This is a genomic window from Niveispirillum sp., from assembly GCF_017996735.1.
Classification (GTDB): Bacteria; Pseudomonadota; Alphaproteobacteria; order Azospirillales; family Azospirillaceae; genus Niveispirillum.
Window position 1 is genome coordinate 1 of the sequence record NZ_JAGOGJ010000002.1, and the last position, 57,671, is coordinate 57,671.

Below are 57,671 nucleotides of genomic sequence, written 5' to 3' on the forward strand. Positions count from 1 at the left end.
ACACCGTCACCGTCACCATCGCCGCAAAGTAATCCCAAGCCCCATAGGGCACAGCGACTTTCGTCGGGCAGTTCAAGCCTGCTCCCCCGTCCGGGTAACCGGGCGGGGGCTTTTTAATGCGCGCATGGCGCAATGGCCACTTGCTTCGTGAGCGGAGAGTAACCATGATTAGCTCATCACGACCATCTTACGTGGCGTCGTTTCCTTCTGGGCACCAACGTATCACCACTTTGGCGTTAGCATCATCGGCATGGTCGATATGATCGACAGCGCATCGGAATTTGGTGTATCTTTCATTACCGAACACATCGCAGTATTCGATGATTCCATAAATGTAAGCTCTCCAGTCCTCTTGGCGAGCAAGCATCATGGCGATATCCGCAACTGGTCCGGTCGCAAAATATGGCGCATAATAGAATTGCTGTGGCGCAAGCCCAGGCTTAGGCGATGGCTGTCTGTTACCTGTAGGTATCGGATAGCCTAATTTGCCAGCGCTGCTGCTCAACAACATTCTAATATTCCTTGCAGGCGTCTGACCAAGATTCATCACTTTAAAATTCACGACGAAACCACCTGATGGTGGATACTTTACTTCTGAATCCATAACATGAACGTAGGCCCGAAGCTGTTTCTCAGCGGTATTAGAAGCAATTTTATTTGCCTCCTTGGCCGCACGAAAAGCCAATCCGGTAAATATCACCGTGGCAAGCACTCCGACCAAACCCGCGCCGCCTATCCATACACCGGCAAGGGTCCACCGGGCGGACTCATACGCTGCATCCGCCGCCTTCCACTGGGCACAAAGATCGGACCAGCGGTTATCCTCGTTAGGCTTACATGGAGTAGTGTCATAATCACTTTTTATAGGCTCATGCGCCGGAAATGTAGGCCGCCAAACGCGATTATCTATGCTCAAAGGCTCTTGACTACTGTGTGTCTGTTCATTGCCTATATTGTGTATGGGGTTATTCATATCACCATGAGCGAAATGAGCCAAAACACTTAGGAGTGCTAGGCATCCGACAATCGCAAAACAGAGCAGTTTATGACTCGTAGACATTGGATAAAGAACACCTCTGTAAATTTGCCATTAAAGATATTGTCCTTGATTTTTATTTCTGTCTCGCGGATTCCGATGACCGCGAGCTTTTCTGCTGGATCGCGGAGCTAAGGCTCCGGCGTTTCAGTGTGCCCCGGTATTATGGCGCAAACGCCACCACGCCAAGATACCAGCGAATCAGCCATTTTGGTAGTTTTACCGCATGGCAATGTCTCCCGTTCTTCATGGTCTGGTGCGTAAGCGCGGCGAGTTGTCCGGCGAGGTCGCAAAGCTTCGCAGGCAACTGGCGGCTTTACAGTCTGATATTCAGGCCGTGGACCGCTGCCTTGTCATGCTTGGCTACCGGCATGCACCCGAGACGATACGTCCTGTGGAGAAGCGCCCCCGCGTGGCAAGAGACTTCAATGTCACGGCCTTCATCCTTGACGCGCTGAGAGACGCACCAGAGCCCGTGTCATCAGCCGAGATAGCCGGAATGATGATGGATCGCCTGTGTGTGGACGACAGGGGCGATGACGCCATGCGACGGCACATGCTGGTGGTGCTGGGCGGCCTGCGGTCCCTGCGGAAGCGGGGGCTGGTTCAGGATGGGGTGGATGGGTGGCGGATTGCGGATGAGTAGGCGCACCCTTTAATTGCCGCCGATTCTTGAGCTTAAAGCCAAAAAATCATTTAGGCCAATCGTCCGGCCTGCACAAGTATTCCAAAGAGCGCGCGCGCGGCTTCCAGATCGGCGGCTTTAGCCAGAATCTCAAATTTCTTGCCCCTTTCTACGCTGATGAAGTAACCGCCAGGGCCTCCGAGATTGTCATCCTCAATATGCTCGTGATAGGTTTGGTCATGAAGTGGAGACACATATACTGTATCTCCAGAAGCCAGCTTGGCCACAAGGGCGATATCTTCCATGGGCATCTCCTCCAACTTCGGCTTCAACAAGACGCCTGTGTTTACAGTGAATCATATTTCTGAATATCTTACCACTGACGGAGCGCCGCAGCGGACAAAGGTCATTCGCGCGGCAAAGTTCCCTAAAAAAATCGAGATTTCAGCGTATTCTCAAATACGCCAGACCCTTAAGGCGGCGTTGTCGAAGCCATCATTTGATCAGCCTGCTGTTTTGGAACTCGCCGAAAGAATGGCGGCTAGGGCGCGCCGCGAAACCGGCAATGCAAAAGACGAAGCTTTGCGTTGCGAAAGAGCCGTGCGAGCATTCATTGAGACGATACGGCCAAGCTCATTCCGTGGAATGCAGATTGCTCCAGCCCCGACGTCTTTGGCATTTTCTCAGAACGGCGTGCGTCTAAAAGTAACGCTAGATGCGATGATTTCGGCAGAAGTTGGTGATGTAAGCAACAGCGGTGGAGTTGTTCTTCTATATGCGTTCGCGGCAGATCGCGGCTCAATGAAAGCCCGACTTTCAGCGATAACTGGCATGATGCTATGGGCGCTAGAAGGTGGTCAAATGGAGCCGCTGCCACGCTTGTGTATGGCAGTTGACCTTGCCGCTGGCGAAATTGTTAAGGCCAGCGCCGCGCATTCAAGGTTCAGAGCTAAAGTTTCTGAGTCGTGCTTGGAAATCGCTGCACGCTGGGACTCTATTGAACCACCGGATGATTATGACGGGCCAGATTGGCATTGAAACTGAATTTCCTGATTAAGCCGCCTTCCGCTGCCACCGGCCCGTGAAGTCCACGGACGGCGCATTCTTCGTCACTAGCCCAACGACGCGGTTGAACAGGCTGCCGTTGGGCTGGCGGCGATGATCTTCGCGGAACCCCATCTCGGCGGCATAGCGGTTCAGGTACACGTCGCTGATCTTGTGATGCTGGCCCCATTCGGCGCGGCGCATGCGGGAAAAGAAGCTCTCGGCCATGTTGGTGCAAGCGTCGTCGTGGCTGTACGCGATGCTGTGGTTGACCTGCTTGACGCGGAACTTGGTGCGCAGGCTCTCCCACGTCGCGGCTTCGTCGGTGTGAACGACAGTGCCCTTAGCGACGCGGCCTTTGATGAAGTCAACCGACGCATCTTCGCTGGGGAACACGGCGGTGACGGTGCGGCCATCGCGCTCGCGGATCGCGACCACGACCTTGCGCTTGCCGTTCTGGTTAGCGGCCAAACGACGGTCAACCCGGTCTTCCTTGCGGTTCTCAGGGCGGATGTGTCCACCCGTGTACATGCCGTCCACTTCAACGGTCTTGCCCTCACCGCCGATCACAGCGCCCTTCATTTCTGACGCCATGGCCTCCCGCATCTTGTGGCACAGCACCCAGGCGGCCTTGTACGACACGTCCAGATCACGGCCCATCTGCAACGCGCTGATGCCCTTCACGGCATTCACGAACAACACGACGGCGGCCAGATAGTCGCGGATCGACAGCTTGTGATACGCGAACAGGGTCCCGCTGGTCGGGCTGAAATCCTTCCGGCAAGCAGCACAACGGAAGCGCGGAGTCGCACCGCGCGTCACGTCATAGCAGCGATCATGGCCGCATTTCGGGCACACAGGAGCGCCATCCGTCTCCGGCCAGCGGATGCGCTGAAACACCTTCCACGCATCCGCGTCCGTCAGGGACATCACAGCCTTCAGGCTGATCGTCCGTGCGGCGCTGGAAAGGAGGAAGTGTTGAGACACCGCTGACACCATCGTTTGCGTTACTCACGTAACGAATATGATGACACTACACATCATTGTCAATTGCAAAAGTATCGCGTATGATGATGTCCGTAACATATTAGAGGGTATCATGAAGACCGAAGAAGAATGGGCCGATGAAGTGAAGCGGATGTTGCGCGCCGAGATGACGAGGCGCGGCGTGACATATGAGGAATTAGCATCCAGGCTTGCTGCCGTTGGCGCGCCTGATACGGTCGTTAACCTTCGGAACAAGGTAGCGCGCGGCAAGTTCTCAGCGGTTTTCCTTGTCCAATGCCTTGATGTTCTTGGGTGCAAGAGCCTGCATCTACAATCCGAATAGCCGGACCACACCTCGTGTTGGTCCGGCATATCGAGTTGCGGATTATGTCAAGGCAATCATGGCCGCAGTAGCCAGCCCTTATGCCAACCTATGGATATCTCAGCGTGATCTTGGATATCGGCGGAAATGCTTTCGCACATGTTCAATCCGCCCATACCTACGACGCCGATATGCAGAAACGCTAACCATAGTTGTTCTCCACATGATGAAGAACCCCTTGATTCTGCGCACGGATTCGCTGATACTGCCCACCGTGGAATGGTGGAGCAGTTCGGCTGTGTGTGCAGCCCTGTCCTCAGCGTGTGGGGTTCTAGGCCACCGCTTAGGGGCCATCCAATTAGACGGCCCAGGGATGTAGGAGTCCCTGGGCCGTCGTCTTTGGACAGCATCATCTGCAATGAATAACTGATGGGGAACGATTCTTCAATGATTCGCATGTCTTGCAAAGTAATCCCGCATCAAACAAGAAAATACAGACTTTGTTTATTTTTATCTTATTGTGATTTATGAAGTACTTCCTAAGACATTGATTCAAATGGCTATTTGTAATGGCGCGTCCATATGACATCGCATGGCGATCATAGCCATGAGAATTTAATCAGTCAGGTATGCCGCCGATGGCCTGGGCTGCGGCGATCTCACGGAAAACCTCCAGGCCATCGGAATCCAAGAGACAGAACTGAACATTAAGAACAAGATCAGCCGTGGTGGGTTCACGGCATGCATTCATGCTGGCGACGATGAAGACCATAGGGTGCGCGACGATAAGGGTTTAGGATGACTACTGGTGGCCGGAACATTCAGAGATTATCTGATCGCAAATCTGCTCAATCCGTATGCGATCTACATTTACGGCCTTAAGCGCTTCCCCGTAAACAAATGCACTTTTCTCCATGCCACCGGAACGAAATTTTATGGATTCTTCCCAAAGCTTCAGAAGCTTTGGTGGTAGTTTATTAAAAATAACCTTTAATTCTTTGTCATTTATAATCGCCAACTCTATTCCACATTCATTTTCTTGAAGTGAATCAATATATTCATGTGAATTTTTGGCTCCAAGTGCATTATTTATCATTGATGACAATGATAATCTTATTTTTTTGGAAGCATCAAGTCTTTCTTTTGAAAACTTCCACTCATGAATTATACGATTCTTTTCTGAAATAGCTTTTTCCGCTATCTCTTTCTGCTCCCTCCACATTAGGTATCTGGACGAAACCAGCCAAATCCCGATAGTAAAGCCTATCGCCATACCGGCTACCCATGGATACCATGAGGCTTCGGTGATTGGTGCGATCCAACTCATCACACCCTCCAGGCGCTTGGAGGGGTTATCATAAATACCGTGTACCTTGGCCAATTCGACAAAGAACGTAGTAATAAGATCAAGCGCAATGGCGGCGCAGATTGCGGCCATTCCACGTCTGATCCATTTCCATAGTTCGCCACTGTGCATAGGTGCGATAGTGCCAGAAGGCGACCGGCGTAAATAGCGGATTCAGCGCTCATATCACGCCTCCCCGCCGGTTTGCGGGGCTGGTGGCGTTTGCGCCATAAGGCCGGTGTGCCCTGATCCGCGCCGGACGCGCATTGACGGAATATATCCTATATCGGATGATTTATCGCCAAATCATCCAAAGGACCCGTGTCATGCGCTTTCTTGATCTGTTGGGCCGTCTGGCCCGTATTCCGCCACCCTATCCCGATCTGCCGGATGTGATCCTGCGCGAACTGGATATGCAGACCCGCGACACGCTGGAGGGGGTGGCCCGCCATCACCGCCGGCCTTTTTCGTTTCGAATTCATCCGATATCGGAACTGACGGAATACAGGGACAGATTGTTCGTTGCAACCTTCCCGTCCTTGAGCGATAAATCCCTCTGAACCCTTCCTGCCACCCCCCAGCCAAGAGGAGAAATTTTCCATGGATAATTTGTTCAATCGTACCGGTACCAAGCGTGGGCACGGCCTGCGCGGGTCCGGTTTTGTAATGACCGCACGACAAATCCCTCTCAATCAACAAACGATCTTCCGAACAATCGAGGGCAGAGATGAGCTTCTTCATGTCGTTGGGCAGCGGCCCGAAATTCTTCTTTGAACTTACCGCGCGGCCCCATCGGGACGCCCCACGCACGCGCGGCTGCGAAGTCCGGCGCGAGAATGGCGAAACCCTGATCTGGCTTGGCCGCCTCCATGTGATTTATACGCCGGGCCGTTGGCGCCCGGTGGCCAGGGGACCCACAAACGATGGCCGTCACCATGATGCCTACCAATCCAGGGACCGCCGCATGGCATCCTGAAACGCTGGACCCACTGGTCCGCGTGCTGGAAGCGCTCCGTACACTGGACCCCGACCTGCCCATCCAATATGCGCTGTCATTCCTGACCATCGCGCAGAATGAAGGCCTGTCGATCCGTGACCTGTCGGAGCGTCTGGGCATCGCCCAATCGTCCGCGTCCCGCAACGTGGCCGCCTTGTCGAAGTGGCACAGCTTCGGCAAGGCGGGCCATGATCTGGTGCAGGCGGAGGAAGATCCGCGCGAACGCCGCCGCAAGATCATCACCCTGACCGACAAGGGCCGCGAACTGGCAGCACAGCTATCAGAGCTGATCCAGCCCCATAACCGCCCCACCCTGCGCCGCACCGCCTGATCCGCAATCGGGGGCGGCCAGCCGCCGGCGTCTGGCGCCATGTATAGCCGGATGGTCAGACGCCGCGCTGATACGCCGCCAGGAAAACCCGGACGGCCGCGTCCACCCGGGCGCGGCGTTCATCCTCCCCCATCGGGGGCAGAACGCCCAACAGGCCGCGCAACTGCACATGACCGTTCAGCAGGCCGAAAAAATGCTCGGCGGCCAGCATCGGGTCCGGCACGCTGAGCCGCCCCTCATCATGCTGGCGCTTCAGATAGGCGGCGATCCGGCCCAGCGAGACGGCGGGACCCGTCTGATAGAAGTGCCGGGCCATCTCCGTCCCCGTGCCGGCCGATAGCAGGGTGCGCAGCAGGCAGTTCAACTGCCCGCCAGCCATCAGATCCAGGAAACGCTGGCCCACATTGGTCATCACCTCCGCCACGGGGCGGGCGGGATCGGCCATGGTGACGGGCTCCGTCATCCGTTCCGACCGGCGCACCACCATGGCATCGAACAACCGGTCCTTGGCGGCGAAATGCTTGTAGATGGTCTGTTTGGAGACGCCGGCCATCTCCGCCACCCGGTCCATGCTGGCCGCATAGCCCTCCTCAGCGAAGACGGTTTCGGCGGCGTCCAGGATGGCGTCGCGCTTGGCCATGTCCAGCGGCCGTCCGGCGCCCCGGCGTCCTTCTCTTGTGTCATCCGCCATCACGCTTACCGACATCATCCTCTCCTCGACTTCCCATACCAGAGGTCAACGTCTTGACCCCTGGTATCCGCGCCGACCGGCGCGGCGGCGGTCCGTGCCGCCGAAGCCAATAAATTCCGACATGCCGGAATCTATTGGCATTGATATCAATGCCCGCCCAGATCCGCGGCTCCGCGCATGACGGGCCGCTTGACGAAGGGCAGGGTCAGCAACGCCAGGGTAAAGACCACCCCCATGGCCAGGAACAGGTCGGAGAAGGTCATCACCGTCGCCTGTTTCTGGATCGTGGCGGCCAGCAGGGGCAGCCCGGCCGTGGCCGGATCGGCACCCGTGGCGTCGGCCACCCGGCTTCCGACCTGAGCGAGATAGTTCTGCACCTCAACCCTTGTCGGATCGATCCAGTCATAAAGCACCCGGCCATGCAGGGCCATACGCTCCGTGATCAGGGTGTTGATACCGGCCAGCCCGAAGGCACCGCCCAGATTGCGCATCAGGTTGAACAGGCCCGACGCGTTGGGCACCTGATGCGCCGGCAGCGTGCCCATGGCCAGCGACGTAATGGGGATGATGCAGAACATCAAGCCCGCGCCACGGATCATCTGCGGCACCAGCAACTGGTCGAACTGCCAGTCGGCGGTGACGGGGACGGAGATATAGAAACTGGTGGCCAGCAGGGTGAAACCGATGGCCAGCACCTTGCGCACATCCATCTTGGACGACAGCATGCCGGCGATGGGCGACGACAGGAACTGGCAGATGCCCGTCACCACCATGGTGGACCCGATCTGCTGTGCGTTCAGCCCGCGCACCTGCCCCAGATAGAGCGGCAGCATATAGACCGAGCCATAGAGCCCGATGCCGATGATGAAGCCATAGATCGAGCCCATGGCGAAGTTCACATTGCGCAGGGCCTTCAGGTCGACGATGGGCTTGTCATAGGTCAGGACACGCCAGAAGAAGCCGATCCCGGCCACCAGTGCCAGCAGGGCAAAATTGCGGATCGTCGCATCCTGGAACCATTGTTCCCGGGCCCCTTCCTCGATCACATAATCCAGGCTGGCCAGGAACAGGGCCATCAGCGCGATGCCGGGCAGGTCGATGCCCTTCAGCAGGGAAAAGTTCGGCTTGTCGATATCGATGCAGTTCCAGACGATGGTGGCCACCGCCAGGCCCGGCACCAGATTGATCATGAACAGCCAGTGCCAGGAGAACTGTTCCGTCAGGAAGCCGCCCAGCGTGGGCCCCACCGTCGGGCCCAGCGTCGCCACCAGCCCGATCACCACCGTCACCGGTCCGCGCCGGGCCGGCGGGAAGGCGGTGAAGCTGGTCGCGAAGACGGTCGGGATCATGCCGCCGCCGATGAAGCCCTGCAAAGTGCGCCACAGGACCAGTTCATCCAGGGAAGAGGACTGGGCGCAGAGCATGCTGGTCAGGGTGAAGCCCAGCGCCGCCACGGTGAACAACACACGTGTGGACAGAAGCCGCGTCAGATATCCCGAGAGCGGGATCATCACCACTTCGGCGATCAGATAGCTGGTCTGGACCCAGACGATCTCATCGGCGCTGGCCGCCACGCCCGCCTGGATCTGGCGCAGGCTGCTGGCCACGATCTGGATATCCAGGATGGCCATGAACATGCCGAAGACCATGGCGACAAAGCCGACCAGGGTCCGCTTTGATATGCCGGCCGTGACGGATGGCGGCGGGGCCGGGGCGGCGTCCAGGGTAGCGGCGGCACTCATGGCCGCACCGCCACCTGCTGGGGAATACCGGTATCGGCCTTGGCAATGCCGATCAGATCACGGCCGCCATTGCGGGTATCAACACTGACCTCCACCGACAGGCCGGGGCGCAGGCGACCGGCCAGCGGCCCCTCCTTGGGCAGGGCGATGCGCACCGGCACGCGCTGCACGATCTTGGTGAAATTGCCGGTGGCGTTTTCCGGCGGCAGCAGGCTGAATTGCGCGCCCGATGCCGGGGACAGGCTGTCGATCCGGCCCGTCACCACCTGCCCCGGATAGGCATCGATGGACAGTTCCACCGGCTGGCCCACGCGCAGGTGCCCGATCTGGGTTTCCTTGAAATTCGCGGTGACATAGGCGTCCTGGACGGGCACCAGGGACATGAGCTGCGATCCGGCCTTCACGAACTGCCCCACGCGCGCGCCGGAGCTGCCGACCACACCGGCGATGGGCGCGCGGATCACGCTCTTATCCAGGTCGTTCTGCGCCAGTTCCAGCGCGGCCCCGGCTTCCTCCAGCGCGGCCAGCGCCTTTGTCCGCTCGGTCGACAGGACCGACAACTGGTCGCGTTCCGCCGTCACGGCGGCCAGCGCCTTGGCCAGGGCGGCACCGGCCTTCTGTGCATCCGCCTGGGTGGTGGACAGTTTCTGCTGGCTGGCAAATTCGCTCTTGGCCAGCGCGGTATAGCGCTGGGCATCGGCCCCGGCGCGGCGCTGCTCGGCCTGGGCGGCGGCGACATTGGCCTCCGCCTGCCGGATCAGGGCGGCTTCCAGGGTCAGGCGGCTGTCGATATTGGCGATGGATGCCGCGGCGGAGTCCCGGCGGGCACGCGCCTGGTCAACCTTGGCCCGCAGGTCGCGATCGTCCAGGCGTACCAGCACCTCACCCGCCTGCACCATCTGGTTTTCCACCACCTCCACCGCAGCGACATGGCCTTCGACACGCGGGCTGATCATCGTAATGTCAGCCTCGATATAGGCATTGTCCGTCGTCTGCTGAAACCGGGACACCGACCACCAGTGCCAGCCACCATAGGTACCGGCAAGCAGCAGCGGCACGGCGAGGGTCAGGGCGATCTTTCTGTTCATGGGTATGGTCTCGGCTGGCAATTACGGAACTGGGTAGTCCAGTTTTGTGATGAAGGTGCGCCCTGTCCGCCTGACGGTCAATGCAATTAATGGACTGGATAGTTCCATAATATTGAAACCTGTCATGCCCTACCCGCATGGTCACATGCAGGCGCTTGCCTGTTGCCGGGGATTGGCGTTCTACTGCCCGCGATGTGGGGCATCACGGGGCATGGGTATGACGGGCGCGGATCAACAACGCCGGGCGTTGCTACGACTGGGCGCAGGCGGTTTGGCCGCCACCTTGCTGTGCTTGCCTGCGCTGGCGGAAGAAGGGGGCGACCCGATCCTGGATGATCCGAAGCTGCGCTTCATCAATATCCCGCCGCTGCTGCTGCCGGGGCGGGAAAAATTCGCCTTCATCCGCATCGTCATGCGGCTGGTGGTCCGCCGCACAGAGAAGCTGCCGGTGGAATCGGCCCTGGTGAACGATTATATGCCCCGCATCGTGGGATTGCTGACCGAACAATTGCCCGAGGACCCCAACCTGACCCGCAAGGCGGGGCCGAACGACCTGCAGGCCGTCAAACAGCATGTGCGCGACCTGGCCAACACCATCATCGGTCAGCCCGTTATTGAGGATGTGCTGATCGTCAGTTTCCTGACGGGCTGATGTTCCCTGCCCCTTCGCGGGGGAAGACGGCCGGGGCACGGCCGACCCTGCTCCATATGAACCTTACGCCCTCTGACCCAGCATGCCGCGCAGCCGGTACAGGGCGTCCAGCGCCTCACGCGGGGTCAGCTCATCCGGGTTGATCCCACGCAGTTCCGCTTCGACGATCGATGGTTCCGGTTCCGAAACAACCTGTCGCGGGGCCGGCTTCTGGGCCATGGCCGCGAACAGGGGCAGGTCATCGGCAAGCCGGCTGGCGGCACTGGCCTGGTCGCCATTCTCCAGGATTTGCAACACCTGTTCCGCACGCGAAATGACAGCGGGCGGCAGGCCCGCCAACCGCGCGACATGGATGCCATAGGACCGGTCGGCCGCCCCCGCCGCCACCTCATGCAGGAAGATGACGTCGCCCTTCCATTCCTTGATGCGCATCGTGTGACAGGACAGGTCGGGCAGCTTGCCCGACAGGGCCGTCAGTTCATGGTAATGCGTGGCGAACAGGCCGCGACAGCGGGCCATCTCATGCAGATGCTCAACACAGGCCCAGGCGATGGACAGGCCGTCGAAGGTGGCGGTACCGCGCCCGATCTCGTCCAGGATCACCAGGGAATGGCGGGTGGCCTGGTTCAGGATGGTGGCCGTCTCCACCATCTCCACCATGAAGGTGGAACGGCCACGCGCCAGATCGTCGGCCGCCCCCACGCGGCTGAACAGCTTGTCCACGGTCCCGATGCGGGCCGACCGGGCGGGGACATAGCTGCCCATCTGCGCCAGGACGGCGATCAGGGCGTTCTGGCGCAGGAAGGTCGATTTACCGGCCATGTTGGGACCGGTCAGCAGCCACAGGCGCTGTCCGGGCGACAGGTCGCAATCATTGGCCACGAACGGCCCGCCACCCTGTTCGGTCAGCGCCTGTTCGACCACGGGGTGGCGACCGCCATGCACATCGAAGGACAGGTCATTGGCCATTTCCGGGCGGCACCAGCCGGCATCGACGGCCAGATCGGCCAGCGCCGCCGTCACGTCCAGCGTGGCCAGCGCCCGCGCGGTGGTGGCGATGGGGTTGGCCACGGCGATGACGGCCGCCACCAACTGCCCGAAAATCTCCAGTTCCAGGGCCAGCGACCGGTCGCCCGCCTCCGCCACCTTACGCTCCAGTTCCGACAGGGCCACGGTGGTGAAGCGCACGGCGCCCGCCATGGTCTGGCGATGGATAAAATCGGCGCGATGCTTCTCCGACATCAGCTTGTCGGCATGGACGGCCGTCACCTCGATATAATAGCCCAGCACATTATTGTGCCGGATCTTCAGGGACGCGATGCCCGTGGCATCCACATATTGCGCCTGCAGGTTGGCGATATGGCGCCGGCTGTCGTCGCGCAGCGCCCGCAATTCATCCAGCGGCGCCGAATAACCGGCGGCCACGAACCCGCCATCGCGCGCCAGCAGCGGCAGATCGGCGCCCAGCGCCCGCGACAACAGGCCGATCAGCGCCTCGTGGTCCGCCCCCTGCCCGCCGCCAAGCCCGTCCACCACCCGGACCAGACCCACCGGCAGCGGCGGGGCGATGCCGCCGGCGCCATAGGCCAGGCGCCCGCGCAGGGACACGGCGCGTTCCAGCGCGTCGCGCACGGCGGCCAGATCGCGTGGGCTGCCCCGATCCAGCGTCAGACGCGTGAGAGCCCGTTCCACATCGGGCGTGCGGCGCAATTCCTCGCGGATATCGATACGCATCGCCGTCTCACCGGCCAGATAGGCCACCATGTCCAGGCGGCGGTCGATACGCGCCGGATCGGTCAGCGGGGCCGACAGGCGCCCGGCCAGCAGACGCGCCCCCGCCCCCGTCACGGTGCGATCGATGGCGGCCAGCAGGCTGCCCTTGCGGTCCCCGGTCAGGGTGCGGGTCAGTTCCAGATTGCGGCGGGTGGCGGGGTCGATCTCCATCACCTGACCGGCGGCCAGACGGCGCGGCACGTCGAACCGGGGCAGGCGGCCCTTTTGTGTCAGTTCCACATAATCGACCAGGGCGCCGGCCGCCGCTACCTCCGCCCGGGTGAAGCTGCCGAAGGCATCCAGGGTGCCGACATTGTACAGCGACAAAAGACGCTTGCGCCCATTCTCGCTGTCAAAGCGCGCATTGGGCTGGATGGTCAGGCGCGAGCGCCATTCATCCCAGAGCGGCGACAGTTCCTCTGTCTGGCTCAACCGGTCGGGCAGCAGCAATTCCCCCGGCGACAGGCGGGCCAGGACCGACGGAAGGTTGGCGCGCTCCACGGGGCACAGGGTCAACTCCCCCGTGGACAGGTCCAGCCAGGCAAGGCCGCCCTCTCCCCCCGCCTCGGCCAGGGCGGCCAGGTAATTGTTGGATTTGGCATCCAGCAGCCCGTCTTCCGTGATGGTGCCGGGGGTGACGACACGCACCACGTCACGCCGGACCACGGATTTGCTGCCGCGCTTCTTGGCCTCCGCCGGGTCCTCGGTCTGTTCGCAGATGGCGACGCGGAAACCCGACCGGATCAGGCGGGACAGATATTGTTCATGGGAATGGACGGGCACGCCGCACATGGGGATATCCTCCCCCTGATGCTGGCCGCGCCGTGTCAGGGTGATGTCCAGCGCGCCAGCGGCCTGCACCGCGTCGTCGAAGAACAGCTCGTAGAAATCCCCCATCCGGTAGAACAGCAGCGACCCGGGATGCTGACGCTTGATCTCCAGATACTGCGCCATCATGGGCGAAACGGGGCTGTCGGTGCGGGTGCTGCTGTTGTCGGTCACGGGGTCGGTCACAGGGCTGCCGGAAGGATCGCGGCACCCTAGCACCGGCGGTGCCGCGCCTCAAAGCGTCAGTACCGACGCCTCGAAACTGACCAGTTCATCGGCCACCACCTCATCCGTGGGGCGCAGAAGGGGGCTGGACTGGCGGCGCATGGACGATCCTGACGCCCCGCACAGCAGCATGTCGACACGATCGGGCTGGTTCGACAAGGGCAGGATGACGGCATCCAGGCGCAACCGGCCACGCCGCGTGTTCAGTACGGCCGTTGTGGCCACGGGGCAGGCCTGCCGGCTGGCCCGGTCCATCCAATGGCGCCAATGGTCGCCCAGATGCGCGGGCCAGGACTGGCGCAGGGTGGTCCCCGTCAGGGCGCGGCCGAACAACCCGTCCAATCCCGTGCCCACCAGCCGGTACCGGTAATCATCCGCCAACACGTCCAGCAGCATGATCCAAGGCAGCAGATGCTGGATCTGCGCCGGGTCCAGATGATGACGGTCGGGCGCCAGGCGGTCGGCGCCGCGCAGCACCGCCCAATAATCGACAAGGCCCCGCAGGCGCGGATCGGAAACCGCGTCGATGCCGGTCATGGCCATGTCGGGCATATAGGCGACACCACTCACATCCCACCCCGAACTGGTGCCGGCGGATCACCGGCCGGCACCAGCCTACGCCGTCAGACGTAAAGAAAGCCTTATCTGACCCCCAGCAGCGGCTGCAGGACGCGCACCCGCCGCGCCAGCTCATAGGTGGCAAAGCAACCGGCCACGGTCAGGGCGATGATCAACAGCGACTCGGCAGCAACCGGCAGGTCCAACGGCGTCAGAGAATGGCCGATCACCACGATCAAAGTCTGGTGGATGATATAGAAGGGAAAAACCCCGACCGACAGATAGCGTAACAAGGGCGTGGAGCGGTTCAGATGCCGGCGGGCAAAACCCAGCACGGCCAGGATCATGGCCCATTGCTGCACACCATAGGCCACGCGGGATGCGATATGCAGCAGCGGCGCCGGATCGGGGGCGCCATCACGCCAGTAGGTGGAGCCGTACCAGGCATAGAACGCCCAGGCGGCCAGTGCGATCAGCAGGCTGGTCCAGCGCTTCGCCGACAGAAGGTCGAACAGGGCAACATTGCGCGCGATGGCATAGCCCAGCAGGAAAACCCCGAAGCTGACGGCGTGATTGTACCAGTCCCAGACCAGATTATGGGTCACGGGGAACCGGTCGATCAGGGTCAGGCGCAGCAGGACCAGCACCAGCATGGGCAGCAGCAGGACGGCCCAAGGGACCCGCGTCCAGACCCCCTGACCCAGAAGCAGCAGGAAACGCCCGCCGCCCAGCATCAAAAAGCCCGCCAGCAGGCCCGTATAGACCAGCAGATAGGCCACGAACCACATATGGTTCCAGGTGGGCAGGATCAGGCAATCATCCCCACGGCAGAAGCTTTGATCAAAGGACAGGTAACGGCCATAGAAGGCCAGGAACCCATCGGCGTAATTGATCTTTTCAACCACCTCGAAATAGGGCTGGGGCACGACCAGCACGGCCATGACAAACAGCAGCGGCAGGCCCAGGCGCCCCAGGCGCGAGCGTGCCAGTTCCCCCGGCCCCATGCGATCGGCCATGAAACGGGTGGCCACGCCGGAAATCAGGAACAGCAGCGACAGGCGCCAGGGGTTGGACAGCCACATCAGCGGCTCTATCGTATGACCCACATGCCGGCTCTTCACATGCCAGTCCCAGGTCACATAGAACATGCCGACATGATAAAGGATCAGCAGGCCAAAGGCGCCCACCCGGACCCAGTCCAGGAAAGGCAGACGCTGGCCGTTGGCGGAAGGAACGGGTGGAACAGGGCTTGTCGTCGTCATCATCTTCATCTCGGGATCGGGAAACGGCTGCCGGCCCCCGCTTCTGGCCCTGGCGCCCGCGTGCCGCCAAGGGGACGGGGACGGATGGAACCGGCCGTGACGCGGCCGGGACGAACGGCGCGCGTCCCGTGACGAACGGCATGGGCGGCTGGCGCCCCTATCTGGCCCTGGTGCCGCTGACCCTGCTGTTCGCGACGGTCAACATGTTCTCCGCCTGGGATGAACGACGGCATGGCTGGCCCGTCTGGCTGCCCGCGCTGACGGAATTCAGCAGCGCCATCGCCATCCTGTGCCTGTGCTGGATACCGGGCTGGGTCCTGGGGCGCGCCCCCCTGGCCCCGCCCTGGGGCCGGGTGTGGGCCCTGCACCTGCCCGCCATCATGGTGTTCAGCCTGTTGCACAGCGTGGGCATGGCCCTGCTGCGCAACGGCACCACGATGCTGCTGGACCTGGATTACCGGTTCAACCTGTCCATTCCCGTCCTGATCTATGAGGGGCGGAAGGACATGATGACCTATCTGCTGGTCTGTCTGGTCTATCTGCTGTTCGGCCATGGCCGCGCGCCACCTGCCGCTGCCGCACCCGCCGGGCCCGCCCCCGCGGCCCCGATGCCCGCTTCCCCGGCGGACAGCCCGGCCCTGTTCGATATCCGCGACGGGTCCCGCCTGTGGCGCGTGGCCGTGACGGAGATCATGGCGGCCCGATCGGCCGGCAATTATGTGGAATTCGTGCTGGCCGATGGCAAGCGCCCGCTGATGCGCGCCACCCTGACCCAGGTGACAGAGGCCTTGTCGGCGCATGGCTTGCTGCGCACCCACCGGTCCTGGCTGGTCAACCGCACCCATGTGCGGACACTGGCGCCGGAAGGTTCCGGCGATTACGCCCTGACCCTGACGGACGGTACCACCGTCCCCCTGTCGCGCCGTTTCCCCGACGCGCTGGAAACGCTCAAATCGTCGTGACCTGCGCCAGCAGGGCGCGCGCACCGGCCTCCACCATGTCCAGCACCTCCACAAACCCCTCGGCCCCGCCATAATAGGGGTCGGGCACGTCGCGGCCGCGCCAGGGGGCGGGGGCGAAGTCGCTGAACAGGGCCAGCCGCGCCGCCGAGCCCGGTGGCGCCAGACGGCGCATGATCTCCAGATGACCGCGATCCATGGCCAGGATCAGGTCGAACCGCTCGAAATCCGCAACCACCAGCTTGCGCGCCCGTAAACGCGACAGGTCGTATCCACGGGTGCGGGCGGCGCGGACGGTGCGCGGGTCCGGCCCGTCCCCGATATGGTATCCATGGGTCCCCGCACTATCGACCAGCACATCCAGGCCGGCATCTTCCACCAGCTTGCGGAAAACCCCATCGGCGGTGGGGGAGCGACAGATATTGCCGGTACAGACGAACAGCACGGAGCGCATGGCGGTATGGGACGGTTGGTTGCAGGATCGATGAAGATTTCATAGCAGGACGGGACCCCCTTGTCCCCTGCCCCGACCCCATGCCACCCTGCGGCCCGGCTCTCCCACCTTTCCGCCGTCGGGTTCCCCCATGGTTGATGCGCATCTGAAACGCCTTTTGCAGGGATTACGGCCCGATGCCGGCCTGGTCGTGCTGACCGGCGCCGGGATCAGCCGGGAATCGGGGCTGCACACGTTCCGCGACGCCGACGGCATCTGGGCTCAGGTCCGGCTGGAGGAGGTGGCGACGCCCCAGGCCTTTGCCCGCGACCCTGCGCGGGTCCAGGGTTTCTACAATGCCCGGCGCCGCGCCGTGCTGGACCCGTCGGTTGGCCCCAACGCGGCGCATGACGCCCTGGTGCGGCTGGAAAACGGCTGGCGCGGTCCCTTTCTTCTGGTCACGCAGAATGTCGATGACCTGCATGACCGGGCGGGATCATCCCGATTGCTGCCCATGCATGGCGCGTTGCTGAAGATCCGCTGCACCGCCTGCGACCGCATCACCCGCTTCACGGGCGATCTGGAAACGGGCGCGACCTGTCCCGATTGCGGCGCGGGGGGAAGCCTGCGGCCGCATATCGTCTGGTTCGGGGAAATGCCGTTATTCATGGAAGAGATCGGGGAGGCCCTGGCCGATGCCGGCCTGTTCATCGCCATCGGCACCTCGGGCACCGTCTACCCCGCCGCGGGCTTCGCGGCCGAGGCGCGGGCTCATGGGGCCATCACCCTGGAAATCAATATGGAGGAAACGGGTGGGCGGTTCGATGGCGGGCTTTATGGTCCTGCCACCCACACCGTCCCCGCCCTGGTCGATTTTCTGCTGAAGGAGGTCCGATGAACAACATCACCGTTATACCGTCCGATCCGACGGCGCCCGACGCCCGCGCCCTGATCGCCGCCCTGGACCATTATCTGGGGCAATTATACCAGCCGGAGGATAACCACCTGCTGGACCCCGAACAGCTCAAGGCACCGGACATCCGGTTCCTGCTGGCCCGCCGCGATGGCCGGGCCGTCGGCTGCGGCGCCCTGCGCATCGACCCGTCGGGCTATGGGGAGATCAAGCGCATGTATGTCGACCCCATCCATCGCGGGCGCGGCATCGCCAGTTCCATCATGGCCGGGCTGGAACAGCAGGCCCGCGCCGAGGGGTTGGGACTGCTGAAGCTGGAAACCGGCACTCTCCAGCGCGAGGCGGTGGGGCTTTACCGCCGGCTGGGCTTCACCGATTGCGGTGCCTTCGGGGATTATCCCTGCGGCGGCGATGCCAGCATTTTTATGGAGAAAAAGCTTTGATCCCGACGCCCCTTCCCACCCGCCTTCGACTGGTCCATAGTGCGGTCAAAATTGACAGCGCTATCAATAATGGGAGGGACAGCATGAAGGACAGGACGCGGCGGGTGGGTCTGGGGCTGGCGACGGCTTTGCTGTTGTTGATGACGGGCGGTATGGACGCTGGTGCCGCAGAGCCGGACCCGAAGCTGGAAGCCATTCTGGCCGGTGACCCGGACTACCGGCCACAGCGCCTGGTGCTGACCGATATTCCCGCCGCCACCGGGCCGGCCGTCCATCTGCTGAACGGCCGCGACCTGTCGGACTGGGATATCTGGCTGGGCTATCCGGACCCTGCCGTCACCTATATCAACAAGACGGCCAAGCCCATTGGGGCGCGGCCCGGCGGCGACCCGATGTTCACCCTGGTGACGCTGGAAGGGGAGCCGACCCTGCGCGTGGATGGCACCACCTGGGGTTCCATCGTCCATCGCGGCAGCTTCAGTGACTATCACCTGCGGCTGGAATTCAAATGGAGCGGCAAGCGCCATGCGCCGCGCCTGGACCTGCCGGAAAATAACGGCCTGCTCTACCATTCCTTCGTCACGCCGGGCACGGTCTACGGCACCTGGATGCCATCGGTGGAGTTCGAGATCATGCGGGGATCGACCGGCATGGTGGTGCCCGTCGGCACCATGGTGAAGCCGGTGACCGACGCCGCGCGCGACCGTTCCCTGATCGACCCGCAGCGCCGCTTCATGGTCGGCGGCCGTCCCGTCACGGTGGAGGCCCCGGCCTGGAATGTCGAGGCCGCCACCGATGCCGAACGGCCGGTTGGTGAATGGAACGTGCTGGACCTCTATGTCCTGGGGGACAGGTCCATCCATGTCGTGAACGGGGTTCCGGTCATGGAACTGCGCGACCTGTCCATCCTGCAGGCGGACGGTTCACGCACGCCCCTGACACGCGGCCATATCCAGTTCCAATCGGAAGGGGCAGAAACCTTTTTCCGCCGCATCACGCTGGAACCCATCACAAGGCTTCCGAAAATCAGCGCGCAATAATACCGGCGGACGCAGCATTACCATCGGTCAAGAATTTGACCGATGGTATCATACCAATCTGCCGAGGATTTGACCCTTGGCAGATTGGAGGCCGGCGACTGCCGGCCCGGCACCGCGTGGTGCCGTAAGCCAAGCCGCCGGATGGCGGCGCCGGGCGTCTGAGGCAACACGCAATCTTCCTGGATCGGTCGCGATCAAGGAAGATTGGCATAACAAAGCCGGCTGGAGGCCGGCATCACAGCAAATCCGGCCGATCCGGTCCCGGCAGAGCAATGCGGCCCAGAAAAGCCTCCAGCCGTTGCCACAGCACGCTGATCTGCTGGGCCGAGCGCGCGTCGAAATGCCGGAGCATCTGCATCGTCGCATCATCCAGCCGCGGATAGGCCATCAGTAACCCGTCCGCCTCCCCCGCCGGCGCGCGGGCATAAAGGCGGAACTGCAAGGCATTGATCACGAAGAAGGCCAGCAGCGCCACGAATCCGGCCTTGTCCTCCAGAAAGAATGTCGGGCATTCGACATAGGCCGCGTCGGGCACCATACCGGTCCAGGTCGCCTCCGGGACCACCAGACAATTGACCGGCAGTTCACACGCGGCAAGGCCCCGCGAGAGATCCCGCGGGGCCGCCTGTATGCGCCAGATGAGGCCGGAGCCGCCCTGTGCCGGGATCATGCTCCGTCCCTCCCTTGTCAGGTTTCCTTGAACGCCTTGAAGAAGCTGTCGGTCAGCGGACGCATCATATATTCGACGATGCTGCGTTCACCGGCCTTGATCAGCACTTCCGCCGGCATGCCGGAGATCAGCTTCTGCCCCCCCAGCAACGCCAACTGGTCCTTCGAGACGCGCACACGGGCGATATAGTAGCGCCCGCCCTGCTGGTTGGTGGTGGCGTCAGCCGCCACAGTCTCCACCGTCCCCGTCAAAACGGGGATATGGCGGGTGGACAGGGAAGAGAAGCGGACTTCCGCTTCCATCCCGACATTGGCCACGTCGATATCCAGCGGCGACACCATCGCTTCGATCAGCAGATCGTCATTGCTGGGCACCAGTTCCATCAGCGGATCGCCGGGACGAACAACACCGCCCACGGTATGGACACGGGAATTGACGATGACACCGTCGGTGGTAGCCTTGACGTCACGACGCTGCAAAACGTCGGTGGCGCTGGTCAGCCGATCCTGAAGGTCGAACACACGGGCCTGGGCCTCGGACAGGCCCTTGGCCACATCCTCCTCAAAGGTCTTGCGGACCTGCAGGATCTGCAATCGCGCTTCGCCGACGGCAACCTTGCTGCGGGCGATCTCCGCCTCGTAATTGCCCCGGTCGCCATCCAGTTCGGCCCGGCGGCGCTGAAGCTCCAGCAGACGGGTCTTGGAGGCATAGCCCTTTTCGTACAGTTGCTGGAGACCTTCCAACTCACCATCGATCAGGGTGATCTGCTGGGTATTGGCCGCAACCTGTGCCGCCAGACCCTTGCTTTGTTCGTCAAGCTGCTTGATCCGCTGCTCATAGATGGAAAGCTGACCGCTCAAGGCCTCACGACGGGACTTGAACACTTCCTGTTCCGTCGCACGGATGAAGGAATTACGGCCATTTTCACCCGCCCCCTGCAGCTCCGTGGGGAAAGTGATGTCTTTCTGCCCGTCACGCTCGGCGATGAAGCGGGCCTCCTGCGCCTTGGCGGTCAGGAACTGACCATACAGGACGTCGCGCTGCGCCTGGGAGGTGACGCCGTCCAGGCGCAGCAGCGTGTCGCCGGCCTTCACCTCACTGCCATCGCGCACCAGGATTTCGGCGACGATGCCGCCTTCCAGATGCTGAATCGTCTTGCGGTTGCTGTCGGCGGCCACAAGGCCCGGCGCCACGACGCCCTTGGCGATGGGTGCCAGCACAGACCAGAGAATAAGGGCGCCAAAGGCCAGGCCGATCAATATAAGGCCCGAGCGGACAACCGGCATCTCATCGGTGGGAACCGCCGGCACATCGGCACCTGCCGGCAGGGCCGGCAATGCCTTCTGGGTGGTCAGAAGCTTCATCATTTTCAAAAACTTTCAACGATGGTCGACCAGCGGTGCCGTCAGGCGCCCGCACCGGCGGGAGAGGCGATCTGCCCCGGGGGCTGCTGAGGCTGCACCTGCGGCTGTGCCACGGGGCGGGTCAGGCGGGTCAGCACTTCCTGCTTGGGCCCGAACATCTCCACCAGCCCGTCACGCAGAACCAGGATCTTGTCGACATGGTTCATGATGCTGGGACGGTGGGAGATGAGGACGACCGTGGCCTTGCGTTCGCGCAGCTTGGCCAGCCCCTGGACAAGGGCGGCCTCGCCCTCGCTGTCCAGGTTGGAGTTCGGTTCGTCCAGAACCAGGAAACGCGGATCGCCATAGACGGCCCGGGCCAGACCCAGACGCTGGCGCTGACCACCGGACAGCGCAATGCCACCCGGACCGATCAGCGTGTCATAGCCGTTGGGCAGGCGCAGGATCATCTCATGCACCCCGGCCAACTGGCCGGCCTCGACCACCTTCACCGGATCAACATCGCCGAAACGGGCGATGTTTTCCTTGATGGTGCCGTCGAAAATTTCAACATCCTGGGGCAGATACCCGATATGGGGGCCCAGTTGTTCATGGTTCCAGGCAAAGACATCGGCACCGTCCAGACGGACCGAGCCGCTATGCGCCGACCAGACACCGACCATGAGACGGGCCAGGGTGGACTTGCCGGCGGCGCTGGGGCCGACAATGGCCAGCGACTCGCCGGCGGCAAGGCCGAAGCTGACGCCCTTGATGGTCGGCGTGCTGCCACCCGGCGGCACCGCCACCACACGTTCCACCGCCAGATTGCCCTGCGGCGGCGGCAGTTCCATGGTTTCCTTGTCGGTATCGAACGCCCGCAGCAGTTCGTTCAGGCGGGTATAGGCACCACGCGCATTGACGAACATCTTCCAGGAGCCAATGGCCTGTTCCACCGGGGCCAGACCACGGCCCATGATGATGGAGGACGCGATCATGACACCGGGCGTGATCTCATTCTCCAGCGCCAGATAGGCGCCCATGCCCAGGATGGCCGACTGCACCGCCAGACGCGTGAACTTGGTCATCGCGCTGATGAAGCCGGCATTGTCGCTGGCCACGGCCTGCAACAGCATGGCCCGGTCCTGGCTGGACCGCCAGCGGCGACGGATGCCGGGCAACATGCCCATGGCCGCCAGCACTTCGCTGTTCTTCAGGCTGGCCTCGGCAAAGGCCGTGGCCCGCAATGCATGGCCATTGGCTTCCGACAGCGGCTTCTTCGTCACCACTTCCGTGGCATAGGCCAGCGCGAACAGGATCACCGCACCGCCCAGGGCCACCAGGCCCAGCAGCGGGTGCATCAGGCAGACGATGCCGATGAAGATCGGCGCCCAGGGGGCGTCGAAAAAGGCGAACGGCCCCTGCGAAGTGATGAACTGCCGCACATTGTCCAGGTCGCGCAGCGACTGGCTGCGGTTGGCCGCCGGCATGCGCAGGTTCAGGGCAAAGATCGCGTCGAAAACGCGCGAGCCCAGTTCCTGCTCCATCTTGCCGCTGACACGGACCAGCACGCGTGACCGGATGACCTCCAGCAACGCCATGACCAACATCATCACACCGATGATGACGCTGAGATAAAGCAAGGTGGATTCGCTACGCGCCGTCAGCACGCGGTCATAGACCTGCAACATGTAGATGGGCGAGGTCAGCATCAGCAGATTAACGAAGAAGCTGAACACCCCGACAAAGGCAAAAGCCCGGGCGGACTTCTGTAACGCCTGCCGCAGCGGAGATGCAGCGCCTGCGGGGCGGTTGGAACCGACAAATCTCATAGCACTGTCTGCCTTATATAAGGGGTGCCTGCACGAGGCCACCCGCTCAATCGCGCCGGCATTGTATCCGCGCATGTACTGCAGGGCAACATCAGTAAGTCGCTGATGTCACAATGGCGCCCCTCGCGCTGCGCATCGGAACAATTGCCGAGATGCGTCAGATCAACTGAGCCGCGCCCCTTCGGGCATCACAAACTGCGACCGGCGGTCCATCCAGGCCAGTTCCTTTATATCCCATTGGGCGAAAACGGATATGTCGCGCAGGATGGACAGGAACTGGTGGGACTTTTCACGCGGCAGCTCGATCTGTGCGCGGATGCCGGCGGTGTCGTGGAAGTGCAATCGCATATTGCCCTTCTCCACCGTGACATCGACCTTGGACAATAATTCGGCAGGAGCAGCAGTTTGCCGCACCCCGTCCGGACCTGCGGTGGGCGCGGGGGTGGACAGACCGCCCGGATGGACCGACCCTTCACTGCGCTGCCATCCTGCCGCGGCTTCCATATGTTCGAACAGCAGCACATCGGTGCGGTTTTCCCCCGGCGCCGCCACCACCTCGCGGCTGGACCGCATCAGCAATTCGACCATGGCGGCCATGACGGCACGGGTCATCCGCCGCGTTATGTGCAGTTCAGTACTCTCGCTGTCCGACCGCAGGGTCAGTGCCAGCCGATCCTCCTCCGGAATGAAGCGGACATCGATCGCCGTTGCCAGCATTGTCATACCGGTTTCCTCTTTCAGACCTTATGGCCCGCAACACGTTCCACCAGCGCCATCTGACGCGGCAGGCACAGGCGGCGCAGATCATACCGGTCGATAATGGTACGGCGCGCGGCCTCCCGCAATCCGTGATAGTGGTGCGGATTGGCCAACACATCGGCAACCCGGTCGGCGAGCCCCTCCCCATCGAAGAAATCGACCAACAGGCCGTTCTTGCCATGCTCGATCACTTCCTCCACCGGCGGTGTCCGGCTGCCCACCACCAGGGCGCCCATGCTCATCGCCTCCAGCATGGACCAGCTCAACACAAACGGATAGGTCAGATAGATATGGGCGGCGCTGAGCCGCAGGATGCCGACAAATGTCTGATAGGGAAGATTGCCCAGGAAAAAGACCCGGGACATATCGACACGATCCTTCACCTCGTCCAGGAAGATGTTCTTCCAGGTCTGCCCCTCCGGGGCCGCCGCCCCATAGGATACGCCATCGCCCCCCACGAGCAGGAAAATGGCGTTCGGCCGCAGGGCTTGCATGCGCGGCAGGGCCCGCATGAAAATATGGTAACCGCGATAGGGTTCCAGGTTCCGGTTGACGAAGGTGACGATCTCCATCCCCGACGTCAGCGTGATCTTGTCGGGCCCGAAATCGCCGATTTGGGCCGACGCCGGCGTCAGCAGGTCGGTATCGACCCCGTCATGGATCACCTCGATGCGGGGCTGATACAGGGCCGGAAAGGACGAGCGCTGCCACTGGGTGGGGCTGTACGCGTCATCCATGACTTCCAGGTTCAGTAACCCGTTGGCATTCTTGACGCGAACACGTGCCAGACTGCGCCAGTCATCCTTCTTGAATTCAGGATCGAACCCGACATCAGCGCCAGTCGGGCTATAGTAGAATTCAAGAAAGTGCAGTTGCGGAACCTTGGGCCATATTTCCTTCAGGAACAGCATCTCCCCCCAACCCGGATGCCCGACGATGAGATCGGGCTGAAACCCCTCCCCCCGCATGCGAAGGGCGGCGCTTGCGCAGGCTTCGCCGCGGATCAGCTTCGTCTCAAAATCTCCGGCCCAGGGATGGATATTGGCGGAGGATGTCCGGGAGACGGGGTAATTATATACCTTCACGCCGCCAAGCGGCCCGCCCTTGATGGCAAAGGCACGCACCTGATGGCCCTGGGCGGCGAGCGCGGCCGCCAGATGCTTGAATTGTCCGGGAAAATTCTGGTGGACGAATAAAATGTTCATGTCACATCCCCGCTGTCGCCGCCGTGCGGCGAAAGGCGAACAAAATCATATTTGGCCAGGAACAGCAGGGCCGGCGCCAGACTGGCCTTGGTCCCGGCATCGCAAGCTGCCGCCAGGTTACGAACCGACACAGCGGCCCCTTCCGGAAGAAAAGACAATACGGACTTCAAGACCGCGAGCCCCGGAAGAGCGGCATGGGCATAGTTGACCATGCCGCTGGTATAAACAGCCTCCAACCGGTCGGCGGGCATTTCCGTCTTGCCCACCAGTGTGTCAAGCGCCAGCAGATGCGTGGGATAATGCGCGAAGCTGCGGAACGGGTCGGGGCGCAGTGGCCAGGCGGCCCCCAGCGGCGGCGATTTCCATGATCCCATCGCCGCCCTTGCCCGGCGGGCCGCCAATTCAGTTAACAAGTCCTTATAGGCACCGACCACGACGCGCCAGTCGAATGTTTCCCGGCTGCGGCGACGGCCAGCATCGCCCATACGGCGGCGCAGGCCGGGATCGGCGATCAGTGTCCGGAACGCCTGTGTGGTCTGCTCCACATCGACACTGACAAACTGACAGCTTTTGCCGCAATACATGTCATAGCTGTCGACGCCAAGGGCATGCCGCTCCGCCATGCCGGTCCCCAACGGCGATGGCAGCATCCAGGTGGAGACCCGGAACCCGTCGATACCGTCGCGCACCGTTTCCTTGTAGCCGTTCCAATCGGACACGACACAGGGCAGGCCCGCCGCCATCGCCTCGATCGGGGTAAGGCCGAATGTCTCCTGTATGTTGTCGGACAGGGAGCAGAAGATATCGGCCGCATGCCAGATGCCGTCACGCACACTATGATCCCGGCCATCCAGTACGTGATGCACGATATCCGGGCAAAGCAGCGCGACCGCCTGGTCATAGGCGTCTTGGATATGTTTGCTGGCGAACCAGCCTGCCTCGATCAGATGCAGGCGTCCACCGGGCGGAAGGGCCGACCGCGCATTCTGCAGGGCGGTATACATCGCCATGGGGTGCGCCTTGGCATGGAAACTGAGCCGCCCCATGAAAAGAACCGCGACATCGGCTTCGCTGATAGCCAACCGATCGCGCCAGGCCTGACGCAGGTCAGGCCTATGTTCATACCGGTCGCACGCCACCCCCAGCGGTATGACGGGAAGCTGCGGCAGGCGCAGGCGCGCCGTGGACGGAACCGACAAACGCTCCGCCAGATAGGATGCCTGATCCGTCAGGGTCTGGACCACCATGCTCTTCACGGCTTGCGACGTACAGATCAGGGCGTCCCACTCCTCGACGGGGGCGATCAGCAGGTCCCCAATATGATCCAGGGCAGAACTGGACGCGGTCGTATGCGTCAGGCCCAGAACCGAGAAGGCGTCCGGCCGGACACGGGCACGCCGGGCCCAGGCATGCTGACCGATATTCGGCCCCGGGAGGATCACGCCGCCGGCGGCAGACAGCGTTTCCGGCATCTCCTGGCGATGGGCATGGACCGGCCCACGCCAGCCCAGCGCGCGGACTTCAGCCCCGAACGCCTCGGCATGGCGGATATCACCGACCTGACAATGCAACGCCTCGAAACCACCGTGACGAACCCAGCCGCGCAGGAACCCCTCTCCGGCGGCATGCCGGCCCATCAGCTTGGGGCTCTTTGTATCGAATCCTTCCGGATGGAAGAAAATCGCGGCATTACCTGTCAAATCCAATCTCCGCTCGGGGTGTGGCGCAACCGCCGAGGCATTGGCCGGCCTGCCCCTCCACCCTCAATAGGGCTTGTACGATTTTTCCTCAACAATCGCGCTGCCCAGCAGCAGGTTGATGTCCTTCTTGATACGGGCGCGTTCGTCGTTCTTCATATAGACCTGCCGCGCCAGATGGATAAAATCGTCGCCGAAGGTCTTTTCCCGTTCGCAGCGGCGCTTGCCGTCCTCAATGTCCCAAAGCTGGGAATTGATATCGTGCAGCGCATCGACCAGCGCATCAAGACCGGCCGGGAACTGCGCGCGGTCGCCAACGACCTTCTCGATTTCCACCCGCTCGCGGTTGACATTGCGAACCTTCTCCGGATCGCCGATGCGGGCCTCCTTGATGACCAGGATGGTCCATTTGTCAAAAACCTCACCCCAGGCCACAGGCAGAAGGGGAATATCGGTCCAGCTCTTGGACATGGGTCCACTCCCTTGATGAGCTGCCGGTACCAGCGGTCAGCTAAATTGCACACGCTTCAGGCCCTGGACCTTCACCTGGTCACCCACGGCCAGCAGGATCGTCGTCTCTGATTTTCCAGGCTCAAGCTGTTCGACCCAGCATTGATATTTGATCGGCATCAGCATCGTGGCGATGTCTCGCACATCCTGCAATACGGAGAGCGGACCGATCAGCACCGGGGTTTTCAGGCGTTCCAAGGTCCCCATCGCCGACTCCAGCGCCAGCTTCCAATGCGCCGGCGCCGTCAGGATCAGGCTGTTCAGCACCTGTAGGTCCATACTGTCGATGCTGACCGGCTTGACACCCTTCTTCCGGTTCATCCGGCCCCAGATGGCGGGATTGGTTTCGGCCAGCACATCCTCACCCGGGAACCCGGCCTGCTCCACCTTGCCGGGGATCGTGTCATGATATTCGACATGCACGCCGTTGGCGGCCTTGTCCAGGATATCCATGTCAATCAGCCGGCGGCGGGCTTCGCGCGGCTCGAAAATGTCAAGATGACCCGAATGCTCAAGATGCTGCGCAATGGCAACCGGCAACATGCTTTGACCGGGCGTCACCATGATCACCCGGCTGCGGGGCCGGATCAGGTTTCGGGAAATCTCGATCAGCCGTTGCTGCGCGCGGGTCCAGACGTCCGGTGTGTTTTCATAGGGCAGGAAACGACCATGGCCCGTTTGACGGTAGCGCGCCTTCTGATGCTGGCCAAAAACCATCCGTGTGCCGTTATGGCCGGGCGCGCTGCCACGGGCCGCCATCCGTTCCTGCAGAAGCTTGTAAACCTCTTCCGCATCCAGACGGCTCCAGGCCTCCGTATAGACGTCCTTGATCTCGTTCCATTCCTCGTCGGTGTTGGTCTTGAACCGCTTATACGCCGGCAAGGTCTCCCCATCCGGGATCAGAATGCCCTTGTGATGGGGATAATAGGGATAGGCATAGGGATCGATTGAGGCGAACAGGCCGACACTGGGCACATTGGCGCAATCCGCCGCGTGCAGCGCAAAACTGTCGACGCTGATCATGCCGTCCATATGGGCAACCAGAGCCGCGAACTTGGTGGCCGAATTGATTTCCTTGGAAAGGTTGACCAGACGCGGATGGTCCAGCTTGATCTCCCGATCAATGATGATCGTGACGTCGGGCGCCACCTTCAGCAGCCGCTTCAGGAACTTCGGCACATGATCATCGGCAAAGGTTCGCAATGGCACGCTGGCCTTGGGATTGAAGAAGATCTTCTTGCCCTTGATGCCCTGCAGGATACGCGTCACTTCCTGCCAGATTGGCCATTGGTGATGCATGATGTTGCGCTTGTCCGGTGCCGGCACCGCCGCCGGATCCAGGCCGCACCACCACAGGTACCAGTCGGAAATGGCCATTTCCGTGATGCGGGGCAGTGCGATCAGCCCACTAAAATCGAAATAGGCGTCATACCGCCCGAAATCCAGAATGCTCGGGCCGATCAGATGCTGGTCACCCACCCAGTCGTCATGCCCGGCAATGTCGAAATTTGCCACCCCGGCATTGGCGCCGAGCAGAAGATCAATGACAAAACTATCCAGATGCTGCTTCAAGTATTTGGCGATGTAACGCAAGGCCGTCATACCCAGCATCGTATCACCGAGATTGGTACCGAAAGCGTTCACCACCGCCAGGTGGAAATGCTTGCGGCCCGGGTGCCGCGCCTTCAACGCCTGCAACTGCATGGCCAGGACATCGCCGTCATCGGGATGCCGGAACAGACCGTCACCGAAAAAACGGCTTGATACGCGGCCCAGCCGTGGCGGCAAACCAGACCAGCTCAGCAACGCACCTTCATTGACGGTCGTCAGGAACTGCGGCATCGCCGGCTTGCCGTCGCCGTCCCCCGAACCGGTCGGGCCCTCCGGCTTGTCGCCGTCGCCGGACGTGTTCAGGTCCAGGATCTCATCTTTGGGCTGCTTGTTCTTGTAATCCTGCTCCATGGCCTTGCGGACCATATCGGCTTCGGCCCCGATATCGATGATCAGCCGGTCGAGCGGCACCTCACCCTGCATTGTCCCGCCCAGATAGCGCCGAGTGAAACGGGATGTGCTGAGGGTGAAATCTTCTGCAACCAGAAACGCGTGCATGGGAACCCTTCGACCGTATCCAGATTTTTGCTGTACGCCGCTTGTAGAAAACCCGCCGCCCCCTCTCGGGAGCGGCGGGCTTCCTTAACTCAACCCGTTTCTTCAGGGGTAACTTCGGTGATTTAGATCACGAAGTTGCTGATATCCAGGTCGTTGACCGTGTTGGAAGCGGCCAGATTGACCGTACCGAGGAGACGGACATCATCGGCCGAGAAGCTTGCGCCGGTGCCATCCAGCGACGAGTCCACCAAGTAAACCTGGAAGGCCGAATCACCGCCGCTGGCTGCCAACAGAACGATGTGACCGCTGCCCGTGGAGAAGTTGATCTCAGTGTTGCCGGTACCGATATTACCGGTACCGAAGGTTTGGCCGATCACAACACCCAGATCAAAGCTGGTCGCACCGGTAGTCAGGTTCGCCAAGACAATACCGGAACCGTTGCCAAAGCCAGCGGTCACAGTACCATCGGCCAGAGCATCGAAGTTCAGCACGTCGCCCGTCGTCGCACCGGCGTCGAAGCCGCTGAACGTCAGGCCACTCACCGTCGTCTCGAAGCCCGTACCAAAGACGATCGTATCAGCGCCACCCGTACCCAGGTCGATGACATCGCCCGAGGTCCAGGAGGTGAAGGTGGTGGTGGCACCCGTGTGGGTGGCACCACCGACCAGGATCACGTCGCTGCCGGCATCACCCAGCACCACCGTGTTCACGCCGCTGCTGCCAGTAACCGAGTCGATGTTGGTGATGGTAACGATCTGACCCGAGGACGCGAAGACCAGGGCATCCGTACCCGAACCACCATCGACCGAACCGGTGACCCCACCGCTACCCGTGACCGTCAGCGTGTCGTTCCCGCTGCCCAGGGAGAAGTTGAAGGACGCGCCGGACGCCTGACCAGAGAACGTGATGTTGTCGTTACCGGTCGTGCCAGTCAGCGTGAACAGACCACCGCTATCACTAACCGTGACAGAGGTCGAGGTGCCGTTCAGCGTAACGTTTTCGATGACGTTGCCCGTCGTAGCCAACAGGAACAGGTTGCCGCCAGTGTCCGTCACAGTCAGCGCGCCGGTGTTCACGATGCCGACATAGTCGTCGTTTGCACTACCGGAAACCGTAAAGCCACCGGAGGCATCACTAACAATGATCGCACCGGTTGCGCCGCTCAGGGTGACAACATCCGCGCCGGTCGAACCCATGACCATCACGTAGCCGCCAGTGCCGTTGGTTACCACCGTGAAGCCACCAGTGTCACCCGCACCCAGGATCACACTGTTGGCGCCCGAAGCGGCAGCAGTGATCGTGTTGATCCCGTTCACCGTCACCGAGTTACCGCTGCCGCTGAAGGTCACGCTGTCGGTGCCGTCGCCGCCAGTGTAGACAACACCGGTGGAACCGCTGGTGAGGACCAGAACGTCATCGCCCGAACCACCGGAGAAGACAACGCCGGTCGTCGCCACGGACAGGGTGAGCGTGTCGTTACCGTCACCACCGACCACGGTGCCCGAACCGGTACCGGACAGGGAGATCAGGTCCGCACCCGTCGAACCGTTGATCGTGAAGCCACCGGAGCTATCGACCACCGTGATGGCGCCGGTGTTGCCGGAACCGATCGTGATGGTATCAGCACCCACCGCACCGGTAACCGTGAAGCCACCACCATTATCGGTAACCGTGATCGCCGTCGTGCCGCTGAGCGTGACAGCGTCCACACCGGACGAACCAACAACCGTTTCCACATCAGACAAGCGAGCGGTGTTGCCGCCGGTGCTGAGGAAGGTAACCGTGTCGTTGCCGGCGCCGCCGGTGATCGTGGCGCTGGTGACGGCACCGCTGAACGTGATGGTGTCGTTACCGCTACCCAGATCGTAGGTGTGGTTGGTGACAGCCGACTTGACAGCGATCGTGTCAGCACCGGAGAACCCGGTCAGGGTCAGACCCGACGTATCGCTAACCGCGATGGCCGTCGCATCCTTCAGAACCACATAGTTATACGTGGCACCGTCACCGTTGTAGTTTTCGACCGAGGTCAGCTCAACAGTACCGGTACCCGTGTGGTTTACGGTGTCACGGTTGGTAGCGCCGCCGATGACGACACCCGTACCGGACGAGTCACCCACCGTCAGGTTCAGAGCGACCGCCGAGGTGGTCAGACCCGTGGTGCCCTGCAGGGTCAGATAAAGATCATCGCCCTGGAGCAGACCGTTGCCATCGACGTCCACAACCAGCTGGTTGGTGCTGGTGATGTAGACATACTGGCCGCGGTTGGTGCCGTTCTGACCGGTCAGCAGCGACAGAGCTTCAGCATAGGTGCCGCTGGCGCCCTTGAAGGTGTTGTCGACGCGGAAATCACCCGACAGGGTCAAGTCCAGACGAATGACGTCACCCGAAGAGAAGTCCGTGATCACGTCGACGCCGGTGCTGGTCGAGGTGCCCGGGCTGACGACGAACACGTCATTGCCGGCGCCGCCGGTCAGCGTGTCGACACCCGAACCACCGACAAGCGTATCATCGCCGTCGCCACCGACGAGGACGTCGTTACCGGCGCCACCATCGATATAGTCGTTACCAGCGCCACCCGAGATGCTGTCGGCAGCGGAACCACCGTAGATCTCGTCGCTGCCAGCACCACCCAGAACCGTCACGCGGCCCGAACCTTCATTGGTGAAGCTGAAGGATTCGCCGGTGCCGTTGAGAGCCTGTGCATCGACCAGAACAGCAGCACCGCTGTTGAAGCCATTGTTCAGCGTCAGCGTCACGGTACCCGTGCTGCCCGTGCCCGTGGCGGCGTCAACAACCGTGATCTGCTCGATCCCGACGACGCCGGAGCCCAGCGTGCCTTCGAAGGCAACGCCCGAACCGGAGGTGCCGGCGCCATTGCCGATGACGACCGTGTCGTAACCCGAACCACCCACCAGCTTGTCTGCCGAGTTCAGGTCCGCATCGCCAGTAAAGGTGAAGACGTCGCTGCCCGCACCACCGGTCAGATCCACATTGCCATCGTTCAGCGACGCCAGGAAGGTCACGCCAGAAGAGAAGCCCGCAGCATTGACCTTGACAGCACCACTACCATCAGCCAGCACCACGGTGTTGATGCCAGCCGCCTGAGCGCGGGTGTCGAGGGTGACCTGACCGGAATTATCGGCCAGAGACAGACGCTCAACGCTGGTGACGTTCAGGAAGGCCAGATCGCCCAGACCGCTGGTCTGATCGACCGACAGGGTGTCGGTGCCCGAACCGCCGGCAACCGTGTCGTTACCGTCGAAGAACAGACCGAAGGACAGCGTGTCGTCGCCGTCACCACCATCCAGACGATCGAAGCCGGAACCGGCGATCAGCAGGTCGTTGCCAGCGCCACCGCTCAGCACGTCATTGCCGGCGCTGCCGGTGATGCTGTCGGCGGCCGCGCCACCCGTCACCGTCACGGTGCCGGAGGACAGCGACGCGTTGAAGGTGAAGGTCTCATCCAGGCCCGACGCACCAGCATCCAGCGAGGAAGCATCGACGGTCACGGACTTGGCATAACCAGATGCCAGCGTCAGCGAGACGTCCTTACCAGCGCCCGTGGCACCCGTGCCCGAACCATCGCCAGCATCAATGATGTTGATGATTTCGACGTTGCTCGCGGCATGCAGGGTCACAGCCGTGGCGCTGCCGCTGATGCCAGCAGTGGCGCCGGTCAGGTTCAGCGTATCGGTGCCCGAACCGCCGAAGATCACCTGCGTGCCAGCGGCACCCATGGCGGCATCGGTGACATTAACGGTCAGCGCGACATTGGCGCCGGTGTTAACGACCGTGTCACCAGAACCCAGGGTCACCGTCGTGGCGCCGGTGTAACCCGAAGCCAGCGTCAGCGTATCAGCACCGGAATTGGCGCTCAGGTCGAAGGTGTTGAACTGGATCGGGGAGTTCAGGATGGCTTCGCCGCTGAACACCAGACGCTCAACATTGACCACGCCCGTCAGCATGGCCGAGGTGACCGTGCCGCTGGACAGGTACAGGGTGTCGATGCCCGAACCGCCGTCGATGACAACGCCCGAGGTCAGCGCGCCGGACAGGATGAACGTGTCATCGCCATCGCCGCCCGACAGGACATTGTTACCACCGGCCGACGCGTCGATCGTGTCGTTACCCGCACCACCGAACACGGTGTTGTTGCCGGAACCAAGCGTGATCGTGTCGGCACCCGCACCACCGGTGACAAGCAGCTTGCCGTTGGTTTCAGCGGTGCTGTTCAGGGTCAGGCCGAAACCGGTACCCAGCGCGCCGCCGTCAACAACCAGCGTGCCGCTGGCGGCGACATTGTCATTGTGCGTGGTCAGGGTGAGGCCCGTGGCGCCGCCCGTCGACTGCACAACGATCTTGTCAACACCAGTGATGCCGCTGCTCAGCGTAGCCGCCAGCGCACCGGTACCAGAAGCCGTGATAACCAGCGTATCGCTGGTCTGGCCCGTGCCGGTGCCGGCAGTGATGGTGGTACCGGTCAGGCCGGCACCGGCGCTGGTCACCGTCGCATTGACGGTCACCGTGGCGGAACCGCTGGCGGAGACAACCACGCTATCCGTGCCGGTCGAACCACCCAGCGTAACCGCCAGGCTGCCCGTGTAACCGGTACCGACAACCAGGGAGACATTGCCGGAACCCGATTCGGTCACCGACACGATGCCGGCGGTCTGAGCGGCAGCACCCAGCGTCACGGCGCTGGAACCCGACAGGCTCAGCACTTCGATCGAGCTGACATTACCGAAAGCGGCATCGGCAACGGTGCTGGCGGCATTGATCTTCAGCGTATCGCGACCGGCGCCACCATTGATGACGTCAAGCTGCGAACCGCCCGAAACGGTGGCGGCATTGAAGCCGGTGCCGAAATCGAACGTGTCGTCGCCCGAACCACCGGTGATCGTGACATGATCACCCGAGATCGAGTTCACCGTCAGGGCAGCGGTCAGACCGGAGCCATTCACGGCGGTGATGGCCGTACCAGCACCCAGGTTCAGCGTGGTCGCCGCCGGGCCGCTGACATTGACCGTCACCGGCTTGTCGTTGCTGGAGATGCCCGTACCGAGCTGCACAAAGTTGCCAGCGCCGGACGAGGCAATGTTCAGCACCTCAATGCCATTGGCATTGTAGGTGGCCAGCGCGCCGGAGGAACCAACACCACCCAGCGACAGAGCCAGGGCGTCACCCGAACCCGACACCACCGACGTGGCGAAGTTCAGGCTGACATTACCGGCGCCCTTGGCATCGACGGCAACCAGCTTCTGCAGGTTGGCGAATTCCAGGGTCGAAGCGGCATTCACAGACGACGCGACGCTGATGTTGGTCAGCGCACTGTCGGTCAGCGACAGGTCGAAGGAAGCCGTGCTGCCGGTCCCGCCGCTGGCACCCAGCGAGCTGGACACAACGATACGCTCAATCCCGATCAGGGTCGGCGTAACCGAACCCGACGCCGTACCGGAAGAACCACCCGCCACGGAAATCGACAGCGTGTCCGTACCAGCACCACCGACCAGGCTGTCGCCAGCGGTCAGGGTGGTGGTCGTGGTGTCCTGGGCGTTTTCAGCCGTCAGGTTGAACGCACCGATGAAGGTATCGTTGGCGGTGTCGCCGACGAAGGCTGTGCCAGCATCGGCACCGGTGGTCAGGGTGATGGTCTTCGGGGTCACCGGCGCGGCGGCGTCGGTGATGCCGACAACGTCAGAGGTCTTGACCGGCGTCAGGTTGATATCGAACAGGGTGACCTTGAAGCCTTCCAGGCCTTCCGTCACGCCGTCGGCGGTCGGGGTAACCTTGAACTGCCAGGAGGTCGAACCGGCCGGAATCGTGACCTGACCGGTCACCGAGCCGAAATCGGAAGCGGAAGCGGCGTTCAGAGCGCCACCCTTGGTGTCGCCCGTCACGTTGAATGTGTAGGTCACATCATGGGACAGCGGGATGGACAGCGTCACGGTGAACACGGCGTCCTGACCTTCGGTCACGAAGGACGAGCCCGGGGTCACGGTCACGGTCGGATTCGGCGCCGGAACCGGACGGCCTTCGCCAATACCCCAGTTCAGGTAGTGGAACCAGCCGGCCTTGACGATGTCGGCCTTGCCGTAGCCGCCAATGTTCCCGCCGGCATCCAGCAGGGCCTTCAGGTCAGTCTCAGCGTTGATGTAGGCAACCGGATCGAAATCAGCCTTCGACACGCGGCCTTCGTACACGCCGTTGGAACGGAAATGCTGCTCCAGGGCCAGACGGCCGGAGATCCCGTTAGCCTCCAGATCCGGGTTCTGAGCGGCATAGATGTCGGCGTTGAAGACGGCCGGGCTCAAGAAGATACGATCTTCGTTCACGCCATAAGTCGTGAAATGGCGGACATAATCGGCGTCCGTCACGAAACCGTTCTCTGCGCTCAGATCCGGGTTATTGTCTTTGTAGGTCTGCAGGTCGAAGAACGCCGAAGCGAGGCGGCCCTCAGAGGCGCCGAAAGCCTGCCAATGTTCCAGACCGGACTTGTACGCGCCGGCCTTGACGGCGGCATCGACATCGCTGTTCTGAGCCAGATAGTAGGCTTCGTTGAACACGAAAATGGAGGGACTAGCCATCTAAGATCTCCGTGGAAAGGCTTGGTCGCGCTTAACCGTTGCTGGGACCGTTACTGGAAACATGGAATGCGGCGAGCCAAAGAGCCTATTTGCAGACGGGATTCCGCCCGCAAAGCATAGGATAAAACGTTGGCATCCGCCATGAACAGGGCGGCACGCACTGGCAAAAAGCTGACAGAAGACATTTTGCTCGGCCACACCATACCCCAAAAACGCTCCCCACACGTTATGCGTCGTTAGGTTCTTTATGCGAGGTACATTCTTGATGCAAGCGGCAAATGCACTGCGAAACCGCCAAGAATGAGGTTTTGTATAGCAACTCTTTAACATGAGGTCGCTGATAGGCGCGCAAACTTGAAGAAAGCTGAATAGTGTATTGATAAAAAACACAAAAATGGACTACCCCGTCAGTGGTGCCATTATGCAACACCATGGGTAGAAGTGTTGGTGAACACATCCGACCTCGGATTAATGACCGGCGCGGATGCCGGTGCAAGCCCCTGTCTTCGGAAAATACACCGCGACGCGGAAAAACCCGTTCGCGATTCCCGGCTGTCTGTCCGAACCCTGGCAGGGTCAGGACCTGGTCACATCCGCGCCAGGAAGCCCATCGTCTGGAAAATCGTTTTCAGACGGAAGCCATGACGCAGGACCGTCAGGCGCCGGGCCACCGGCCCCTGATCCGCAAGCCCGGAGAACGCATCCAGCATCACCCTGTCGCGTGGGGCCAACCGGTCACCATGGCGCCCCCTGAAGAGGGCGGCCTGCCGATAGAGGCCCTGCAGCCAGCGGCGATAGGCCCGGATATTGGCATGGATCGCCGACAGCCGGCGGAAGCCCGGCAGAGTCGCCAACGGGTTACTGGGCTTCACCCCGACAACGTTGCCATCATGCTGACGGTAATCGATCAGGCATTCGGGCATGGTCCGGATCGTCCCCAATCCACTGCACAACAGGGCCAGCCACCAGTCATGCATCACCGCTTCTGCGGGAACCTGTCCACAGGCCTCCAGCGCGGCCCGGTTGACGCCCATGGCACAGCCCGTGACCACATTGTGCAGCAGCAGCCGTTCGAAGCGCACATCAGCCGGGAGATCCAATCCCAGGAACCGCCGGAAGCTCTCCTGCTGCGTCCGCCCCTCGCCATCGACCAGCTTGAGGTCGCAAAAAGCCATGGCGGGCCGGCCCGCCCCCCCCAGGTCGCGCTCCGCCGCGCGGATGGCATCAACTGTCGCCGCCACCTTGGTGGGCAGCCAGATATCATCCTGATCGGCAAACAACACATAATCTGCCGTGGAAGCCAGCATCAGGCGCCCGAAATTACCCGACGCGCTGCCGGTCGGCGCGTCGACGGGCAACAGCCGGACCCGCTGCGGCTGTCGGGCCGCCCAAGCCGCCAGGATATCCCGGGTCCCGTCGGTCGATCCGTCATCCCGCACCAGAATTCGGAAATCGATGCCGGTCTGCGCATCCAGGGAGGCCAGCATCTCCGGCAGGTAACGGGCGCCATTGTAGGTCGCCAGCAGGATATCCACGCTCGGTGACATGGCCGTCATCTCCCTCGCCCGCCAACGCGCCGCCATACGACGCCGACCGTCGCACGCAACGGTCTGTCGACAGCCAGCCCGACAATGATGACCATGGTGCCCGCGGCGATACCCGCCAGCAGCCCCTGCAGCAGCCCGGGCGACCAGAAGCCGACCGCCGCTTGTGCCAGCAGCAGCAGCAGCCCCGCGGGCAACAGGGTCCAGAGACGCCGCCAGCGCAGACCGGCTAGATGAAACATCAACAGCGCATCGACAGCCACACGCAACACCCAGGCCGCCGCCGCGCCGGGAAGACCGAACCGATCGATCAGGAACCACAGGACGCCGATGAAGGGGAGCAGTTCCAGCACATGCATCTTGGCCGGAAGGTCGGGACGCCCCTGCCCCTGCAGCAGCGACAGGGCCACGAAGGCCAGCCCGTTGATCCAGGCCCCCGTCAGCAGGATATGGGCGACCGGCGTCGCCACCTGCCCGAACGCGGGCGAGATCCAAAGCGCGAGAAACGGTTCCACAAGGAAAAGCGCACCAGCGCAGGCCGCCCCGAACAGATAGGCCAAGCCCCGGATCGACCGTTCGGTCAGATCCACCGCCTCTTCCCTGCTGTATCGCGACAGGCGGGGGAAGGCCGCGCGCGACAGGGCCGCGGCGATGATCTGGACCCGGGTCGTCAGGTTCATCGGCACCGAATAATGCGACACGGCGGCCGGCCCCAATTTCGATCCGATGACGAACTGATCCAGGGAGGTCAGGATGGGGCCGACGATATTCGACACGGAAATCCAGGCACCATAGCGGAAAAGCGAACGCCCCTGCCCCCGGTCATAGCCCGTGAGACGCAAGCGGTCGACCCGCGAGAGGTGCCAGAAGATCTGCACCGTGGTCAGCAGACGTGTGGCGAAAGCGGCGGGGATCACCCATTCCAGCGACGGCGAAACAAACACTGCGCACAGCGCCGGCACTACCTGTCCCGCCGCCGATCCGGACATCTGCAAAAGGTTGACGGAAAGGAAACGTTCCCGCGATTCAAGCGCCCCGATACCGACCCCTGATGCCAGGGCCAGCGGCAGCATCGCCGCCACCCACGGCATGCCCCGGGCCAGTTCATCCCAAAGCGCCTCGGTCAGGTTGAACTGGGTCCGGAACAGATAGCCGCCCGCGAAATAGATCACCGCGCCCCCGACCACGCCCAGGGCGAGATTGAGATAGAGCGACGATGAGAAGACCCTTGACCGGGCCTCGTCCGGCGCGTCGCGCAACTTGGCCAGCGCATTCGCCGAAGCGCGCGACAAGCCCATGTCCAGAAAGCCGAAATAGCCCAACAGCAGCCAGACGATCGACAGGACCCCGTACCGCTCTTCCCCGATATGGTGGATGTAGACAGGGATGGTGGCCAGGGCCACGACGACAGGAGTGGCCATACCAACAACGGTATAAACGAAATTCTTCTTCAGACCAGAATCGGTCAAAACGGCGCACTCCAGAGGGCGCTGCGGATCGTCAGCATGATCAGGCCGGCTTTCGGCCCGTGATGGTCAAGGCTTCGGAAAGACGTGAATCCTGCGCCGCCGCCGCGTCGGCCGCCGCGGCGCGGGCGTCCCATTCGGATGACCATCCGGGCGTGGGGCCCGGCTGGTAAGGATCATGTCCCAATTGCTGGGCGCGGCTCTGCCGGTAATAGAAATCAGCCTGGGGAACCGCATCATGCAGGGTCACCTGCTCGAACCCGATCTCCAGCAACAGCGTCATCAATCCCGCCGGCTCGAACAGCGTCAGATGTCTGGGAGGTTCCAGCCCCCGCCACGCCACGCCGAACTCCGTCAAGCCCAGGGCGGAGAGGTTCGGCTGGGTGATCCAGAGACAGCCGCCGGGCTTTAACAGTTCGTACATCTCCCTCAGCGTCCCGACCGGATCATGCAGATGCTCCAGTACGTGGCTGACGGTGATGTAATCGACGCTTTCCGGCGGCAACCCCGTGCCCGGCAGCGACCCCTGGCGGATATCCAGCCCGGCGGCCTTGCCGCGCGCCACGGCTTCCTGGTCAAAATCCAGCCCCATGGCCTGATAGCCCAACTGCCCGGCTGTGCGCAGGAAGTCACCGCTGCCGCATCCGGCATCCAGCAGAATCAGCTTGCGGCCCTTGGGCGGCGGCAAATGGCGGATCAACTGTTCTACACGCCGCTGCCGGTCCGAGAACAACCCCGCCAGCAGCCAGCCAAAGGGCAGCGCCCAGGGCAGCTTGGCGCCATACCGGCGGTTCAGCCACGCGTTGCGGACGCCCGTGATGAAACGGGTGCGCAAATCCAGCGGACCCGGCGGGTCCAGGCGGAAAGCCTCGCTTTCCCCATGGGTGTAATAGCGCTCATAGGCCTTGACGATGAACGCGGCCGCCGGGCGGGGGTCGAGGTAGGCGGCCGCGCAGCCGCCACACCGCCACAGGGTCCAGCGGCCTGGCGCGACGCGGAAAGCCATGTCGTGCAACCCGTCCAGCAACACGTCACGCTCCGCCGAACCGCAGACGGGGCACTTGCCCAACGTCTCCAGCTCATTTTCCGGCCAGGGTTCATCAAGTCTCATCGACAACGCTTTCAACTTCGGATCGGACAGCCTCGAAAGACAACCGTCAATCCATCAACAGGTTCCAGTCACGCCGAAGCGCCGCACCATCCGCCGTCCCCACCTGGCCGATCAGCGGCCGGCGGTTGTTCAGCGTCTGGCCACCATCGCGGGTCAACGGCCGCCACAACCAACCAAGACTGCCACGCGTTGATTTCACATAGAGATTGTCCAGGGGGAAGATGAAATAAATCCCCTTGTCGAATCTTCCTTCGCCGAACTGCTTTGCAGAGACATTGGTGAAGGTGGCGAAGGCGCCGACAGTGATACCGCTGTCGAAAGTTCGCGAAAGCTCGAAGGTTGCCCCTTCGTCGCCGGCCAGATAACGGCCGACCTTGAGCCGGGCATCCACACCTATCGGTTCGTAATGGTAATAGCCGGTAAGGTGACCAGTCACGACATCATAGGGTCGGAACTTGAACCACTGGTCGTAATCACGCTGCTTGGCCCAGGCGACATCCAGACCGATGGCCCATTCGCGGCCGAACGGCTTGTACAGGACTTCGCCGCCCACACCGCCGAACATCTCTTCCAGATAACCACCGTAAACACGGGCATAGGTGTCCGTGGCCACACGCTTGGTATAGTCCGCCTGCAGGTAGGTCAGGGCTGTCGTCCCCTCCTGCAGGTAGTTCTTGATGTCCGAGCGGACATGCGGAAGCTGACTGTCCGAGGGGATACGCATCTTGTCGAAATTGTTCGAGACATTGATGCCCAGACCGCCGGCAACATTGAGGCCGGGCGTGATGACCACTGTCCCGTTCAACCGTACCCATGCCTGATACAGGATGAAACTTTCCGGCCGGCCCAATGTCTGGCGGAAGGCCGGACGGATGTTCCAGCCAAAGCCCGGATAACTGACATCCTCCGGATGGCTCGCCTCTTCCGCCTTTGCCTCCGGCCGGTCGATGCGGGTGCGCATCCACGCTTCCTCGATCGAGCCGCCATAGGGGGACAGGGCGCGTTCCAGATCGGCCCGGTAAAGCGTGGCCGACAGCATCTCCATGCCATTATCCATGAAGATGATCTGCAATTCCTGATATTCGGGCGGCAGAACGGCCGCTGCCGTGCGGGCGGCGCGGCCGATGGCTTTGGGCACCTGCCGGTAACGCCCGTTGGTCAGGAACAGGGTGGCACGGGGCGACTTGTAATCCACCGCGGTCAGGAAGAAGCCCTGCTTCTGGAGCTGGCTGGCCAGTTCCTTGCGCACATCCTCGGTCGGCGGTTCGCCGGTCACGACAGGCGTGACCGGTGACGCCGCATCCGTGACGGCCCGCAGCCCCGACCCCGTCCGCAGGCTGTCAGCCTCAAAACTGGTGACCATCCAGGGCAGGTTATATTCAACCCGCGTTACCTGGATGCGGCCCTTGAAATCGGGTGCCAGTTCGGCCGCGCGTCGTGCCAGATCGTACGCGACGACCGTGCCGTCGCGCACAGGCGTACCCGACACGGTGATGTGGATCTCGCCCGCCATCCGGGTGAAATGCTGCAGACTGACCCCATCCAGCGCGGCCTGCCGACCCAGCCCGGCACGCACGTCGCCCCCCGCTGCCGATGCCGCCGATTGCGGCGGCGGGGCGGCGGCGACGGGCGTGGAGGGGATCAGCGGCGGGGGCGGTGCATCGATCTTGCCCGGCCCCTTGGCCTTGTGGAAATTCGTGGTGGTAGCAAACCGCAGCATCAACCGCTCGCCGCGCTCAAAGGCGGCACCGACCTGCAACCAGTCCCACGGCTTGTAATCGAGCCCCACATTGACGGGAATCGACTGCTTCAGATCGTTGTCCAGCGGTTCGTGCTGATAATCGTTGGGGTCATATTCAAGCTTGAGGCGCAGCCCTTCCAGGGGCGTCTGCCATGACACGCCACCGAACATCGCCACCGGTCCCCGGAAAAAATCGGTGGACAGGGTGCCGCCGCCGCTGGTGTAGCCGTCAGGGCGCTGCTTGAACTTCTTGGAGAACAGGCCCAGCGGATTGCCGAAATGGTTGCGGGTGCCCATGTTGCCCCAGCCCATGCCGACGGAGACATCGAAATCGCCGAAGCTTTGATCCGCGACCAGATATTCCGACCCGAACAGGCCGGTCCCCGCGATATCCCGCAGGCCGACGGCGATGTTGGGCCAGGTTGCATCGCCCTCCACCAACCGCAATTTCACGTCGATCCCGCGATCCTTGTAGGATTGCAGGCCCGAGAAATCCTCCGGACCGTAATAGCGGTTGGCGACGCTGGTATATCGCAGCGTCGCCTCCAGCCAGGGCAGCCCCTGCACAGTGATGAAATAACGTGAATAGGGCCAGACATAGGTGAAGCCCGCATAAGCCTGACCATCCTCCGCCGCCCGCGCGATGGGCGTCTGGATCAGGCCCGTGCCCCCGAAATCATTCACCGATTCCGGGGGACGCCATGGCAGGAACGGATTGTTATTGTCGCTTGCGCTAACCGGCGCCGCCGCCATGAGAGCGACGACGGCACCAGCCGTGCGGGCGAAGCGGAACTTCTTCACGATATGGGGTCCGCCTCAGTTCCGGGAAATTACGGCCAGCGACGCCGCCGCCAGCGCCAGGTCACTGATCAGACCGACAACGGTCCGCGTCAGGCTGAGGAAGTTGAACGGCTGCGGATCACGCGGAACAACGATGGTGGATCCTGGCGGGATCGGCACACTGCCATCGCTGAAACGGCCCAGACGCAGCGGTTCGGACTCCCCGTTGGGGTAGATCACGAAGGCATTGGAGATTTCCGCCGCCGGCGTCTCGCCACCGGCCAGCTTGATATAGTCGCGGGCCGACTTTCCGCTCTTGAACATGACGGAACTGGCGTTCAGCACTTCGCCGGAGACGGTGACATGCGACGGACGCTTGGGGATGATCAATTCGTCGCCGGGCTCCAGCACAAAATCCAGTTCCGGGCGGGCCGCCAGCACCGTGGGATCGACCTCGACCACGACACGGCCCACGGCACGCGTGCTCTTCAGGCTGGCGATCAGACCCTGCAGGAAGGGAAGCGCCTGCCGGGCCTGTTCTGCTTCCTGACCCGACGTGCTGGCCAGCACGCTGGGAATCGACTGCTCCAGTTCCAGCGCCGCCCGCCGGAACCCGGCCTCCTCCGCCTCGCGCACCCGGATACGGGTGAAGACGGCGCCATAGGGGAAAGCCTCCGGCGTCAGGCCATCCACACGGCGCAGCAGTTCGGACAGCCTCTCACCGCGCTTGATATCGTAACGGCCGGGGCGAAGCACCTCGCCCGCCACCTTGACAACCCCCACCTCCCGCTTGGCGATACGCGCGCTGACCCGCACGACATCCCCAGGGTTGAGCGTCGCCTGGTTCAACTGGCTCAGGTTCATGCCGCTGGACCGTTCACCCCCGACATTCGTCATCTCGACAGAGTTGTTGTCGGCATCCAGGGTCACCCCGCCGACGGCGCGCATGACGGCATCGGCACGGGCACCGGGGACCAGGGGATAGACACCGGGGAACCGCACCTCGCCCTCGATGGAGACGGCATATTCCAGAAGGAAGGGCAGCAGGTCTGGATGGCGATGAAAGACCTTGGGGCACGACCGGATATCGATGACCGGGGTGTCCGCCGAACGACGGGAGCCGCTGCGCAACGCCACCGCATAGCGCTGCTGCAGACCTTCGGAGGCCAGGGCCGCCAAAGTCTGCAGACCGCCACATTCCACATCCGATTCCACCAGCCGCACACCGGCCGGATTCTGCGGATCGGCATAGGTGCCGATCAGGCGGCGCTGGCGGCCGGTGGCCTGGCTCTCCCGGCCATCGGCCAGATCGTCGCGATCCTGCTGCTGCGCTACGGACCGGTCACGCGTATCAAGGGGGTCGGATATCGTGTTCACCGATCCCGTCCGGTTACGCCGGGTCGGCGTCTGTTCCGTGCCTGGTACCGTCTCTTCCCCGCCCAGATTGACGGGGGCACCGGCCATGGCCAGCTTCTCGTTATTGACGGTGCGGTCGACGGCCAGCTTGACGCTGGGCGGCTGTTCACCCCGCAACACGGCCTGCACATCGGCAGAGCCCAGATAGCGGACATCGGCCTGCGACAGGACGATCACCCGGTCCCGCTCGCGCAGGGACACATTCATCGTGCCGTCCATCACCCGCAGAAGATCAACGGGCACATAGCGGCGCTGCCGCGTGACCGGATCCTCGGTATCGATGACCGCGAGCGGCAGATACGGGTTGGAGGACAGCAGATAGGGTTCGTTCAGGACGTCGCGCAGGGTCTTGCTCTGCGCCAGGCCCCGGCCGCCCGGCCGTTCCGCCGCCCCTTCCAGGGCGATGGCGTCGCGCGGCAGATCGACAACCAGGATATCACCGGCCAGCACCTTGGCGCCGCCCGCGGCGTCGCGGATGGTCTGGTTGCGGCCGGCCTTGTCCAGCCGCAGGATGTCTATACGGTTGCCACGGGCCCGCTGCGGCCCTCCGGCCAGTTCCAGGACGGCGGACAGGCCGGCTTCGCGGCCCCGCAATTCGTAAATGCCGGGACGCACGACATCGCCCTGCACGGCGACCGTCTCGCCGATGGCCGGCACGACGATCTGGTCGCCATCCTGCAGGCGCAGATCATTGACCGTGCGGCTGCCCAGCAGCACTTCGTAAAGGTCGACCGGAATACTCTTGTCGCCGCGCAGGATACGCAGGGCGCGCAAGGACCCGGTCTTCTGAATGCCATTGGCCTGGGACAGGGCGTCGATCAGGCTGGAGAAACTGGTCAGGGTGTAGCGGCCGGGCGCCTTGACCTCGCCGGTCACCAGCACGCCGATGGACCGGACCGACCCGACGGAAACGAACACGCTGGTCTGAAGGAAGGCGGCCTGGGCCTGGGCCGTCAGATCGTCGCGGAACTCCCCGAAGGTCCGGCCGGCGGCCACCACGGGCGCCATGGTCGGCAACACCACCCGACCCTCGCGGTCCACACGGACGGACGTTGTGCTGTTCGCCTGACCGCGAAGGGTGACCACCAGTTCGTCACCGATGCCCAGGACATAATCGTCGGGGACGGCGCCGTTCAGCAGGGCCGTGGCCGCCAGGCGACGGTCGCTGCGCAGGTCGTAGCCGAACTGTTCCAGCTTCCGGCCGCCGCGCTGGCTATATTGCTGCTCCAGCGGAGACGGCTTGCGCAGGCGGGAATCGTCACGCCCGAAATCCGGATCCCTGGGGTCGCGCACGTCGAACTGTGACTGTCCGGGCTGGCTGCCTGTCCAGGTGTCAAGCCCATTTCCCAAACGGGCGCGGTCCACGGCGCTGGGCGCCGTCTGCGGGCCGTCGCCGCGCATGCCCATCTGTCCCTGCAGGCGCTGCAGGTCCAGCGAACCTTCGGACAATTCGATGGTCTGCGCCAGTCCGGGCATCGCGGCACTGACAAGCAGGACGGCACATGCTAGACCGGACCGCAAGTGCCGTCGGCCGACGACGCCCCTGAACACACGACGCATCGAGTTCTCCATGACTCTTCCTAAAAGCGATCCCGGCTTCCAGACGACCATGAGCCGCCGCAGGTGCCTGGGTCTGGTCGCCGCCACAATACTGCCAGCGGGTGCCCTGACCGGATGTGGAGACTTGGGTAACACTGAATCTCCGTACTGGGCAACTGTGGCGGCGGTTGGCGGTCTCGGGGGCAAGGCACCCGTGACCCGCGCGCAGGCGGATGCCCTTCCTTACGCCTCGATCCTGGCCTGGATGGATGACAGCAGTCAGGCCTTCATGGTGCTGGGCGAAATCGGCGGAAATGGGGCGTTGTACTATTACAGCCAGACACGGCAGGTGCTGGTCACCCGGGGGCCGTTCCTGGTGCAGACGGTCGGCCTGCCCGGCGACCTGTCGCGCACACACCTGCCCGATGACCGGGTGCCCGACCTGCGGCAACTGGTGGGGACGGAATATATCCGCCATGTAGACATCCAGGCGGCCGGACTGTTCGATATTGAGGTTCGCGGCCGTTTCACTCTGGTCGGCCCCGAAGAGGTCACCATCCTGGAACGCCATCACACCCTGACCCGCCTGAGCGAAGCGGTCACGATGCGGGGCATGAAGCCCTTCACCAATGATTACTGGATCGACCAGTCGGGTTTCTGCTGGAAGACGCGGCAGCACATCCATGACCGCACGGATGCACTGAATATCGAAATCATCAAAGCGGCGGGCTGAAAGAACCCGCCTTGAGGGCGGGGACAGCCGGCAGCCCCCGGCCTGCGGGAAAAGTGAAAAGGACCTTCGGAGCGTTCCGAAGGTCCAATCCATCATCCAAGTCCACAGCCTGCTGGTGCGAACCCTGAACGGGTTAGCGAGCCGACGACGTCGTCGTGCTGGTCGCCGGGGGGGTGGTCTGCGTACCCGGACCCGGGCCCGGACCGGGACCCGGCTGTTCTTCGTCACCACCGCCAGAAGCGGCCGCCACGACGCCGGCAACGGCGACAGCGCCAACAACGGCAACGGTGCCCAGGGAACCCAGGGCGACACCGGAAGCCCCAACGCCCGCAGCGGAGCCCGTAGCAGTGGCCGTAGCCGCGGTCGTGCCCGTCGTCGGGGCAGCGGCCGGCGCGGCACCGGTGGTGCTCTGCGCACTGGCGACACCCGGAGCAGCACCCAGGGCGAGGGCGAGCGTCAGAGCCAGGAGTTCCTTCTTCATTGGTAAAATCCCCAGAGGTTGGACCGATGTGCCTTATACCATTTCTTTTTCGCGTTGCGAGAGGCTTCTTACGTGAAGGCTCCTGGAAAATACCATTACAGCCGTGCGCCGCAAGGCGGATATGAGGGGGAACCCTCCTTCCGGACAGGACAGGCGCAACAGCGAACTTGACGCATTATTTCAATATTTTCAGTTACTTATGGAAATACATCATCCGCATTTGCATCAAAGGAAAGATCATTTTCGACACAAAACTATAACAAGTGGCGTACCGCGCATTGGTGATGTTGCCACACCGCAACGCCGAACACGCAAAATCAAACCCCTCCCCCTGCCAGTTACCGGCGAGCAGAAGAGCAGAGAATACGGCCTTTCATTTCCCTGCTGGCGTCACCAGCGATTCGGTTTATACCTTTTGGTAGAGGAGTAGCGGAATGCAGATGAAGACAGCCGATCGGACTATTCAATTGCAGCTCTCCTTGTTGCAGGAGGACTTGGTTCGCCTTCAGGCGCTCTGCTCCCGGCTGCCGCCGCCGCCCGATGTCACCATGGCGCTGCGCCAGTTCAAGGAGCTTGGACCTTCCTTCGAAGCGGTGGCCGCCTTCACCTCCGTCCTGCGCTCCAATACCGGGGCGCTGGATGAGGGACGGCGGCTGCAGGTCGAGGCGCAGTTGAGGCAACTGACCGTTTCCTTATGGCAGCTCCATCTGCTTGCGGTCGCCCCCCGCCTTGAAAAGATGGCCGCAAATGTCGGCCATCTGCCCATCGGCACCCGTTTTGTGCTGGAACGCTGGCTCAAGCAACTGAATGAGCTGCGGACGGACGCCGACATCGTGGCGGGTCTGGACCCCGCGCTTCTGGGCCAAGTCGAGGCAACGGCGCGGCAGGTCGCCTGCGATGCGACCGACCTTCCGGATTTCGGCCGAGGCTGAGCTAGCCAAGCCGCCCGGTTCCTGTGCTAAGCTGTCGCATCGGCCGGCGGTTCGACATGCCGGCGCCACGGGAACATTATATACATCATGAGCAACATTCTTGACATCCTGAAGCCCTACGGCCGTCCCACCCCCAAGGAGGAGTCCATCCTGGACGCCATTCTGGAACGGCTGGGCCGCGGCGCGCTTTCCCCCGAAGACGCCATCGATGAGATCATCGAACGGCTGAACTGGCCGCTTGAACGGGCCGCCGCCGAGGTGGACGGCTACCTGGAGTAACCGCCTCCCCGGCGCTATGCTTTGGGATAGGGTGGTGCCGACGGACTGGCCTGCCCGGCCTGATTGAGTCATGGTCGAAGGGTTGCAATGCATGGGTGGCCCCGCCGCCTATGCACGGAACCGCCGATCGGACCGGCACCCCATGCGTTTGCGCCTGCTCATCCCCCTCCAGATTCTGATCATGGCGGCGGCCCTCGTGGCGTTGGCTGTCATGGGACTCGTGCGGGATTGGGAGGGCAAGAGCGCCGCCGACCGTTTCCTGGCGGCCGAGCAGGGGCGCGGGGCGCTGGTGGAACTGGCGGGGGACTGGGCGCTCGAACGGGGAAGCGCCTATATGCTGCTGGCCCGCCCCGACCCGGCGCCGGAAGCCCGCCTGCTGAATCTGCGCGAGGTGCGGCAGCGAACGGATGCCCGGCTGGACCGGTTGCTGGCCCTGCTGGCCTCACCCGACCGGGCACCACGGGGTGGGGCAGAACTGGCCGCTTCGCTGACACAGGCGCATCGGGTCCTTGCCGATCTGCGCGACGAACTCGATCAGGCATTGCTGCTTCCGGCGTCCGCCCGGCCCTCCACCCTGTCCGACCGCTGGTTCGGCACGCTGACCGGCCTGATCGACCAGGCGCGCATTGCGCACCAATCCCTGGCCGACCGCTCCCCCGTGATCGACCCGCTGATTGCTTCCCACGCGATCTTGCGGCAGTCGGCCTGGATCGCGGCAGAACAGGCGGGCCGTGTCCGCGCGCTGCTGTCGGCGGCCCTGTTGCGGGGCAACAGCCCCCTGCTGACGGAAATGCTGGCCGAGGCAGAGACGCGCTTCGGCCTCGCCTGGGAGAATGTGCGGCAACTGACGGCGCAGAGCGGCGCCCGCATGGACGAGGTACGTGTGGCCGCGGCCGCTGCCGACAGTCTGCTGGCCAACCGGGTCGAACCGTTCCGCCGCGCGGCCCTGGCGGCGGCGAATGCCGGGGTGATCGACCCGGTCATGGCCGATGACTGGTTCTCCATCTCCACCACCGGCATCGAGGCCGTGCTGGCCGTACAGACCGCGTCGCGCACGGTGACGGAAGAGCGGGTCCGGCAGTTGTCGCAGGAAGCGATGTTCAGTCTTGCGCGGGGCGCCCTGCTTTGTCTGGCCACCCTGGTCATCGGCGGTGCGGCGCTGCTGCTGGTGCAATGGCGCGTGCTGCGGCCGCTGGCCAACCTGACCCGGGTGTTCGAACAGATCGCCCGCGGCGAAACCGACATAGCCATACCAGACACGACCCGCCCGGACGAAGTGGGTGACCTGGCCCGCGCCGCCACAGCCTTCCGCGCCGTTCACCTGGCCGGACAGAACCTTGCCGGGGCCCTGCGCCGGCGCGAACATCTCCTGGACCTGTTCATTCGCCACACACCGGCGGCCATTGCCATGCTGGACACCCAGATGCGGTATGTCGCCGTCAGCCGGCGCTGGGTGGCCGATTACGAATTGGGCGAACGCGACCTGATCGGCCGCAGCCATTACGAACTGTTCCCCGAGATCGACGAAGCCTGGCGGGAAATCCACCGGCGCTGTCAGCAAGGTGAGCATGCCAGCGCCGCAGAGGACAAGTTCGTGCGCGCCGATGGCAGCACCATGTGGGTGCGCTGGGAAATCCACCCCTGGCGTGACATTGATGGCGAAGTCGGCGGCATCATCATGTTCACGGAGGTGATCACGGCGCGCAAGCAGGCGGAAGACGAGATGCGCCGCCTGACCACGGAATTGCAGGCCATTGTCGACAGCGCCGACAATGCCATCATCGTCACCGACCCGTCGGGCGTGATCCGCGCGTTCAACCGCGGGGCGGAACGCATGCTGGGCTATCGCGCGACCGACCTGATCGGCCGGGAAACCCCCGAACTGTTCCATGACCGGACGGAGATGGAACAGGCCGTAGTCAAACTGACCGCCAGCCTGGGACAGGCGCCGGCCAATCCCTTCGAGGCGTTTGTACACCGCGCCCGTCAGGGCAAGCCGGACCAGCGGGAATGGACCTATATCGCCCGTGACGGGCGGCGGGTACCGGTGCTTCTCTCCATTACCGCCATCCGCGACGGTGCGGACGCCATCCAGGGTTTCCTGGGTGTCGCCAACGACATCTCGCATCTCAAGGAAATGGACCGGTTGAAGTCCGAATTCATTTCCACGGTCAGCCACGAACTGCGCACACCGCTGACCGCCATCAGGGCGTCGCTGGGCATGGTCAATTCCGACCTGTTCGGCGCCCTGCCGGCCGAGGCGCGGCAACTGACCGATATCGCGCAGGAAAGCACAGAACGCCTGATCCGCCTGATCAACGACCTGCTGGACATCGAAAAGATCGCGTCGGGCAAGATGCGGTTCGATCTGGTGCCCCGGTCGCTGGCATCGCTGTTGAGCGATGCCATGCGCGACAATGCCGTTCTGGCGGAACGGTCCGGCATCCGCTTGGTGGCCGGCCCCGGCCTTGCCGCGCCCGGCCGCCTGGAAGCAACGGTGCTGGTCGATCCGGACCGGCTGGCCCAGGCGTTCGACAATCTGATCAGCAATGCCGTCAAGTTCTCCCCCGGCGGCAGCACTGTGACCATTTCCGCTGAACCGCTGCCCGATGGCTGGATACGGGCAACGGTGGCCGATCAGGGGATCGGTATCGACGAGGCGTTCCGTCCCAATGTCTTTCAGCGTTTCGCCCAGGCCGACAGTTCCGACAGCCGGGCCAAGGGCGGCACGGGCCTGGGGCTGGCCATCACGCGCGAGATCGTGGAGCGCCAGGGGGGGCGGATCGGATTCGACAGCACGCCCGGCGCCGGCACCCGGTTCCATATCGATCTGCCGGTACAGCCCTCCGCCCCCCTGCCGGCCCCGGTACCGGCTGCTGGGGGCAAGCCGGCGGACATCCTGATCTGTGAGGACGATCCCCATATCGCCCGTCTGCTGGCGCTGCTGCTGGACCGTGCCGGTTTCAATCCCGTCATCGCCAGCACGGCTGCGGAAGCCATGACGATGCTGGCCCGGCAGCGTTTCCAGGCCATGACCCTGGATCTGATGCTGCCCGACCTGCCCGGCATCAGCCTGTTCCGGTCCATCCGGGCCCAGCCGGAAACCCGCGATCTTCCCGTGATCGTGGTCACCGCCACGGGGGATGCGGAACGGGACGCGGTGGAGGGGGAGGCGGTAGGCGTCATCGACTGGCTATCCAAGCCCATTGACGAGGCAAGGCTGCTGTCCGCCCTGCATCGGGCCGTATCCGCCGGCACGGAGGACAGACCGCAACTGCTGCATGTGGAGGATGATGCCGACATCCGCACGGTGGTCCGGCAATTGCTGGCCCGGCATGCCGAGATCATGCCGGCCGCCACCCTGGCCGAAGCCCGCGCGCTGGCGCGGGCCAGACCCTTCGACCTTGCCATCGTCGATATCGACATGCCGGACGGGTGCGGCCTGGACATCATCCCGGAACTGCGAGACCACCGGGGGGACCCGGTGCCCGTCGTCGTCTTCACCGGCGCCGATGCCGGCCCCGTCGCCCTGCGCCAAGTGGCGGCAACGCTGGTAAAGTCACGGGCCCGCAATGAGGAACTCGTGGACACGATCCGCCGTCTGATACATAGGATGGCGCCCCCTTTGGAAACACCCGTCCACCCGAACCACACGGAGTCCGCGTCATGATCCCAGTGTTGGAGCGTATCCTCTATGTCGAGGACGAGGAGATGCTGCGCACGGTGACCAATCTGGCGCTGACCCGTATCGGCGGGTTCAAGGTCGAATTGTGCGACAGCGGCACCAAGGCCGTTGAGACAGCGAAACGGTTCCGGCCCGACCTGATCATGCTGGACGTGATGATGCCCGTCATGGACGGCCCCGCGACCCTGCGCGCCCTGCAGGAGGACGGGGAGACGGCGGGCATCCCCGTCATCTTCATCACGGCCAAGGTACAGCCCCGCGAGGTGGAGGCCTTCCGCGCCCTGGGCGTCGTCGACGTCATCGCCAAGCCGTTCGAGCCGATGGGACTGGCGGGCCAGGTCCGTGCGGTCTGGGAACGTTTCCACGCCGGATAAGGGCCACCACGGTCACATCCTTTGACCCGGGGCATGGCGGCGATCGCCGCCTATGCCAGGATCGCGGCCGCCAGCTTTTGCGCCTGCACCCTGATGTCCGGCACGGCGGTAATTTCCCACGAGGTGCCCCGCATGATCGGCCCCATCGCATAAAGGCCGGGCACCACATGGCCCGCGCGGTCCAGCAGCCGGGCCTGCGTATCCGTATCCAGCCCCAGGCGCAAAGGGTCGGGCCGGGCAAGGCCGGCATCCAGCAGGCCGCGCAGCAGCGGATCCTGTGTGCCGGCGATATCGCCGCCGGGGCCGACGCAGTTGATGGCATGCAGCACCGACAGTTCCTCTGCCATCGGCTGGCCCCGGGGCCGCAGCCGGATTTGCAGGTCGTCCGCCGTTCCGGTCGAAAGCCGTTCCAGCCGGCCCGCCACCACCCGCAGGCGTCCTTCCGCCATCATGGCCCGCAGCCTTTCATCGACCTGCGGGGCCAGACGGTGCCGGTGTACGTCCCACCAGGGCCGCAGATGCCGCAGGAACCGTGCCCGCACCGGCGTGGGCAGGGAATGCCAGTACGGAACCGTGGCGGCCCGCAGACTGTCGATGACGGCGTGCCAGGAACGCCCCTCCACTGCCGCTTCCCGGACCGCCTGACGCACCAGCCGCAATGACGAGGCCAGCGACGGCCCGATGGCGGGCGGAACCTGCGGCTGGGGCGGCGGCGTGGCCGGTCCATGCCGCCGCGGCAGCAGTCCCCGGCGCGACAGGGCCAGGATCGGCCCCTGATGTCCCTGGTCGGTCAAAGACAGGGCCACATCCACCATGGTCAGGCTGGTACCCAGCAACAGGACCGAATCCGTCTGACCGATCCTGGCCAACGCCTTCGGCGCCCAGGGATCAGTACGGAACCGAAAAGACCCAAGCAAATCCTTGTCCACCCCAGCGGGCGGGTCGGGCGGAAAGTTGCCGACAGCCAGAACCGCGCCATCCACCGCATAGGAACGGCCGACATCGGTGGTCAGGCGGAAGCTGCCATCCGGCAGCCGGGTCAGCGACACCGCATCATCGGCCACCAGAACCAGGCGGCCCACGGCATCCGACCCCTTGGCCGCCTGGGACAGGATGTCCTGCAGATACTGGCCATAGGTGGCGCGGGCCACAAAGCCCGAGGGATCGGCGGGTTCATTACGTGACCGTAACCAATCCAGGAAATGGCTGGGCTGGTCTGGAAAGGCGCTCATGTTGCCGGCGCGGACATTCAGCAGATGCGCCCCGTGGCGCGTGCTATAGGCCACGCCCTTGCCAAAGCCGCTCGCCCGCTCCACCAGCAGGATGCGCGGGGCCGAAGCGCCGGCGGCCAGCAGATGCAGAGCCACCAGCGACCCGCTGAAACCGGCGCCGATCACGGCAATGGTGGGACGGCGGGCGCGGTCAGTCATGGGGCTGGTTTCTCCGTGGCCGGCATCAAATCCTATGCGACCAGTAGGAAATATCACCCGCCCGAAGTCAAGCCGAATACCCGTGACGATCAGATGACAAAGTCCAGCGGATGCGATAGCGAGCGCCGGCGACGGGACGCCTCTGCCAGGGTGCAGCGGTCGAGCACGGTGGCCATCGCGTCACGCGCCTTCAGCATCGCCCAGCGGATCACGCAGGTCGCCGCATCCTCGCAATCCTCGCACGGTTCGAATTTCAACCGGCTGGCACAGCGGATGGGGGCCAGGGTGCCGTCGATGACCCGGATGATATCCCCGACCGACAGATTCTCCGGCGCCCGCGCCAGGCGATAGCCGCCATGCCGGCCCCGCTGGCTTTGCAGCAGCCCGGCCTTGCGCATATCCAGCAGGATGGCTTCCAGGAATTTGGCGGGTATATTCTCCGCCGCAGCGATCTCTGCAATCTGGACTGTCGTTGCGTCTTCGAAATGATCAGCCAGATGGATACAGGCGCGAAGGGCGTACTTGGCCCGCTGGGTCAGCATCGTCTTCATACTTTCCAGCACGGAATGATCGTTACTTCATCGCGCGTCCCGCCAAGGATGGCAAGGGGCGGATTGCGCTGGTCAGCCACCCTTTTCCGTTGCCGGCCCCTCGGCGGCGGCGATACGCGTCAGTTCCGGGATGCGGGCCGCCAATGCAACCTGTGCCCGATCGGCTGCACTCAGCAGGTGCGCCACGGGCACGCTGGCCGGATCGGCGGCGGAATCGATGGCCTGCTCTACATCGCGCGCCGCCTGTGACAGTTGCATGAGCCCGAAATTGCCCGCCAGCGACACGATGGAATGGGCATGGCTGCGCACGGTGTCCAGGGGCGTGGCCGGGTCGGCGATAGTGGCCAGCCGCTGGCGCAGGGAACTGGCCACCTCCTGCATCATGGTCAGCAGCGCCCCGGGACCCATCAACATCTCCAGTTGCTGTTGCATGACGGTCGACATCACCTCCGGTGCCGGCGCGCCGGCAGCCGGAAGCTGGGCCGGGGCGGGGCCGATGCGCTGCGACCAGCGGGCCAGCGCCGCCAGCAGGTGGCTGGCCTCGATCGGTTTGGCGATGTGATCATCCATCCCGGCCTGTCGGCAACGCTCGACCTCCGACGGCAGGGCGTTTGCTGTCAGGGCGAGGATGGGGATGCGCCCGGCAACCGATGGCATGGCACGGATGACGCGCGTCGCCTCCAGCCCATCCATGCCCGGCATCTGGATATCCATCAGCACCAGATCATAGGCCTGACGTTGCACGGCCTCCACGGCGGCGGCGCCATCGACGGCGATATCGACCTTGTGGCCCGCGCGCTCCAGGATGGCGCGCACCAGCAGTTGGTTGACGTGAATATCCTCGGCCACCAGCACATGAAGCGGCCGCGCCACCCCGCCCTCCTCACCTGGCACCGCCAAGGGCAGGGCCGGTGCATGGGCCGGCGGGTCCGCCGGGCGCAGCGGGATATCGATCCAGAACCGGCTGCCGCGCCCGGCATCGCTGGTCAGCGCGACGGAGCCCCCCATCAGGGTGACCAGCCGCTTGCAGATGGCCAGCCCCAGGCCGGTGCCCCCGTAGCGGCGGGCGGTGGACGCATCGGCCTGGTGGAAGGGTTCGAACAATTGCGCCTGACGGTCCGGTGCGATGCCGATGCCGGTATCCTCCACCGCGATCCGCAGGAAAGGTTCCTTCCCATCGGTGCCGGTCACGGTCCCGGCCGTCAGGGTCACGCTGCCCGCCTGGGTGAATTTCACGGCATTGTTCAGCAGGTTCAGGACCACCTGCCGCACCCGCGTGGGGTCCAGCATCAGCCAGGGCGGCAGGTCGGGCGCGATCTCCACACGCAGGGTCAGCCCCTTCTCCTGCGTCATCGGCCGCACCAGCTCGGCACAGGTCTGCAACATGCCCACCGTGTCGGTCGGCATCTCTTCCAGCAGCAGGTGCCCGGCATCGACCTTGGCGAAATCCAGCACATCATTGATGACGGCCAGCAGCGTCCGCCCCGCCTCGGCCTGAAGGCGGATATAGCGCCGCCGCTCGCTTTCCGGCAGATCGGCGGCCAGCAGCAGGTCGGCGAAGCCGATCACGGCATTCAACGGGGTGCGCAATTCATGGCTGACCGTGGCCAGGAATTCCGTCTTGGCGCGGGCGGCCGCCTCCGCCTCCCGCCGGGCCACCAGCAACGCCTCCTCCTGCGCGGTGCGATCGGTGACATCGCTGATGGCACCGAAGACGGCGAACGGCTTGCCGGCGGCGTCGAACTCCACCACGCCGCGCGTCACGACATGCCGGATCTCCCCGGTCGGTCGGATGATACGCAGGCCCATCTCATAGGAACTGCCTGTCTGCATGGCGGCGGTCACCAGTTCCCGCAGGCGGGCACGATCCTCGGGATGGTGGGCGGCCAGGGTGGCTTCCATGCTGGGCTGGAACTTATCCTTGCGCAGCCCGTGGATACGGTAGACCTCGTCGGACCATGTCAGCCGCCTTGTCTCCAGTTCGAACCGCCAATGACCCACCATGGCCAGTTGTTCGCCCAGGCGCAGCAGACGGTTGGCCTCGGCCAGATCACGGGCATGGGCGCGGCGGCGGCGGGATTCCCGCTCCAGGGCGCGCACCATCAATCCCAGCCCCAGGCTGACGACCAGCGTCGCGATCAGCGTCCGCCAGGCCAGCGACCACCAGGGCACCAGGATTTCCTCCACTCCCCGCCCCACGATGGCCACCAGCGGATAGACGCGCATACGGCGATACGCCATCAGACGCCGGATATTGTCGATGGAGCTGACATCATCCAGCACCCCGTGGGGTGACTGCCTGGCCAGGGCCATCACGGCGCTGTCGGCCATGGACTGACCCAGGCCGGTCACCGTGTCCGGCGTGTCGGACCGTCCTGATCGTGCCCGGACGATGCCATCCATTCCCAGGATATTGACCACGCCCTCGCTGCCCAGGTCCAGCTTGTGGAAATAGGCCGACAGATAGAACGGGTCGACGGACAGGACGATCACCCCGGCCAGGGTGCCGTCGGGCTTGTTCAGGCGCAGACTGATCGGCAGCGACCATTTTCCGGACAGGCGACCCACAATGGGCGGCCCAATAAAAACCGCCCCCGTATCCTGCCGCACATGGGTGGCCACATGGATACGGTCCAGATAATTGGTGATCCGCGCCTCGGGCCCCATGCCCAGCGTGCTGTCGATGAGGTACCCATCGGCCCCGACCATCGACATCTGGATGGCAAAACCCTGGGGCATGGCATGCTGGCGCATGAATTCGCGCAGGTTGAAGGCGGCGGGGTCCGCCTCATACTCGGCCTTTGCCGTACGCAGGGTCTGCTCGACCGTGGACAGAATCCAGAATGACTGTTCCTCGAAGGCAAGAGCGAGGTTGGCCACATCGCGGCGCGCCTGGTCCAGGGCGCGCTCCCGCTCCAGCCAGAGCAGGCTGCCGGTACCGCTCCAGATCAGAACCAGCGTCAAGGCCAGTACCAGGGACAGTTTTTTGGATGTGAAAACCATCGCCCCTCCGGCGCCGGGCGGGAACGCCCGACGCACGATCATATGGTCAGGGCATTAAGTATCAAATCGCCATTCGTGATGGCAGACGCAGAAGGTTAGGTTAACAACCGTTATCCGACGTCGGATACCCGCGCGGCCGGCGGCGGATAAAGGATGGAAACGACCTCCAGCTCCTCCACCCCCGCCGGGGTCCGCAGGCTGACCAGATCGCCCTCCCGCGCCTTCAGCAGGGCGCGGGCAACAGGGGAAACCCAACTGATCCGCCCCGGCCCCATATCCGTTTCATCCACGCCGACGATGGTGACGGTGTTTTCCGTCCCGTCTTCGCGGGCATAGGTGACGGTGGCGCCGAAAAACACCTGATCGCGATGCTTCTGCTGCGACGGATCGACGACATTGGCGATTTCCAGGCGTTTCGACAGGAACCGCATGCGCCGGTCGATCTCCCGCAGCCGCTTCTTGCCGTAGATATAATCGCCATTCTCCGACCGGTCGCCATTGCCGGCCGCCCAATGCACGATTTCCACCACCTTGGGCCGTTCGACACGCAGCAGTTGGTTCAATTCCCCCCGCATGCGCTCGAACCCCTCGGGCGTGATATGGTTC

The 57,671-nt window shown here is 63.2% G+C and carries 47 protein-coding genes (1 of these 47 running past the window's edge); 17 read left to right on the forward strand and 30 right to left on the reverse strand.

Translation table 11 applies throughout. From position 1 onward, the window contains the following. Nucleotides 1-187: 187 nt before the first annotated feature. Both KBA48_RS00995 and KBA48_RS32980 read right to left on the reverse strand, forming a co-directional pair. Entirely contained in the window at nucleotides 188-1,060 is an 873-nt protein-coding gene (locus KBA48_RS00995; RefSeq protein ID WP_292902882.1) for a hypothetical protein, read from the reverse strand. Next, nucleotides 1,012-1,137 carry a DUF6471 domain-containing protein gene (locus KBA48_RS32980; RefSeq protein WP_367273800.1) on the reverse strand — a complete coding sequence of 42 codons (126 nt, stop codon included), beginning with the start codon at nucleotides 1,135-1,137 and terminating at the stop codon, nucleotides 1,012-1,014. The genes KBA48_RS00995 and KBA48_RS32980 overlap by 49 nt, the downstream gene beginning before the upstream one ends. A 398-nt stretch (nucleotides 1,138-1,535) precedes the next feature. Between KBA48_RS32980 and KBA48_RS01000 the strand changes: the two genes are divergently transcribed. Continuing rightward, a complete protein-coding gene (locus KBA48_RS01000) occupies nucleotides 1,536-1,682 on the forward strand; it encodes a hypothetical protein (RefSeq protein ID WP_292902884.1) in 147 nt (48 codons plus the stop codon). 50 nt (nucleotides 1,683-1,732) lie between these two features. On the opposite strand, the gene KBA48_RS01005 is transcribed toward KBA48_RS01000, so the two are convergent. Beyond that, nucleotides 1,733-1,966 carry a hypothetical protein gene (locus tag KBA48_RS01005; RefSeq protein ID WP_292902886.1) on the reverse strand — a complete coding sequence of 78 codons (234 nt, stop codon included), beginning with the start codon at nucleotides 1,964-1,966 and terminating at the stop codon, nucleotides 1,733-1,735. On the opposite strand from KBA48_RS01005, the gene KBA48_RS01010 reads away from it, so the two are divergent. Then, nucleotides 1,965-2,699, forward strand: coding sequence for a hypothetical protein (locus tag KBA48_RS01010; RefSeq protein WP_292902888.1), 735 nt, complete (start codon nucleotides 1,965-1,967; stop codon nucleotides 2,697-2,699). The genes KBA48_RS01005 and KBA48_RS01010 overlap by 2 nt on opposite strands. Before the next feature lie 15 nt (nucleotides 2,700-2,714). Here the strand turns inward: KBA48_RS01010 and KBA48_RS01015 are convergent, their stop codons facing one another. Then, nucleotides 2,715-3,692: an IS1595 family transposase gene (locus tag KBA48_RS01015; RefSeq protein ID WP_292903132.1), complete on the reverse strand. Its 978-nt coding sequence runs from the start codon at nucleotides 3,690-3,692 to the stop codon at nucleotides 2,715-2,717. A gap of 112 nt (nucleotides 3,693-3,804) precedes the next feature. On the opposite strand from KBA48_RS01015, the gene KBA48_RS01020 reads away from it, so the two are divergent. After that, nucleotides 3,805-4,035: a DUF6471 domain-containing protein gene (locus tag KBA48_RS01020; protein WP_292902890.1), complete on the forward strand. Its 231-nt coding sequence runs from the start codon at nucleotides 3,805-3,807 to the stop codon at nucleotides 4,033-4,035. A gap of 622 nt (nucleotides 4,036-4,657) precedes the next feature. Continuing rightward, nucleotides 4,658-4,816, forward strand: coding sequence for a DUF6471 domain-containing protein (locus tag KBA48_RS32985; protein ID WP_367273801.1), 159 nt, complete (start codon nucleotides 4,658-4,660; stop codon nucleotides 4,814-4,816). Here the strand turns inward: KBA48_RS32985 and KBA48_RS01025 are convergent, their stop codons facing one another. Beyond that, nucleotides 4,817-5,452, reverse strand: a complete 636-nt coding sequence (locus KBA48_RS01025; protein WP_292902892.1) for a hypothetical protein — start codon at nucleotides 5,450-5,452, stop codon at nucleotides 4,817-4,819. Between the two features lie 173 nt (nucleotides 5,453-5,625). Between KBA48_RS01025 and KBA48_RS01030 the strand changes: the two genes are divergently transcribed. The 3 genes from KBA48_RS01030 (at nucleotide 5,626) to KBA48_RS01040 (ending at nucleotide 6,687) form a co-directional block, all read left to right on the forward strand. Next, entirely contained in the window at nucleotides 5,626-5,919 is a 294-nt protein-coding gene (locus tag KBA48_RS01030) for a hypothetical protein (protein WP_292902894.1), read from the forward strand. A 40-nt stretch (nucleotides 5,920-5,959) separates the two neighbouring features. Further along, nucleotides 5,960-6,133, forward strand: a complete 174-nt coding sequence (locus KBA48_RS01035; RefSeq protein ID WP_292902896.1) for a hypothetical protein — start codon at nucleotides 5,960-5,962, stop codon at nucleotides 6,131-6,133. A 149-nt stretch (nucleotides 6,134-6,282) separates the two neighbouring features. After that, nucleotides 6,283-6,687, forward strand: coding sequence for a MarR family transcriptional regulator (locus tag KBA48_RS01040; protein WP_292902898.1), 405 nt, complete (start codon nucleotides 6,283-6,285; stop codon nucleotides 6,685-6,687). Nucleotides 6,688-6,742: 55 nt separating this feature from the next. Here KBA48_RS01040 and KBA48_RS01045 read toward each other — a convergent pair whose 3' ends face one another. The 3 genes from KBA48_RS01045 to KBA48_RS01055 all read right to left on the reverse strand — a co-directional run bounded on the left by KBA48_RS01045 (nucleotide 6,743) and on the right by KBA48_RS01055 (nucleotide 10,208). Next, nucleotides 6,743-7,396, reverse strand: coding sequence for a TetR/AcrR family transcriptional regulator (locus tag KBA48_RS01045; protein ID WP_292902900.1), 654 nt, complete (start codon nucleotides 7,394-7,396; stop codon nucleotides 6,743-6,745). 128 nt (nucleotides 7,397-7,524) lie between these two features. Beyond that, nucleotides 7,525-9,120 (reverse strand): DHA2 family efflux MFS transporter permease subunit, encoded by a 1,596-nt coding sequence (locus tag KBA48_RS01050; RefSeq protein WP_292902902.1) that lies wholly within the window; start codon nucleotides 9,118-9,120, stop codon nucleotides 7,525-7,527. Next, nucleotides 9,117-10,208 carry an HlyD family secretion protein gene (locus KBA48_RS01055; RefSeq protein ID WP_292902904.1) on the reverse strand — a complete coding sequence of 364 codons (1,092 nt, stop codon included), beginning with the start codon at nucleotides 10,206-10,208 and terminating at the stop codon, nucleotides 9,117-9,119. The genes KBA48_RS01050 and KBA48_RS01055 overlap by 4 nt, the downstream gene beginning before the upstream one ends. Nucleotides 10,209-10,425: 217 nt before the next feature. Between KBA48_RS01055 and KBA48_RS01060 the strand changes: the two genes are divergently transcribed. Continuing rightward, entirely contained in the window at nucleotides 10,426-10,860 is a 435-nt protein-coding gene (locus tag KBA48_RS01060) for a hypothetical protein (RefSeq protein ID WP_292902906.1), read from the forward strand. Nucleotides 10,861-10,923: 63 nt separating this feature from the next. Here the strand turns inward: KBA48_RS01060 and mutS are convergent, their stop codons facing one another. The 3 genes from mutS to KBA48_RS01075 all read right to left on the reverse strand — a co-directional run bounded on the left by mutS (nucleotide 10,924) and on the right by KBA48_RS01075 (nucleotide 15,509). Continuing rightward, on the reverse strand, nucleotides 10,924-13,590 hold the full coding sequence (mutS, locus tag KBA48_RS01065; protein ID WP_292903134.1) for a DNA mismatch repair protein MutS: 2,667 nt from the start codon (nucleotides 13,588-13,590) through the stop codon (nucleotides 10,924-10,926). A 105-nt stretch (nucleotides 13,591-13,695) separates the two neighbouring features. Continuing rightward, nucleotides 13,696-14,256 (reverse strand): PAS domain-containing protein, encoded by a 561-nt coding sequence (locus KBA48_RS01070; protein WP_292902907.1) that lies wholly within the window; start codon nucleotides 14,254-14,256, stop codon nucleotides 13,696-13,698. A gap of 71 nt (nucleotides 14,257-14,327) precedes the next feature. Next, nucleotides 14,328-15,509, reverse strand: a complete 1,182-nt coding sequence (locus KBA48_RS01075; RefSeq protein ID WP_292902909.1) for an acyltransferase family protein — start codon at nucleotides 15,507-15,509, stop codon at nucleotides 14,328-14,330. A 125-nt stretch (nucleotides 15,510-15,634) separates the two neighbouring features. Here KBA48_RS01075 and KBA48_RS01080 point away from each other — a divergent pair, with 125 nt between their 5' ends. Further along, entirely contained in the window at nucleotides 15,635-16,468 is an 834-nt protein-coding gene (locus KBA48_RS01080) for a LytTR family DNA-binding domain-containing protein (RefSeq protein WP_292902911.1), read from the forward strand. On the opposite strand, the gene KBA48_RS01085 is transcribed toward KBA48_RS01080, so the two are convergent. After that, a complete protein-coding gene (locus KBA48_RS01085) occupies nucleotides 16,455-16,919 on the reverse strand; it encodes a low molecular weight protein-tyrosine-phosphatase (RefSeq protein WP_292902913.1) in 465 nt (154 codons plus the stop codon). The genes KBA48_RS01080 and KBA48_RS01085 overlap by 14 nt on opposite strands. A gap of 130 nt (nucleotides 16,920-17,049) precedes the next feature. Between KBA48_RS01085 and KBA48_RS01090 the strand changes: the two genes are divergently transcribed. From KBA48_RS01090 to KBA48_RS01100, 3 genes are all read left to right on the forward strand, one after another. After that, entirely contained in the window at nucleotides 17,050-17,796 is a 747-nt protein-coding gene (locus KBA48_RS01090; protein ID WP_292902915.1) for an NAD-dependent deacylase, read from the forward strand. Then, nucleotides 17,793-18,254 (forward strand): GNAT family N-acetyltransferase, encoded by a 462-nt coding sequence (locus KBA48_RS01095; RefSeq protein WP_292902917.1) that lies wholly within the window; start codon nucleotides 17,793-17,795, stop codon nucleotides 18,252-18,254. Before KBA48_RS01090 ends, KBA48_RS01095 begins: the two co-directional genes overlap by 4 nt. Before the next feature lie 83 nt (nucleotides 18,255-18,337). Then, nucleotides 18,338-19,294, forward strand: a complete 957-nt coding sequence (locus KBA48_RS01100) for a DUF1080 domain-containing protein (protein WP_292902918.1) — start codon at nucleotides 18,338-18,340, stop codon at nucleotides 19,292-19,294. A gap of 235 nt (nucleotides 19,295-19,529) precedes the next feature. Here KBA48_RS01100 and KBA48_RS01105 read toward each other — a convergent pair whose 3' ends face one another. The 14 genes from KBA48_RS01105 to KBA48_RS01170 form a co-directional block, all read right to left on the reverse strand. Continuing rightward, nucleotides 19,530-19,964: a hypothetical protein gene (locus KBA48_RS01105; RefSeq protein ID WP_292902919.1), complete on the reverse strand. Its 435-nt coding sequence runs from the start codon at nucleotides 19,962-19,964 to the stop codon at nucleotides 19,530-19,532. 17 nt (nucleotides 19,965-19,981) lie between these two features. Then, nucleotides 19,982-21,331: an HlyD family type I secretion periplasmic adaptor subunit gene (locus KBA48_RS01110; RefSeq protein ID WP_292902920.1), complete on the reverse strand. Its 1,350-nt coding sequence runs from the start codon at nucleotides 21,329-21,331 to the stop codon at nucleotides 19,982-19,984. Between the two features lie 38 nt (nucleotides 21,332-21,369). Beyond that, the gene (locus tag KBA48_RS01115; protein WP_292902921.1) at nucleotides 21,370-23,136 is read right to left on the reverse strand and encodes a type I secretion system permease/ATPase; all 1,767 of its coding nucleotides are present in this window, start codon (nucleotides 23,134-23,136) and stop codon (nucleotides 21,370-21,372) included. Nucleotides 23,137-23,298: 162 nt separating this feature from the next. Next, nucleotides 23,299-23,859, reverse strand: a complete 561-nt coding sequence (locus KBA48_RS01120; RefSeq protein ID WP_292902922.1) for a hypothetical protein — start codon at nucleotides 23,857-23,859, stop codon at nucleotides 23,299-23,301. 14 nt (nucleotides 23,860-23,873) lie between these two features. Then, entirely contained in the window at nucleotides 23,874-25,100 is a 1,227-nt protein-coding gene (locus KBA48_RS01125) for a glycosyltransferase family 4 protein (protein WP_292902924.1), read from the reverse strand. Further along, on the reverse strand, nucleotides 25,097-26,800 hold the full coding sequence (locus KBA48_RS01130; protein ID WP_292902926.1) for a glycosyltransferase family 4 protein: 1,704 nt from the start codon (nucleotides 26,798-26,800) through the stop codon (nucleotides 25,097-25,099). The genes KBA48_RS01125 and KBA48_RS01130 overlap by 4 nt, the downstream gene beginning before the upstream one ends. 63 nt (nucleotides 26,801-26,863) lie before the next feature. Continuing rightward, the gene (locus KBA48_RS01135) at nucleotides 26,864-27,268 is read right to left on the reverse strand and encodes a hypothetical protein (protein ID WP_292902927.1); all 405 of its coding nucleotides are present in this window, start codon (nucleotides 27,266-27,268) and stop codon (nucleotides 26,864-26,866) included. 36 nt (nucleotides 27,269-27,304) lie between these two features. After that, the gene (locus KBA48_RS01140) at nucleotides 27,305-29,416 is read right to left on the reverse strand and encodes a glycosyltransferase family 9 protein (protein WP_292902928.1); all 2,112 of its coding nucleotides are present in this window, start codon (nucleotides 29,414-29,416) and stop codon (nucleotides 27,305-27,307) included. A gap of 122 nt (nucleotides 29,417-29,538) precedes the next feature. Further along, complete coding sequence (locus KBA48_RS01145) at nucleotides 29,539-36,000, reverse strand: hypothetical protein (protein WP_292902930.1); 6,462 nt, start codon at nucleotides 35,998-36,000, stop codon at nucleotides 29,539-29,541. A gap of 587 nt (nucleotides 36,001-36,587) precedes the next feature. Then, a complete protein-coding gene (locus tag KBA48_RS01150; RefSeq protein ID WP_292902932.1) occupies nucleotides 36,588-37,547 on the reverse strand; it encodes a glycosyltransferase family 2 protein in 960 nt (319 codons plus the stop codon). A gap of 5 nt (nucleotides 37,548-37,552) precedes the next feature. Next, nucleotides 37,553-39,013 (reverse strand): flippase, encoded by a 1,461-nt coding sequence (locus KBA48_RS01155; RefSeq protein WP_292902933.1) that lies wholly within the window; start codon nucleotides 39,011-39,013, stop codon nucleotides 37,553-37,555. A gap of 40 nt (nucleotides 39,014-39,053) precedes the next feature. Next, on the reverse strand, nucleotides 39,054-40,121 hold the full coding sequence (locus KBA48_RS01160) for a class I SAM-dependent methyltransferase (protein ID WP_292902935.1): 1,068 nt from the start codon (nucleotides 40,119-40,121) through the stop codon (nucleotides 39,054-39,056). Between the two features lie 46 nt (nucleotides 40,122-40,167). Then, a complete protein-coding gene (locus KBA48_RS01165) occupies nucleotides 40,168-42,663 on the reverse strand; it encodes a YjbH domain-containing protein (RefSeq protein ID WP_292902937.1) in 2,496 nt (831 codons plus the stop codon). Nucleotides 42,664-42,678: 15 nt separating this feature from the next. Beyond that, nucleotides 42,679-45,618, reverse strand: coding sequence for an SLBB domain-containing protein (locus tag KBA48_RS01170; protein WP_292902939.1), 2,940 nt, complete (start codon nucleotides 45,616-45,618; stop codon nucleotides 42,679-42,681). Between the two features lie 193 nt (nucleotides 45,619-45,811). On the opposite strand from KBA48_RS01170, the gene KBA48_RS01175 reads away from it, so the two are divergent. The 5 genes from KBA48_RS01175 to KBA48_RS01195 all read left to right on the forward strand — a co-directional run bounded on the left by KBA48_RS01175 (nucleotide 45,812) and on the right by KBA48_RS01195 (nucleotide 52,081). After that, complete coding sequence (locus KBA48_RS01175; RefSeq protein WP_292902941.1) at nucleotides 45,812-46,330, forward strand: YjbF family lipoprotein; 519 nt, start codon at nucleotides 45,812-45,814, stop codon at nucleotides 46,328-46,330. Between the two features lie 915 nt (nucleotides 46,331-47,245). Next, nucleotides 47,246-47,743 carry a hypothetical protein gene (locus tag KBA48_RS01180; RefSeq protein ID WP_292902943.1) on the forward strand — a complete coding sequence of 166 codons (498 nt, stop codon included), beginning with the start codon at nucleotides 47,246-47,248 and terminating at the stop codon, nucleotides 47,741-47,743. Between the two features lie 87 nt (nucleotides 47,744-47,830). Then, entirely contained in the window at nucleotides 47,831-48,022 is a 192-nt protein-coding gene (locus tag KBA48_RS01185) for a hypothetical protein (protein WP_292902945.1), read from the forward strand. Nucleotides 48,023-48,164: 142 nt separating this feature from the next. Then, nucleotides 48,165-51,692, forward strand: a complete 3,528-nt coding sequence (locus KBA48_RS01190; protein WP_292902947.1) for a PAS domain S-box protein — start codon at nucleotides 48,165-48,167, stop codon at nucleotides 51,690-51,692. Next, nucleotides 51,689-52,081, forward strand: a complete 393-nt coding sequence (locus KBA48_RS01195) for a response regulator (RefSeq protein ID WP_292902949.1) — start codon at nucleotides 51,689-51,691, stop codon at nucleotides 52,079-52,081. Before KBA48_RS01190 ends, KBA48_RS01195 begins: the two co-directional genes overlap by 4 nt. Nucleotides 52,082-52,131: 50 nt before the next feature. On the opposite strand, the gene KBA48_RS01200 is transcribed toward KBA48_RS01195, so the two are convergent. From KBA48_RS01200 to greB, 4 genes are all read right to left on the reverse strand, one after another. Beyond that, entirely contained in the window at nucleotides 52,132-53,511 is a 1,380-nt protein-coding gene (locus KBA48_RS01200; RefSeq protein WP_292902951.1) for an FAD/NAD(P)-binding protein, read from the reverse strand. 89 nt (nucleotides 53,512-53,600) lie between these two features. Next, nucleotides 53,601-54,062, reverse strand: coding sequence for an Rrf2 family transcriptional regulator (locus KBA48_RS01205; RefSeq protein ID WP_367273798.1), 462 nt, complete (start codon nucleotides 54,060-54,062; stop codon nucleotides 53,601-53,603). A 72-nt stretch (nucleotides 54,063-54,134) separates the two neighbouring features. Beyond that, nucleotides 54,135-57,065, reverse strand: a complete 2,931-nt coding sequence (locus tag KBA48_RS01210; protein ID WP_292902953.1) for an ATP-binding protein — start codon at nucleotides 57,063-57,065, stop codon at nucleotides 54,135-54,137. A 110-nt stretch (nucleotides 57,066-57,175) separates the two neighbouring features. Further along, nucleotides 57,176-57,671, reverse strand: the 3' portion of a protein-coding gene (greB, locus tag KBA48_RS01215; RefSeq protein WP_292902955.1) for a transcription elongation factor GreB. 95 nt of this gene lie beyond the right edge of the window; only the last 496 of its 591 coding nucleotides appear in the window; its start codon lies off the right edge, out of view; the stop codon is at nucleotides 57,176-57,178.

Bases quoted from the DNA above. Each gene is read 5' to 3' on its own strand.
- KBA48_RS01150 (WP_292902932.1), bottom strand. From the start codon at position 37,547: ATGTCACCGAGCGTGGATATCCTGCTGGCGACCTACAATGGCGCCCGT.
- KBA48_RS01185 (WP_292902945.1), top strand. From the start codon at position 47,831: ATGAGCAACATTCTTGACATCCTGAAGCCCTACGGCCGTCCCACCCCC.
- KBA48_RS01125 (WP_292902924.1), bottom strand. From the start codon at position 25,100: ATGAACATTTTATTCGTCCACCAGAATTTTCCCGGACAATTCAAGCAT.
- KBA48_RS01005 (WP_292902886.1), bottom strand. From the start codon at position 1,966: ATGGAAGATATCGCCCTTGTGGCCAAGCTGGCTTCTGGAGATACAGTA.
- KBA48_RS01040 (WP_292902898.1), top strand. From the start codon at position 6,283: ATGGCCGTCACCATGATGCCTACCAATCCAGGGACCGCCGCATGGCAT.
- KBA48_RS01135 (WP_292902927.1), bottom strand. From the start codon at position 27,268: ATGTCCAAGAGCTGGACCGATATTCCCCTTCTGCCTGTGGCCTGGGGT.
- KBA48_RS01105 (WP_292902919.1), bottom strand. From the start codon at position 19,964: ATGATCCCGGCACAGGGCGGCTCCGGCCTCATCTGGCGCATACAGGCG.
- KBA48_RS01055 (WP_292902904.1), bottom strand. From the start codon at position 10,208: ATGAACAGAAAGATCGCCCTGACCCTCGCCGTGCCGCTGCTGCTTGCC.
- KBA48_RS01100 (WP_292902918.1), top strand. From the start codon at position 18,338: ATGAAGGACAGGACGCGGCGGGTGGGTCTGGGGCTGGCGACGGCTTTG.
- KBA48_RS01115 (WP_292902921.1), bottom strand. From the start codon at position 23,136: ATGAGATTTGTCGGTTCCAACCGCCCCGCAGGCGCTGCATCTCCGCTG.
- KBA48_RS01085 (WP_292902913.1), bottom strand. From the start codon at position 16,919: ATGCGCTCCGTGCTGTTCGTCTGTACCGGCAATATCTGTCGCTCCCCC.
- KBA48_RS01210 (WP_292902953.1), bottom strand. From the start codon at position 57,065: ATGGTTTTCACATCCAAAAAACTGTCCCTGGTACTGGCCTTGACGCTG.
- KBA48_RS01120 (WP_292902922.1), bottom strand. From the start codon at position 23,859: ATGACAATGCTGGCAACGGCGATCGATGTCCGCTTCATTCCGGAGGAG.
- KBA48_RS01180 (WP_292902943.1), top strand. From the start codon at position 47,246: ATGCAGATGAAGACAGCCGATCGGACTATTCAATTGCAGCTCTCCTTG.
- KBA48_RS01205 (WP_367273798.1), bottom strand. From the start codon at position 54,062: ATGAAGACGATGCTGACCCAGCGGGCCAAGTACGCCCTTCGCGCCTGT.
- KBA48_RS01000 (WP_292902884.1), top strand. From the start codon at position 1,536: ATGATGATGGATCGCCTGTGTGTGGACGACAGGGGCGATGACGCCATG.
- KBA48_RS01170 (WP_292902939.1), bottom strand. From the start codon at position 45,618: ATGCGTCGTGTGTTCAGGGGCGTCGTCGGCCGACGGCACTTGCGGTCC.
- KBA48_RS01035 (WP_292902896.1), top strand. From the start codon at position 5,960: ATGGATAATTTGTTCAATCGTACCGGTACCAAGCGTGGGCACGGCCTG.
- KBA48_RS01050 (WP_292902902.1), bottom strand. From the start codon at position 9,120: ATGAGTGCCGCCGCTACCCTGGACGCCGCCCCGGCCCCGCCGCCATCC.
- KBA48_RS01200 (WP_292902951.1), bottom strand. From the start codon at position 53,511: ATGACTGACCGCGCCCGCCGTCCCACCATTGCCGTGATCGGCGCCGGT.
- KBA48_RS01075 (WP_292902909.1), bottom strand. From the start codon at position 15,509: ATGATGACGACGACAAGCCCTGTTCCACCCGTTCCTTCCGCCAACGGC.
- KBA48_RS01060 (WP_292902906.1), top strand. From the start codon at position 10,426: ATGACGGGCGCGGATCAACAACGCCGGGCGTTGCTACGACTGGGCGCA.
- KBA48_RS01160 (WP_292902935.1), bottom strand. From the start codon at position 40,121: ATGAGACTTGATGAACCCTGGCCGGAAAATGAGCTGGAGACGTTGGGC.
- KBA48_RS01045 (WP_292902900.1), bottom strand. From the start codon at position 7,396: ATGATGTCGGTAAGCGTGATGGCGGATGACACAAGAGAAGGACGCCGG.
- KBA48_RS01020 (WP_292902890.1), top strand. From the start codon at position 3,805: ATGAAGACCGAAGAAGAATGGGCCGATGAAGTGAAGCGGATGTTGCGC.
- KBA48_RS01095 (WP_292902917.1), top strand. From the start codon at position 17,793: ATGAACAACATCACCGTTATACCGTCCGATCCGACGGCGCCCGACGCC.
- KBA48_RS01025 (WP_292902892.1), bottom strand. From the start codon at position 5,452: ATGGCCGCAATCTGCGCCGCCATTGCGCTTGATCTTATTACTACGTTC.
- KBA48_RS01010 (WP_292902888.1), top strand. From the start codon at position 1,965: ATGGGCATCTCCTCCAACTTCGGCTTCAACAAGACGCCTGTGTTTACA.
- KBA48_RS01090 (WP_292902915.1), top strand. From the start codon at position 17,050: ATGGTTGATGCGCATCTGAAACGCCTTTTGCAGGGATTACGGCCCGAT.
- KBA48_RS01140 (WP_292902928.1), bottom strand. From the start codon at position 29,416: ATGCACGCGTTTCTGGTTGCAGAAGATTTCACCCTCAGCACATCCCGT.
- KBA48_RS01110 (WP_292902920.1), bottom strand. From the start codon at position 21,331: ATGATGAAGCTTCTGACCACCCAGAAGGCATTGCCGGCCCTGCCGGCA.
- KBA48_RS01145 (WP_292902930.1), bottom strand. From the start codon at position 36,000: ATGGCTAGTCCCTCCATTTTCGTGTTCAACGAAGCCTACTATCTGGCT.
- KBA48_RS01195 (WP_292902949.1), top strand. From the start codon at position 51,689: ATGATCCCAGTGTTGGAGCGTATCCTCTATGTCGAGGACGAGGAGATG.
- KBA48_RS00995 (WP_292902882.1), bottom strand. From the start codon at position 1,060: ATGTCTACGAGTCATAAACTGCTCTGTTTTGCGATTGTCGGATGCCTA.
- KBA48_RS01190 (WP_292902947.1), top strand. From the start codon at position 48,165: ATGCGTTTGCGCCTGCTCATCCCCCTCCAGATTCTGATCATGGCGGCG.
- mutS (WP_292903134.1), bottom strand. From the start codon at position 13,590: ATGATGGCGCAGTATCTGGAGATCAAGCGTCAGCATCCCGGGTCGCTG.